This is a genomic window from Kitasatospora sp. NPDC004669 (genome assembly GCF_040609455.1).
In the GTDB taxonomy this organism is placed as follows: Bacteria; Actinomycetota; Actinomycetes; order Streptomycetales; family Streptomycetaceae; genus Kitasatospora.
Map to the genome: position 1 here is coordinate 56534 of NZ_JBEXKB010000035.1, position 42237 is coordinate 98770.

The following is a 42237-nucleotide window of genomic DNA, read 5'->3' on the forward strand; positions in this document are numbered from 1 at the left end:
GCCCGTCGGTATTCCGGGCCTCGGGAGTGTCCTGGACCAGGATGCCGTGCTTGCGCATCACGATCTCGATGTTCCCGTTGCGGGAAGATGCCACGGCCCTCTGGCGCAGGCGAATGTCGGACACCTCAACCCTCTCTACCGCTATCCGAGTTCCAGCGGAGACGTCCCTCAAACGAGTCGGGCCTCGGCTCATTCGGGCGCAGTCGGGCCCGGTGTGCCGCCCCGCAGAGAGGATCATGGTCGGCGCGCCTGTCATGGAGCTAACATGCAGCGAAGATCGGCTTTGGGGACGGGCTGCCCGGCCCGGTAGGGGGATTGAGGGATGCAGTTCAGCGTTCTCGGCCGACTGAGCGTTCACGACGGGTCCGGGAAACTCACCCTCAGCGGTACGAAGCTGCGCTCACTGCTGGCTGTGCTGCTCCTGCATGCGAACCGGCCGATCGCGACGGATCGGCTTCAGGACGTGCTGTGGAGTGAGAACCCACCGACCTCGGGCGCTGCCGCCGTGCACAACCTGGTGGCACGACTCCGCCGCGCGCTGTCCGACGACGCGGGCCAGCGGCTCTCGGTGACGCCGCTGGGCTACCTGCTCAAGGTCGCCGACGGCGAGCTGGACTGCCAGGTCTTCAAACACCGTTTGGCCCGGGCCCAGGCCGCGTTCATGGACCAGGACTGGGACGCTGTCCGCCGTGAGACGGCCGCGGCGCTGGAACTGTGGCAGGGAGACCCCCTGGCCGAACTGGCTGACCTCGATGAGGCGCGGGCGCCGCGCGAACACTGGCGTGAGGCCAGGCTGCAGGCCCTGGAATGGAACTTCGACGCCCAGCTGAACCTCGGCCGGCATCAGGGAATCAGCGCCGATCTCGCGGCCCTGACCGCGGAACACCCCTTCCGGGAGGCGTTCCACCGGCAGCTGATGGTCGCACTCCACCGCACCGACCGCACCGCAGAGGCCCTGGAGGTCTACCGAGCCCTGCGCAGCGCTCTCGTCGACGAACTCGGCATCGATCCGAGCCGGGCGACCCAGGAGGTGCACCAGGAGATCCTCAGTTCCGGCGGAACCTCCGGCAGCCTCTCCGTGCCCACGCCCCGGCCCACCCGGGACACGCCGTCCGGGACGGCCTCCGTGGTGAGCGCCTCGCTGCCTCGGGACATCTCCTCCTTCGTCGGACGCCATGAGGAAATCGACCTGGTCCTCGCGACGTGCCGGGCCGGCGCCGCGACAGGCGGAGTGGTGGGGATCCATGCCGTCGACGGCATGCCCGGTGTCGGCAAGAGCGCCTTCGCCGTCCACTGCGCCCACCGCCTGGCCGCCGACTTCCCTGACGGCCAGATCTTCATGCCGCTGCACGCCCACACTCCGGGCACGCCCGCCATCGAGCCGACCGACGCCCTGGCCACGCTCCTGCTGGCGACCGGGGTGACGCCACAGCAGATCCCCTCCGATCTGTCAGCCCGGGCCGGCCTCTGGCGCACTCAGGTGGCCGGCAAGAAGATGCTGGTGCTGTTCGACGACGCCCGTAGCAGTGAGCAGCTGAAGCCCTTGCTCCCCGGGACCTCGGGAACCCTGGTGATCGTCACGAGCCGTCGCAGGTTGGTGGACCTTGAAGACACCGTGCCCATCACGTTGAACGTCCTGCCCCCGCAGGACGCCGCCCGGCTCTTCACGGCCAAAGCCGGTCGAGCGGGTCTGCTCCCCGAAGACCCGTCGGTCGTCGAGACGGTACGCCTGTGCGGGTACCTACCGTTGGCCATCCAGCTCACGGCGGCTCGCCTGCGCCACCATCCGTCCTGGTCGGTCGCCGACCTGATCTCGGACCTGACCGCGGCCACCGGCCGCCTGGCCACCCTCCACGCCGAAAGCACCTCGGCCGCCGCCGCCTTCGACCTCTCCTACCGGTACCTCTCTTCCGACCTGCAGCGGCTCTTCCAGCGGCTCGGCCTGCACCCGGGCAACGACTTCGACGCGTACACCGCCGCCGCGCTGGACGACACCGACCTTCCCACGGCCCGCCGGCTGCTGGAGGTGCTCGAAGACCACCATCTGATCGACGAGCCGGTGCGGGGCCGCTACCGGATGCACGACCTGATCCGCGAACACGCCCGCGCGCTGGCCGACGCCAACGAGCCGGCCGCCAACGAAGCCGCCATGGAACGGCTGCTGGACTACTACCTGGCCGCTGCGACCGCAGCCAACCGGCCCCTTGCCCGCCACACCCCCGTTCCCGCCCCCGTTCCCACCGCAGGCCCGGCGACGCCGAACACCGTGCCCGACCTGTCCACCGTCGCCCTGGCCAACGCCTGGCTGAAGGCCGAACGGGCCAATCTGCAAGCAGCCGTGGAGTTCGCCGCCGCCCACGGTCGCTCCGCCCACGCCGTCCGGCTGCCCGCAGCGATGCACGAAGGTCTGCGCAGTCAGGGCCACTGGCAGCAGGCCCGTTCGCTGCACCAGATCGCCTTCGACACCGCGCTGCGCACCGGCGACCGGCAGGGCCAGGCCGACGCCCTCACCAACCGAGGCATCATGTGGCAGCTCTCAGGGCAGCTGGAACCCTCGGCGAAAGACCTGCTTCGAGCCGTGGAGCTGTACGACGAGCTGGGCGACCGGCACGGCCGGGCCAACGCGCTGACCAGCATCGGCCACACCCGGCATCTCGCGGGGCACTTGACCGAGGCTGTCGAGTGCCACCAGGAGGCTCTGGTCGGCTACCGGGACCTGGGTGACCGCCTCGGCGAGGCCAACACCCTCATCAGCCTGGGCCATGTGCTCATGCTCACCGGCCGCTGGACGGAGGTCGGAGAACACCTTCAGTCCAGCTTGGAGTTGTGTCGCGCGCTGGGCAACCGTCTCGGCGAGGCCAACGCGCTCTATTGCCTGGGCATGATCAGGGAGTTGACCGGCCCGTTCGAGGTGGCCGTCGCCAACCACCGTGAGGCGCTGGAGCTTTACAGCGTTCTGGGCAACCGTCTCGGCCAGGCCAATGCGTTCAGCGGCCAGGGCAACGCCGAGCGCCTCACCGGTGACTTCGAGGCGGCGGAGTCGAGCCATCTGAAAGCCCTGGAACTGCACCGCGCCATCGGCAGCCGCCAGGGCCAGGCCAACACCCTCAACTTCCTGGCTCTACTCCAACGGGACACCGGCCGCTACGCGGACGCCGTCGAGAACATCCGCGCCGCCCGCGAGATGTACAGCGCGGGCGGTGACCGGCGGGGAGAGATGATCAGCCTTGCCCACCTGGGGTGCATCGAGCAGCGGACCGGACAGCACGAGCCGGCTGCCGACACCCTCCGGGAAGCCGTGCGCAGCTTCCAGGAGCAGGGCTTCGCGCTCGGTGAGGCCCGCGCCCTCGCCCATCTGGGCGATGCTCAGCTCTCGCTGGGCGAGTACGAGGCCGCGGCCGAGAGCCTGCGGCTGTCCCTGACCATGTGCCGGGAGGTCCAGGACTCGGGCAGCGAGGCGGAGTCCCTCAACCTGCTGGGCAAGCTCCTGTCACAGACCGGCCGCTGGGCGGAAGCCCGCACCCACCACACGAAGGCACTCGAGATCGCCCGGGCCATCACGTACCCGCTGCAGGAGACACGCGCGCTCGAAGGCATCGGGGACAGCCTCTGCCGGGAGGGGAGCGCCCGGGAGGGCGAGGCGCACCTTCGCCAGGCGCTCACAATCGCCCAGAGGCTCGGTGCACCCGACGTCGAGCGCATCCTGGCGAGCCTCCGGGCCGTGCATGCGTGACCCCCACACGGGGCCTCGATGCAGCCGGAGGAGTGCGCAGTACCCGTCGATCAGCCTGGGACGACGCGCCTTCCCAGGTGATTGATCGACAGGTCGCCGAGAGCCACGGCGAGTACTCCGACGGCGAGGAGCGGGACGACGGAAAAGCTGTGGGGCCTGCCGTCCGGAGAGGGCGGCAGGCCCCACAGCGGGTATGGGTGCGGGTCAGGGCTCGGTCGGGGTGTCGGCCGGCCCGTCCTTGAGGGCGAGGTGGGCCGCCATCTCCTCGTGGGTGGGGGCCGGCGGCAGGGCGCGGGTGCGTTCCGGGCGCAGCCCGTCGAGGAAGACGCCGAGGTGCCGTGCGGTCAGAGCGGTGGCCTGCCGGGGTGGGAGGTGGGGCAGGGGGCGGCAGATCAGCGCGGCGGTGGTGATGAGATCGACGGCGGTGACGTCGGGTCGGAGGGCCTTGCGGGCGCGTCCTTCGGCGAGGATCTCCTCCAGCGTGGCGGCGATCTCCCGTTGCAGCTCGTGAGCCTGGGGGTCGTTCGTCCTGGCGCCCCCGATCAGGGGCAGTGCCAGCAGGTCGCGGTGCTCGACCAGGTACTGCAGGAAGGTCTCCACGGCCGTGAGCGGGTCGGTCTGCGCCGCTACCGCCGCCGTGCGGGCGGTGTCGAGTACGAGGGTGAATCCGTCCAGGAGGACCTGGGTGATCAGGGCGTCGCGGTCGGGGAAGCGCCGGTAGAGGGTGGCGATGTTGACGCCCGCCCGGCGGGCGATCTCGTCGAGGGGGACGGCGGTGCCCGACTCGCGGAAGGCGGTGCGTGCCGCGGCCAGGATCTGGGCGCGGTTGCGCGCGGCGTCGGCGCGCAACCGCGGGGTGCCGCGTCGCGCTGGGTTGCTGCCGGTCACCGTGGTCCACCTCTGCTGTCGTCCGTCGCCCTGGTCTGCGTTCGCGTGCTGAGCGTACGACAGGGAATAAGTGAAGGATTTCCTGCGGTTAGTGTTAGCCTCGCCGTGTCGGCCCGAGGAACACGACGGCTGGAACCGGAGTCTTTGCCGCTCCTGTGCTCGCGCACCGGTGGCGGCAGGAAGGAACGAAGACCCATGGCATCAGTGGACAGCAACCGCTTCGCGGGCAAGGTCGCGGTGGTGACCGGAGGCAGCCGGGGGATCGGCGCGGCGGTCGCCGCGCGGTTGGCCGCGGAGGGGGCGGCGGTCGTCATCGGCTACCGCGGCAACCGGCAGGCGGCGGACGAGCTGGTCGCCGCGCTCGCGGCCGGCGGCGGCAGGGCGCTCGCCATGGCCGCGGACGTCGCCGACCCCGAGCAGACCAAAGCCCTGATCGAGCGGGCGGTGTCCGAGTTCGGGCAGCTGGACGTCCTGGCCTCGTGCGCCGGCATCGAGCACTTCGACGCCTTGGAGAACATCACCCCGGCCGACTTCGACCGCGTCTTCACCGTGAACACCCGCGGCCAGCTGTTCGCCGTCCAGCACGCCGCCGCCCACATGCGGGCGGGCGGGCGGATCGTGCTCACCTCCTCGGTGAGCGCCTCCCGAGCGGTGTTCGGTCACACCCTGTACGCCTCGTCCAAGGCGGCCGTGGAATCCATGGTCCTCAACCTGTCCGCGGAGCTCGGCCGGCGCGGCATCACGATCAACGCGATCGCCCCCGGCGGCACCGCCACCGACATGGCCGCGGAGCACGCCGCCAGCTACCAGCACCCCCAGCTCAGGGAGTCGATGCCGCTCTCCCAGTGGCTGTCGGTCCACGGCGCGCTCGGGCGCCTGGCCCAGCCGGAGGAGATCGCCGCGGGCTACGCCTTCCTCGCCTCCGACGACGCCGCCTACATGACCGGCCGCACGCTGCCCATGGACGGCGGCTTCTTCTAGAAACCGACTCCGTGCCGAGTCGGCCTGACAGTCGCGCCCACTCGGGCCGACTCGGCACGGGTATTCCACGAGCGAGTCACCACGGCCGAGGCCTTGTCGGCGCCGACCCCAACGTCCCCCACCGCACGCCGCGCGTCAGCGGCAGACAGACCCATGCACCACACCACGCCCCTGCCCCCACACCCGCATCCCGAGGCCGCCGAGCCGACTCCGTCCGTTCCGGCACCCGACCAACCGGCGTCGGCGTCCGTCGACGAGCCGACCGCCTCCCACCCGCAGGCCGCGGAGCGACACGGCCGCCACGCGCTGCTCGACACCGAGCCCGGCATCCCCGCTCCCGTGCTCGCCGTGGGCGCCGGACTGCTCAAGGCCATGCTCGTCCCCGTGGTGACCGCGCTGGCGATCGGGACCGCGTTCGTCGCCGTGTACCTGGCGGCCTTCCACGCACCCACGGCCCACCACCAGCCGTTGGGCATCGCAGCCTCCGACCAGCAGGCCGCACGCGCCGAACTCGCCCTGAACGACACCGCGCCCGACGCCTACACCTTCCACCGCTACCCCAGCGCCGCCGCCGCCCGCGACGCCGTCACGCACGACCAGGTGCCCGCCGCCCTGGTCACCGAGGGCAACAACACGGTGCTCCTCGCGGCCGGCGCCCAGGGCCCGTCCACCGTCGCAAGCCTGCAGGCCGCCGCCACCGCGGCGGCCGGCCATCCGGTAGCGGTCCAGGACGTGGTACCGCCGGCCTCCGGCGACACCCGCGGACTGTCGGTGTTCTACGCCTCCTTCGGCGTCGTCCTGGCCGGCTTCCTGTTCTCGGTGGCCTCCTACCAGATCGCCCCGCGCCTGCCGCTGGCCGCCCGGGTGGCGTCCACCGCGGTCTTCGCGGCCGCGAGCGGCACCATGGTCGCGCTCATCGGCCACCAGGCCCTGCACGCCCTGCCGGCCGCGTTCACCACCGTGGCCGTGATCGCGGGGCTGTTGGCGATGGCCACCGCCACCGCGGCCGGAGTGCTGCTGCGGCTCTTCGGCCCCCTCGGCATGCCGGTGGCGTCGGTGGTGCTGCTGATCCTCGGCAACGCCACCTCCGGGGGCATCCTGCCCGTGTCCTTCCTGCCGCCGTGGCTGGCCCCGCTGGCGCAGATCATGCCTCCGGCTGCCGCCGTACGCGCCTTGCGCGGTGCCGGCTACTACCACTCCGCGCACCTGACCGGCGGCCTCGTCCTGCTCGCCGCGTGGATACTCGGCTGCCTGGCTGTCCAGTACGCCCTCGACCTGCGAGCCGCCCGACGGGAGGCAACCGCACCGTGACCACTCCAGGCGCGAGCGCCGAAGGCGCGTAACCGCACGACCGCTGCCGGCAGTGGAGCATCGGCCACTGCACCGCGTCGACCTGCCCAAGGACGGGCCACCGCCGTACGGGCGGCGGCCCGCCCACGCTGCGTCGGCACGGATGACCCGGTGGCCCGAGCATTGTGCTCGACGCCCGCCGGGCGGAGCCGCCTAAATGCTGAAAATCCCCGCCGCACACATGGCGACCAAGCGCAACGCCATCTACTACTACACCTGGGACCCGTCCCGGAACCTCTACGCGCTCGGCCACCACAACGTCCCGCTCAAGGTGGAGGCCGCACGCAACGACACCGTGACTCACCCGCCCGGGCCGCTGGAGAACCCGCGCCCTGGCCCGGCAGCTCGGGCCGTTGAGCCGGAGACCGGCCGCGACTACCGGCAGAACGCGTTCCTCGGCAGACCCGCGCACGGACGCTTCATGCTCACCTGCGTGGTGAGCGGAGCCAGGTCGAGGCCGGTCCGCTGCGGATAGGCCGCGTCCGGGACCGGGCACGGGCCGAAGCCCGCCGCGCACACCAGCTCGGCGAAGAGCAGCTGGTCGTCGCCGACCCCCGCGCCCTTGCCGCACGGCGGGCCGTCCACCGCGCCGCTCTGGATATCCGCCGGGTCGCTGGTCGGCGCGCCACCGCCGGCGCCCCGGTTCCCGTAGAAGCAGTTGTGCGGCGCCGTCGTCGACTCGTTGGCGACATCCGCGTTGGTCGGGTTGCCGAAGAAGCCGTTGTGGCTGAACGCGTTGCCCGCCACCACGTTCCGGTAGGAGTGGAACACGCAGACGCCGGTCTGCTGCACCCCGCCCTGGCAGTTGCTCGTGGGCGGCGGAGTCTCGCTGTCCGGGAAGTCGTGCAGGACGACGCCCCAGCTGCCCTGCCGCTGGATCCGGTTGCCGCGCACCGTGTCGCCGTGGCCGCCCGAGATCTCGATGCCGGTGCCGATGGCGCCCGCCAGCCCGGAGACCGGGGCGTTCGGGTTGTTGTTGTCGTGGATGGAGTTGCGCTCGATGAAGGTGCACGAGCGCTGCGGCGCGCCGACGCAGCTGCCGTCCTGCGGTGGGGGCGCGTCGTCGTTGTTGAGCGAGTTGGCCACGATGCCCGTGCGGTTGTGGTCGAACTCGGACTCTTTGATGGTGTAGCCGCCCGAGTTGGTGCCGGAGAACCCGATCGCCGAGTTCTGGCCGTGCGCGTCGGTCAGCGTCACCCCGCAGACGTTGCGGCACGCGCCCACGTAGTAGTCGGAGTCGCCCATGTTGGAGGCGTAGGTGTGCGCGATCTCCGCCGGGCCCGTCGCGTTGGACGCGAAGATCCCGTACTGCGCCATCGACGCGCCCGCGTCGGCCGAGCCGTAGCCGGAGGTCGCGGTCAGATAGGCGCCGTGGTAGCCGTGGAGGCCGATCTGCCCGCTGCCATCGCCGCCGTTCCACCAGATCTGGTTGCCGCCGCTGCCGTCGCTGCCGGAGAGGTAGTTGCAGACGGTCAGGTTCTCGATGGAGACGTCGTCGGCCTTGGAGACGACGATGCCGCTGCGGCCGGTGCTGTCCTGCAGCCCCGGGTCGGCCGGGCACGGCTGCGCGGCACTGCCGTTGCTGCCGTCGACGACCACCCGGTTGCGGTCCAGCCCGCGGACGTGGATGCCGGGCGTGGTGATCAGCACACCCGCCGATCCGGTGGCCTTCTCGTGGTAGACGCCGGGCCAGACCAGCACCCAGTCGCCTCGGTGCGCGGCGTCGACGGCGGCCTGGAGCGTTCCGTACCGGTGTGTCGAACTGCTCGGGCAACTGACCGTGCTGGCGTTGCAGACGAGCAGCACCTGCGGCTCCTCCCGGTCGTACGCGGCCGCCGTGGGGGCGAGCCCACCCGCTGCCAACGCCAGCGTTCCGAGCAGGGCCAGCAGGAGTCTGACGCGTCGTGGAGCGGACCTCTGTCCCACAGCAAACCTCCTCAGCGAAGTGATCTGACGTGATGTCAGATCGACTCAGCCTCCGGGCCCGCCCAGGGGGAGTCAATCAGCCACGCGGGGCCGTTCCGACGCACCGCCTCCATGGATGTCGCAAGGAGCGACGACCCTCTCGGGGGCGAGTGCCCCCGGCAGGGTCGGGGGCCCGCCGCCCATCGGCTCGCCCCCTGCCGCCCTCGCCCCGCACGTCAGGGCGATGCGCGGTCGGGAGGACCGACTCCCGGAGCCGGTGGGACGGTTGGCCGGTCGACGGTGACTCAGAGGCCGAAGCGGGCCCGGTGGGAGCTGGGGACGACCATAGAAGGCCGCATCGGATCGGCGGACCTTCCGCTCACAGCCTGAGGGCTCCGGACGGAGCGCTCAGGCTGCGGCCGTACTCGGTGAGAGCGAGTACACCGGTGCCCTGGGCCAGTGTGCTCGCATCGACTGATCGGGGGTCCAGGCTCAGTTCGCCGGCAAGGTTGGGCGCCAGGTCGAGCAGTTCCCAGGTCCATTCATCCTCGTCCTCCTCGGTGTCCACGTGGCCGGCTGCCGGCGCAGGCAGGCCGAGGGCGGCACGCCGCTGCTGCTCGTAGGCAAGCGGCACCCCCAGTTCCAGGTGCTGCATGTCCTCGCCGGGTATGTAGGCGAAGCGCCGCACGATCGTGCCCTGCTCAGCGACCAGAACCGCCGATCCGTCATGCTGGTCGCTGTGCCAGTAGGCCTGGGCTCGCCCGTACTGGGCACTCAGCTGCGCACACGCGTCCAGGACCTCGGCCTCGCGCTCGGCGGAGCTCGGGTCGCACCACGAGCCGACCACCAGGGTCCAGCCCGCGAGTTCAGGCGTGACGAACACGCGGCGGTACTGATCGAGCGGGTTCTCGTCCAGGCCGGCATGACTGTCGCAGTCGGCGGCGAACACACCGGCGGCGAACGGCACCGGACGTGGTGCCGACAGGCCGAGAAAGTCCATCACCCCGTCCTGGTCGCCTGTGCTCACCGCGATCCACGAAAGGAAGCAGCAGGATATGGGAGTAGGTACGTCGTCGGGCAGCTTGATCCGCACCAGCCTCTCCAACGCCGCCATGTCGCGGGCGCTCATCACCGCTTCACCGCCGATCTCCGCCAGGGCCTCCAGAGCGCCCGCACGCGCGGCGCCGGGACCACTGCGCCGCACAGCCTGAAGCAACGGCACCACAACCGCACCCCACGACGAGAACGACCGCACGGCCGCCCGCCGCACCTCCGCATCCGGGTCGCCCAGCAACGGCACCACGTGCTCCGCAACCAGCACTCCGTCATCCCCGCACTTGCTGATCGCCATGATCGCCGCGCGGCGCACTACCGGGTCCTCATGCGTCAACGCGCCGGTGTAGCCGTCCAGCGCTGTGGCCCCGAGCCCGGTGAACACCCGAAGCGCCCGCCAGTGTGCCTGCCCCGGTGCCGCGCTCCGCAGAGCTTCCAGCACCGGCCGAAACGCCGAAGCGCCCGTACGACGAAGGACGCTCAGCAGAGCGGCCTCGCGCACCGGCGAAGCGGCATCGCTCAGGTGCTCCGTCAGAGCCGGCAGGGCCGCCGGGCCGAGCGAGACCAGAGCGTCTTCGGCGGTGCGCCGTACAGCCTCATCACGATCTACAAGGGCCAGAACCAGCTGGTGGGTGGTCATGGACAATCACGCTAGTCGGCCACGCAGACAGCCGGGCCACAACATCTCGCGTCGAGGAGTGCCCAGGCGCGTGGACTGGGCTTCTGCGCCCTTGACGTCTTGATGTCGCCCTCGACCCGGTCCTCGGCCGACCTGGACGACCTCGCCCCGAGTCCAGCCTCGGTGCTCCAGCCGATCTCGACGGGCTCCAGCGCAAGATCGCGATCGCTTCCGGACCGTGATTGTGCTCTTGGGATCGGGCGCCGGCGAAGGCCCGGCCTGGAGGCCGCTGGCGTGAACCGGCGGTGTGTCAGTTCGGTGGTGGGGGGGCTGCGGCCCCTGGTTGCGTGATCGACAGTGGCGGAAGGCGATCCCTCGCCGAGAGACCTTCTTCCGTCTTCTGGAGTTGATCGTGACGTTCTCATTGCCGGGGGCCGTCGGCTGGCTGGGTCCCGGTGCCGGGCATCGTGCCGGTTCGGCCGGGCGTCGGGGCCGGGTGCTGGCCGTGGCGGCCGGTGTGTTCTGCGCCGCGGCCGTCGCCCCGGTGGCGCTGTCCGTGCCCGCCCACGCGCAGGGCACCTGTACGGTGTCCGGCCCCACCACCACCTGTACGTTCGTCTTCACCGGCGCCGAGCAGACCTTCACCGTCCCGAACGGCGTCACCCAGGTCGACGTCACGGCGACCGGCGCCGGCGGCGGCGTGGAGGACAACGGCGTCGGCGGCGGCCGGGGCGCCCAGGTGTCCGGCACGCTCACCGGGCTGTCCGGCGGGCAGACCCTCTACGTCGAAGTCGGCGGCGCCCCCACCGCCGGCAGCCCGTGCGCCGGTAGCGCGCAGTGCACCGGCGGCTTCAACGGCGGCGGCAGCACCCGCTTCGGCGGCGGCGGACGCGGGGCCTCCGACATCCGCACCCAACCCAGCACCACCCCCCTCACCACGACGGACTCCCGCCTCGTCGTGGCCGCGGGCGGCGGAGCCGGCTGGGCCGGCCAGTGCACCGGAAGCCCGGGCGGAGACGCCGGCCAGCCGGGCACGAACGCGACCTGCAACGGAGGAGACGGCGGCGGGGCGGGCACGTCCACCCACGGCGGCGCCGGCGGCACCGGCGGCGGGGTGTTCGGCGGTGCGCCCGGCACGCTCGGTGTCGGCGGCAGGGGCGGCGGCCCGGGCGCCTCCGTGACCGGTGGCGGAGGAGGCGGCGGCTACTACGGCGGAGGCGGCGGCAACATCAACCCCTTTGTCACTCCGAGCGAGGGTGGGGGTGGCGGAGGCGGCGGCTCGTCCCAGGCCGCGGTTCAGGCCTTGGTTCAGGCGTCGGTGCTCGCCCGGCGTAGCAGGTAGGCGCCGGAGGCGGCGGCGAGGAGGGCCATGCAGGCGGCGAAGACCAGGCCGGCGTCGGCCAGGCCGAGCGGCGCGGTGAGCAGGCCGACGCCGATGACGGGGATCGAGATGCCGAAGTAGGCGACCACGAAGAGCGCCGAGAGCGCGCCGCCGCGGTGCTCGGCGGGGCTCGCGGCGGCGACCTCGCCCACCGCACCACGCAGGCCCATGCCCTGGCCGGCGCCGCCCACCAGCGCGGCGAGCACCAGGGGCGGGAGGGAGGCCCAGGCGAGCGAGCTCGCGAGCAGCGCCAGCCCGGCGATCAGCACCAGGCAGCCCAGGGGGACCGCCCGTGCGGTGCCCAGCCGGGGGACGAGGAGCTGGCCGAGGGTGGAGGCGAGGAAGGTCGCGAAGACGATGAGAGCGACGACTGCGCGGTTGTGGATGTTCAGACCCTCGGCGAGGAACGCGGGACTGACCGAGGTGAACAGGCCCAGGAGGGAGAATCCGGCGAAGGCGGCGATCCCGGCCGGGACGAACACCTGTCGGACCTCCGGCGGCAAGTCGGGCCGGTTGGGCCGGGCGGTGTGCAGCGGGCGGGCGCCGGCGACGGTCTCCGGCAGCGCCAGGAGGAGACCGAAGGACGCGGCGATCAGCACCAGGTGCACGGCGAACGGCAGCACCAGGGGGTGGGGCGCGTACTGGGAGAGCAGACCCGACAGCAGCGGTCCGCAGCCGAGGCCGCCCATGTTGGCGGCGGTCGCGACGAAGGCCGCGCGGCCCTGGTGCCGTGGCGGGGCGAGCTCCAGTACATACGCGGTGGCGGTGCCGGTGAACAGACCCGCGGACAGGCCGGACAGCAGACGGCCGAGGCAGAGCAGCGGCACGCTGTCCGCGGTCAGAAAGGCGGCGGCGCTGCAGGCCGCGAAGACCAGTCCGCAGAGCAGGACGGGGCGGCGCCCGACGGTGTCGGAGACATCGCCGACCAGCAGCAGGACGCCGATGACGCCGAAGGCGTAGACGGCGAACACCACCGTCACCGTCAGCTCGGAGAATCCGATCCGTTCCTGGTACAGCCCGTACAGCGGAGTGGGCAGGGTGGTGCCGATCATGCAGACGGCGAAGGCGAAGGCGGCCAGGAGGTAGTCCGTCCGGGCGGCAGTGGGCCGAACAGCACGATGATCGGTCACCAGCCCACGATAGGCGCGCCACCCGGCCGAGCCCACGGCTCACGGGCGCGCGCTGGGCCGACCGGCCGTAACCCCCGGCCGCTCGTTTTGGCCCACTGACCGGCGTCACGCCCGGCCCCTGTCGGCCCGCTCCCGGCGGCTGTCCGCCGAGTGCCGGACCCTGATGCGGGCGGCCAAGGAGGCCTATCGGCCGATCCTCGAAGAGATCGAGGCCCGCCCGGGTGCGGAACGTCGATGTCCGCCCGTCGGGGCCGCGGCGCGTCCGCGGCCGGCATACCTACGGAACGATGACGACCTTGCCTGCGACGGTGTGGGATTCGGCCAGTGCGAGCGCCGCCGCGGCTTCGTCCAGCGGGAACTGCGCGGCGACCTGTGCGGTGAGCGCACCGTCGGCCAGCAGCGCCAGCACCTGGGTGAGGTCCTCGCGCAGTCGGGTGCGGAAGGCGTCCGGGCGCCGCTTGCCCGCCCAGAAGTTGTAGAAGTGCGCGGACTTGCCGTTGGGCAGGAAGTTCCACAGTGCCAGCCGCGCGAACAGTTTCAGCACCGGGAGCTGCGAGTTGCCGCTCTCGTCCTTCGTGGCGGCGGTGCCGTAGGACACCAGCACCCCGCCGCGGCGAAGGAGCCGCCAGGAGTCCGTCAGTCCGGCGCCGCCGACGTGGTCGAACACCGCGTCCACGCCGTGCGGCGCGAGCTCCCGGATGCGCCGGTACGCGGCCGGGTCACGGTAGTCGACCGGGATCGCGCCCAACTCGCGGACCGTGTCGTGGTGCCGCGCCGACGCCGTGCCGATCACCGTGATCCCCGCGCGCCGGGCCAGTTGCACGAGTGTCGACCCGACTCCGCCGTTGGCGCCGAGGACCACGATCGTCGCGCCTCCGGGCACCTTCGCGGTCCGGTGCAGCATCTGCCAGGCCGTCACCCCGTTGACCACGACGGTCTCCGCGTCGGCGGCCGTCACGCCGTCCGGCACGGGCACCAGATCGGCGGCGTCGAGCAGCAGGAAGCTGGCCCAGGCGCCGGTTTTGGTGACCGCGGCGAACCGCCGTCCGATCATCGCGGTGTCGACCTCCGGGCCGGTCGCGACCACCGTGCCGACCACGTCGTAGCCGGGCACGAAGGGGAAGGGCGGTTGGTCGTAGTACTTGCCGCGACGCATCTGCTGCTCGGCGAAGGACACGCCGGTCGCGTCCATCCGCAGCAGGACCCGGCCCGCGGCGGGCGGCGGGAGGTCGCGGGTGCGCACCTGGAGGCCGCTCGTGTCGACGGTGCCCGGCAGGACGACCTCGGTGGCATGGGTGACGACAGCGTCGTTCATGACGTACTCCGTATCGGCTCAACTGTGGGTACGGCCGTAAAGTTACACATGTAATCCTAGGCCGCACAAGAGCTTGCCCGCTGTAAGTTTTCATCTGTAAGCTCACGCCATGGGCAACGAACCGAGCACGACACCCACCCGCCCCCGCAACCGCCGCGGGGAAGGCGCCCGCCTGCGCGACGACATCGTGGCCGCGGCGGTCGAACTGCTCGACGAGGCCGGCAGCGAAACCGCCGTCACCCTCCGAGCCGTCGCCCGCCGCGTCGGGATCGCCGCGCCCTCGATCTACCGGCACTTCCCCGATCAACCGGCCATCATGCTGGCCGTGGTGAGGCAGGCCTTCGATCAACTGGAGGCGCAGCTGCGCGCGGCCCTGGACGCGGCCGGTGCCGACCCCCGGCAGCGACTGTTCGCCGTGTCCCACGCCTACCTGGGGTTCTCCCAGGACCACCCCGAGCGGTACCGCACCATGTTCGGCGGCCTCTGGGTGCCCGCGCTGCAGGGCACCACCGTGACGGTGAGCGACATGGAAGCCGTCGGCCAGGCATCCCTGCAACTGCTGACCGAGACACTGGGCGCGTGCGTCACCGCCGGCCAGGCCACCAGCACCGACGTCTACGCGGACACCGTCGCACTCTGGCTGGGCCTGCACGGACTGGCGCACCAGAGGGCGGTGACGGTCGCCTTCCCGTGGCCTCCGGACATCGCCGACCGCCTCATCACCACGCTGGCGCACCTCAAGAGCGCATGAATCGTCCCGCACGAGGGGGCACACGAGAGGGCAGGGGTCGCCGCAAGGCCGTCCACCGACGTCGCGGCGCACTCCCCGGGCCGACCTGCGGCACGGCGGCGGGTCGGCCCGGACCGCACCGGTCCTGATCGTCGGCCGGTTCGCCTTGGACGTGCGCGGCGCCGAACTCCCGTGGCGCCGAACTCCCGCCGGGGGAACGGGTGGTGCCGCGGCCGTTGACTGCCGACGGTCCCGGTGCCAGCATCGCGCTGTGACCGATGGCCGCACCTCCGCGATCCGTATTCCCACCGGCCTCTGGCAGCGCGTCGTCCTGACCGTGGCCGGCGCCGTCTTCCTTCTCATCGCGATCGGTGAGATCGCGCAGGAGCCAGGGGGCTCCAAGGTGTTCGGGGCGGTGATGGGCGTCGTTTCGGTGGTGATGATCTACCGGGTCCTGCGGATGGGTCTGGTCATCGACGACTCCGGAATCACCAGCCGCACGATGGAGTGGACACACCGGATCCCGTGGTGCGAGATCGCGTCGGTCGACCTGGCCGATGCCGGTTCCGCCTCCGGCCTCGGGACCGCGCTCGCCATCACGACGCACAAGGGCCGAAGGATCATCCTGCGCAGTCTCGCCGGCTACTCGACGCGGGGCACCACCGCCCGGTTGCGGCAGATGAAGGCACAGCTCGACGCGACGCTCGCCGGCCACCGGACGGGCTGCGGGACCTGCGCGCACGCCGGTCCCGCGTAGTCGCTCCCGGCGGGGAAGTCACCTTCGCGGCCGGGCGTGGGAAGTCGCACGGGCCGACAGCGGCCTGGCCGGCGGCCAGGGCCGACTCGCCTGTCCTGCGCGGAGTCGGGCCCTCACCTGGAGTTCTGACTCAGGGAGAACCATGCATGGCACCGTGCTCGCCGACCGCTACCGGCTGGAGGAGTGGCTGGGCGGCGGGTCGATGGACATATGTGCGGATCACGGCCGGGGGCTTGGTGGGCGGCTCCTCGCCCCACAGGTCCTCGATGAGTTGACCCGTCGACACGGCGTGCTTGGGCCTCAACAGCAGCGCGAGCAGCATGGTCCGCTGTTTCGGTGACCCGAGCGCGAGCTCGCCGCCGTCCCGCCACCCCCGCACCGGCCCCAGTACCGCGAACCGCAACCAGCCCACCGGCCGTCCCCCTCCGTCCGCAAACGAACCTCCGGCGCATGATACCGACCGCATCACTCCTGGTCAGGGCGTGGCGATCGTCCCTCGGGTCGCCGCCGCGCCCGGCATGGGGGCCGGGCGCGGCGGCAGCGCCTTCAGGAGGCGTTCTTGACCGCGAGGACGTCGACCAGGCGGATGTCGGGCGCCGCCGCGAGCAGTTCCGGGCCGACCTCGGACAGGGCCGCCGGGATACGGCCGGTGAGGTGGGCCTGGCGCGCGTCCTCGTCGGCGAAGGCATCGAAGATGCCGAAGGTCGCGCCGTCGACCTGGAACGCGTACCAGACCCGGGTGCCGGGTTCGTCCTCGACGACGGCGCGGCCGGCGTCCAGGAAGGCGGCCAGGTCCGTTTCCTTGCCCGGCTTGGCGGTCAGCAGTGCGAGGACTCCGAGCTTCAGGGTCATGACGGGATCTCCATGGTGAGTCGGGAGGCCGCGACGCCTTGGGTGGCTGCGCGGTGGCGGGCCGGAGAGTGGAATTCCGGCCCGGGAAAGACGCTATGGTCACGGTCGATCTGCCGCGAGCGGCGGAAACGACGTTTCGAGTACCGTTTACGCCATGCGGATTGTGATGGCGGCGGTGGACGGCGTCTTCGACTCGGGGCTTTCGACGATCATGGACGTGCTCGGCGCGGCGAACTCGCTGAGCGCGCGGGACGGTGGCGCGCCGCCGTTCTCGGTGACCGTGGTCGGCGGCGGGCCGCAGGTCCGCACCGGGAACGGGCTGAGCCTGGCGACCGTTCCGTTCGGGGAACTCCCGCACGGGACCGACCTGTTGCTGATGCCGGCGGTGGGCTTCCAGGCCCCCGACCGGGTGGTCGCGGCGGTCCGCGAGCCCGCCAACGCCTGGCTGCTCGACCTCGCCGCCGCCTCCGCCGCCTCCGGAACCCCGCTGGCCGCCGCGTGCAGCGGAGCGTTCTTCCTGGCCGAGTCGGGCACGCTCGAACGCAAGCGTGCGACGACGAGCTGGTGGTTGGGCCCCGCCTTCCGCGCCCGGTACCCCGGTGTGGTGCTGGAGGACTCACGGACGCTGATCCAGGACGGCCCGGTCACCACCGCGGGCGCGGCCTTCGCCCACATCGACCTCGCCCTGTGGGTGGTGCAGCGCCACAGCCCCGCCCTCGCCGATCTCGTCGCCCGGTACCTGCTGATCGGGGACAGACCGTCGCAGGCCGCCTTCGCGCTCCCCACCCAGCTGGCCCAGGCGGACCCGCTGATGGCCGCCTTCGAACGGTGGGCCCGCGCACACCTGGCCGATCCGCCCCCGCTGGCGGAAGCCGCCCGCACGCTCGGCGTGAGCCAGCGGACCCTGCAGCGCACCGCGCAGACCGTCCTGGGCAGATCACCCCTGGACTTCGTCCAGGACATCCGACTGGACGAGGCCACGTTCCTGCTGCGCACCACCACGCTCAGCGCCGAGGCCATCGCCGGCCGGGTCGGTTACCGCAACGTCAGCACCCTGCGCGAGCTGGTCCGGCGCCGACGCGGCTCATCCCTGGAGACGCTGCGCCACGGAGGTGCCGACGCTCCTGCGCAGTCCCCGCCGCTGTCGTCCTAGTGTCCTGAGCCCGGAATTCGTGGACATCCCCGCGGACCGGGACCTGCTGACTCCTCGCCACATACGCAGGCGCCTGCGCCTGCCACGTCGGGTTGCACGAGGACGGCGAGCGGTGATGCCCCGCGCGGGCTCCGGACCGGCGCCGACGTTCAGACCGCGTGCAGTCCGTGCGCGGCGAACACCGATCGGGCCTCGGCGACCTGCGCCGGGGTGGGCGCCGGGGTGTCGGCGAGGGGGAAGTCGAGGCCGAGTGCGCGCCACTTGGGGGCGCCCAGCTTGTGGAAGGGCAGGACGTCGACCCTGGTGACGTTGCCGAGCGAGGCGGCGAAGGCGGCGACGCCCTCGACGTTGGCGGCGAGGTCGGTCAGGTGCGGGACGAGGACGAAGCGGACCCAGACCTCGGTGCCGAGGTCGGCGAGGCGGCGGGCGAAGTCCAGGGTGGGGGCGAGCCGTTGCCCGGTCAGGTGGCGGTAGAGGGCGTGGTCCCAGGACTTGATGTCGAGCAGGACGAGGTCGGTGTCGGCGAGCAGCGCGTCGGTGGCACGGGCACCGAGGAAGCCGGAGGTGTCCAGCGCGGTGTGCAGACCGAGGTCGTGCTTGAGGCGGTGCAACAGCTCGCCGGTGAGGGCGGGTTGGAGCAGCGGTTCGCCGCCGCTGATGGTGGCGCCGCCGCCGGAGGCGTGGATGAAGGCGGTGTACTTGGCGGCCTCCCGGACGATCTCGTCGGCCGTGCAGGGCCGTCCGTGCCGCATCGGCCGGGTGTCGGGGTTGTGGCAGTAGAGGCAGCGGAGCGGACAGCCGGCCAGGAAGGCGACGAAGCGGGTGCCGGGGCCGTCGACACCGGTGGACAGGTCCCAGGAGTGCAGCACGCCGGTGACCGGGGGCTTGGCGGTGGGGGGCATGGGGGCTCTTCCTGCGGGGCGCGGTGCCGACGCCCGAGGTCTGGGGGGCGTCGGCACCGCGAGCGGGGGGCGAGGGCTACAGGGCGTCGTGGAAGGTGCGGCCGATCACGTCGAGTTGCTGTTCCCGGGTGAGCCGGACGAAGTTGACCGCGTAGCCGCTGACCCGGATGGTGAGCTGCGGGTACTTCTCCGGGTGTTCCATCGCGTCGAGGAGGGTGTCCCGGTCGAGGACGTTGACGTTCATGTGGAAGCCGCGGCAGGTGGTGTAGCCGTCCAGCACGCCGACCAGGTTGCGCACCCGTTCCTCGGGGGTGCGGCCGAGCGCGTCCGGGGTGGCGGTGTTGGTGAGCGAGATGCCGTCCTCGGCGTGGTCGTACGGCAGTTTGGCGACGGACAGCGCGCTCGCCACGTAGCCGTGGGCGTCACGCCCGTTCATCGGGTTGGCACCGGGGGAGAAGGGCTCGCCGGCCCGCCGTCCGTCCGGGGTGTTGCCGGTCTTCTTGCCGTAGACGACGTTGGAGGTGATGGTCAGGACGGACTGGGTGTGTTCGGCGCCCCGGTAGGTGGGGTGCTTGCGCACCTTCGCCATGAAGTCCTCGACCAGCCGGACCGCGATCTCGTCCGCCCGGTCGTCGTTGTTGCCGTACGCCGGGTAGTCGCCGTCGACCAGGTAGTCGGTGACCAGGCCGGTCTCGTCCCGTACCGGCCTGACCTCGGCGTACCTGATCGCGGACAGCGAGTCGGCGGCCACCGCGAGTCCGGCGATGCCGCAGGCCATGGTGCGCCGGACGTCCCGGTCGTGCAGGGCCATCTCGATCCGCTCGTAGGCGTACCTGTCGTGCATGTAGTGGATGACGTTCAGCGCGTGGACGTACGTCCCGGCCAGCCACTCCAACTGCTCGTCGAGGCGGGCCAGTACCTCGTCGTAGTCGAGCACCGCTCCGCCGACCGGCTCGGTGGCCGGGCCGACCTGGGCGCCGGTCAGCTCGTCCCGGCCGCCGTTGATCGCGTAGAGCAGGGTCTTGGCGAGGTTGACGCGGGCACCGAAGAACTGCATCTGCTTGCCGACCTCCATGGCGGAGACGCAGCAGGCGATGGCGGTGTCGTCGCCGAAGCGCGGGCGCATCAGCTCGTCGGACTCGTACTGCACCGAGGAGGTGTCGATCGACACTCGGGCGCAGAACTCCTTGAATCCCCTGGGGAGTTGCGGTGACCAGAAGACCGTCATGTTGGGCTCGGGCGCCGGACCCAGGTTGTAGAGGGTCTGCAGGTAGCGGAAGGACGTCCGGGTGACCAGCGTCCGCCCGTCCGCGCCCATGCCGCCGATCGACTCGGTGACCCAGGTCGGGTCCCCGGAGAACAGCTCGTCGTACTCGGGAGTGCGCAGGAAGCGCACGATCCGCAGCTTGATGATGAAGTCGTCCACCAGCTGCTGTGCCTGACGTTCCGTCAGTATGCCGCCGGCCAGGTCGCGCTGGAGGTAGACGTCGAGGAAGGTCGAGGTGCGGCCGAGCGACATCGCCGCGCCGTTCTGCTCCTTGACCGCCGCCAGGTAGGCGAAGTAGAGCCACTGGATCGCCTCGCGGGCGGTCACGGCCGGGCCCGAGACGTCGTACCCGTACGCCGAGGCCATCTCCTTGAGCTCGCCCAACGCCCGGATCTGTTCGGCGAGTTCCTCGCGCTCGCGGATGATCTCCTCCACTCGCGCCGGGTCGGTGGGCGCCGGGTCCAGCCCGGCCTTCTCGGCGAGCTTGGCCTCGACCAGCCGGTCCACGCCGTAGAGGGCGACGCGGCGGTAGTCGCCGATGATCCGGCCGCGCCCGTAGGCGTCCGGCAGGCCAGTGATCACGCCGGCCTTGCGGGCGGCCCGGATCTCGGGGGTGTAGGCGTCGAACACGCCGTCGTTGTGGGTCTTGCGGTACCGGGTGAAAACCTTCTCGAGTTCCGGGTCGACCGGGTAGCCGTAGGTCCGCAGCGCGCCGGCGACCATCCGCCAGCCGCCGTTCGGCATGATCGCCCGCTTGAGCGGGGCGTCGGTCTGCAGGCCGACGATCAACTCGCGCTCCCGGTCGATGTACCCGGGCGCGTGCGCGGTGATGGTGGACGGGACGTCGTGGGCGACGTCGTACACGCCCCGGGCGCGCTCCTCGGGGAAGCGGTCGGTGATCCGCCGCCAGACCGCCGTGGTCCGCTCGGTCGGGCCGGTCAGGAAGGCCGCGTCGCCCCGGTACGGCGTGTAGTTGTGCTGGATGAAGTCGCGGACGTCGATCGCGTCGCGCCACAGGCCGCCCTTGAAGCCGTCCCAGGCGCCGGTGATGCCGATGGTCCGCTCGTGCTGCGGGGTGGTCATCTCGGTGTCCTCTCTCAGGCCTGGTCGCCGTAGTAGGCCCGGCGCATCAGCTGCTGCATGTCGGCCACCATCGGCATCCGGGGGTTGGCGGGGGCGCACTGGTCCTCGTAGGCGTTCATCGCCTGCTGGGGCAGGGCGGCGAGGAAGGCCGCCTCGTCCACGCCGGCCGCCTTGAAGGAGGGCGGGATGCCGACCCTGTCGCGCAGTTCCTCGACCGCCGCCGCGAGGGCTTCGACGCCCTGCTCGGGGGTGGCGGCCGGCAGGCCGAGCATCCGGGCGATGGCCTGGTAGCGCTCGGGGGCGGTGTAGCTGCGGTACTTGGGCCAGCCGGTGACCTTGGCCGGGGCGGAGCCGTTCCAGCGGATCACGTGCGGCAGCAGCAGGGCGTTGGTGCGGCCGTGGGCGACGTGGAAGGTTCCGCCGAGGGTGTGGGCCATGGCGTGCACCACCCCGAGGAAGGCGGAGCCGAAGGCCATGCCGGCGATCGTCCCGGCGTTGTGCATCTTCTCCCGGGCCACCGGGTCGTTCGGCCCGTCGGTGACGGCCCGTTCCAGGTTCTCGAAGATGAGCCGGATGCCCTGCAGGGCCAGCCCGTCGGTGAAGTCGTTGGCGTAGACGGACACGTAGGTCTCGATGCAGTGGGTGAGTGCGTCGAAGCCGGTGTCCGCGGTGACGTGCGCCGGCAGGGTGGTGGTCAGCGCCGGGTCCACGATGGCTACGCTCGGGGTGAGCGCGTAGTCGGCGAGCGGGTACTTCTGGCCGGTGGCGGTGTCGGTGATGACCGCGAACGGGGTGACCTCGCTGCCGGTGCCCGAGGTGGTCGGGACGCACACCAGCTTGGCCTTCTCGCCCAGGTCGGGGAAGGTGAAGGCACGCTTGCGGATGTCGAAGAACTTCTCCTTCAGGTCCGCGAACTCCACCTCCGGGTGCTCGTACATCAGCCACATCACCTTGGCCGCGTCCATCGGCGAGCCGCCGCCCAGCGCGACGATCGTGTCCGGCTCGAACTCCCGCATCAGCGCGGCGCCGTTGCGGACGGTGTCGATGCTCGGATTCGGCTCGACGGAGTCGATGACCCGCACCTCGACCGGGTCACGGCGTCGGCCGAGCACACCCCGGATCCGCTCCAGGTGGCCGATCTCCACCATGGTCCGGTCCGTGACGACGACGATCCGGCGCGCGTTCGGCATGCTCGCCAGGTACTTGACCGAGTTGCGCTCGAAGTAGATCTTCGGCGGGACCTTGAACCACTGCATGTTGGTGTTGCGCCGCCCGATCCGCTTGATGTTGAGGAGGTTCAGCGCCGAGACGTTCCCGGACACCGAGTTGTGCCCGTAGCTGCCGCAGCCGAGAGTCAGCGAGGGCGTGAAGGCGTTGTAGACGTCGCCGATGCCGCCCTGAGAGCTCGGCGCGTTCCAGATGATCCGGCAGGCCTTCACCGCGTGCCCGAACTCCTCCACGAACGCCGCGTCCTCGGTGTGCACTGCGGCCGAGTGTCCCAGGCCGTCGAACTCCACCATCGCGGCGGCCAGTTCGACGCCCTCCTGACGCGAACCGGCGGTCAGCACGGCCAGCACCGGGCAGAGCTTCTCCCGGGTCAGCGGTTCGGCCGGGCCGACCCGGTCGCAGTCGGCGAGGATCACCGAGGTGTCGGCCGGCACCACGAAACCTGCCGCCTCGGCGACCTGCGCCGCCGAGCGGCCCACCGCGTCGGAGTTCAGCCGGCCGCCCGAGCAGGCCGTCCCGTCGCCGGCGCCGAACAGGTACCGCTCCAGCAGGGCCTTCTCCTCGGCGCTCGCGTGGTGCGCCTTCAGCTTGCGGAACTCGGCGAGCGCCGCGTCCCGGATCCCGGCGTCCAGCACGACGGCCTGCTCGGAGGCACAGATCATGCCGTTGTCGAAGGACTTGGACAGCACGATGTCGTTGACCGCCCGCTTGAGGTCCGCGCCGCGCTCGATGTACGCCGGGACGTTGCCGGCGCCGACGCCCAGGGCCGGCTTGCCGCAGGAGTACGCGGCCCGCACCATCGCATTGCCGCCGGTGGCCAGGATGGTGGCGACGTCCGGATGATTCATCAGGGCGCGGGTGGCCGCCATCGACGGCTCCTCGATCCACTGGATGCAGTGGACCGGAGCCCCGGCCGCCACCGCCGCGTCCCGGACGATCCGGGCGGCCTCGGCGGAGCAGCGCTGGGCCGAGGGGTGGAAGGCGAAGACGATCGGGTTGCGGGTCTTCAGCGCCAGCAGGCCCTTGAAGATCACGGTCGAGGTCGGGTTGGTCACCGGGGTGACGCCCGCGACGACCCCGACCGGCTCGGCGATCTCCACGATGCCGTCGATCTCGTCCCGGTGCACCACCCCGACCGTCCTGGTCCGGGCCATCACATGGGTGACGTTCTCGCAGGCGAAGACGTTCTTGACCGCCTTGTCCTCGAAGACCCCGCGGCCGGTCTCCTCCACGGCCAGCACCGCGAGCGCGGTGTGCCGTTCCAGTGCGGCCAGCGAGGCCTTCTTGACGATGTGGTCGACCTGCTCCTGGGTGAAGGAGGCGTACGCGGCCAGCGCGTCGAGCGCGTCGCGCACCAGGGCGTCGACGGCGGTCGGCTCGGGGGTGGGAAGGCTGCTGCTCTCGGGAGCCGCCTTCGACTCGTGCTGCGGGCGACGGGCCATGCTGGACTGCCTTTCCGGATCATCGTCCGATGTCAGGGCGCCGGGCGGGTGCCGTGCGCGCCGTCCCCTCCAGGCTTGCTCGTGCTGGGCGCCGGGGGATCGGCCCAATGGGACCCGCTCGCGGCCGAAGGTCCCGGGTCCCCTGCGCGGTTGGTCCCGTGTCAGGGGCCCGGGTGCGACCGGTGGTTCACCGGTGCGGTACGACGGCGACGGGGCAGTGGGTGTGGTGCAGCACCGACTGGGCCACCGCCCCCAGCCGGGGCCCGGCCATCGGGTGCGCGGGCGCGCGCCGACCGAGCACGACCAGCGAGGCGGTGCGGGAGGCCTCCGCGAGCATCCGGCCCGGGCTCCAGGCGCACACCTCCGCCTCGGTGCGGACCCCGGGGAACTTGTCCCGCCAGCGCGCCAGCGCGTCCTGGAGCCGCACCTGTTCGGAGGCCGCCAGCGACTCCCCGATCTCCCACACGCCCACCGGCGCCTCGGTGGTGTACGGGCCGTGGTAGGTGTCGCGGCTCTCCATCACCCGCAGACGGGCGCCCGTAGCGGCCGCGTGCTGGAAGGCGAAGGCGAGCACGGCGTCGCAGGGCCGGTCGCCCTGCACGCCGACGACGACCTCGCCAGGCGCTGCGGCCGGTTCGTCCGTCACGTCCGGTCCCGCGGGTCCGTCCGACTCGGCGGGGCCGCCCGCTCCGGCGGGGACCAGCACCACCGGGCAGTCGGTCCGGGCGGCGGCGCGCAGCCCGACCGAGCCGACCAGTAGCCCGGTGAAGCCGCCGACGCCACGCGACCCGAGGACCAGCACCGAGGACCGCCGGGACGTGGCGGCCAGCGCGTAGGCCGGGTTCCCGGGGACGATCTCGCAGGAGACCGCCAGCTCCGGCAGCGCGGCCTTGATCCGGTCCCGGATCGCGGCCACCGGCCGCGGAAGTGCGCTCCCGCCGCCGAGTTCGCGCTCCAGGGCGTCGACCTCGCCCCCGGCGACGTGGACCATCCGCAGCGCGAGCCCGTTCCGCCGGGCCTCCCGGGCGGCCCATCCGGCCGCCGCCGCGCTCTGCGTCGAGCCGTCGATCCCCACCACCACGTCGTGCGACATGTCAGTGACCTCCCTGGTCAGCGGACGGCCGCGGCACCGGCGGCCGCGGTCCCGTCCGACGACCAGACTCCCGCCGGATCGGTGTCCGGACACAGGGGCCGCCCGGCCCCGGTCGCGAACCGAAGGTCCCGGGACCAGGGGCCGTGGGGAGGCGCGGAAGTGGTGTGCTGGCCACCCGCCGTTCGGCGCCGTCTGCGAGAATCGGCGGCGACCGCGGCGATCAGGAGGGTGCCCGTGAGCAGCGAGACAGTTCGGTCACGGATGCCGCAACTGCGGCTGGACGAGCTGCTGGAGGAGCTCCAGGCCCGGATCGACGCGGCCCGGGGCACCCGGGACCGGGTGCACAGCCTGCTGGAGGCGGTGCTGTCGGTCGGCCGGGAGCTGGACCTGACGCAGGTGCTGCGCAGGATCGTGGAGGCCGCGGCCGTCCTGGTGGACGCCCGCTACGCGGCGCTCGGGGTGATCGGGCCGGATGGGAGACCCTCTCGCAGTTCCACACGATCGGCCTGTCGGACGAGGACATCGAACGGATCGGCCCCTTCCCGACCGGGCGGGGCCTGCTCGGCGAGCTGATCCGCCACCCGGCGCCGCTGCGGCTGGCCGACCTCTCCGAACACGCCTCGTCGGTGGGCTGCCCGGCGCACCATCCCGTGATGCGGACCTTCCTCGGGGTGCCGGTGCGCGTGCGCGACGAGGTGTTCGGCAACCTCTACCTGACCGACAAGCAGGGCGGGGAGGAGTTCGACGCCGACGACGAGGCGGTGATCTCCACGTTGGCCGTGGCGGCCGGGGTGGCGGTCGACAACGCCCGGCTGTACGAGGAGGCCCAGCGCCAGCAGCACTGGCTGAGCGCGAGTGCGGAGATCACCCGCGCCCTGCTGTCCGGCGGGTCCCGCTCCGAGGTGCTGGAGCTGATCGCCCAGCGGGCGCGGGAGATCACCGGCGCGGACCTGGCGGACGTCTCCGTTCCGGTGCCGGGGACGGGAACGGTCCGGGTGGAACTGGCGCTCGGCGGCGACGCGGCCGGCCGGTCGGGCCTGGTGGTGCCGCTGGAGGGGTCGCTGTCGGGTGCGGCCTGCGCCTCGGGGGTGCCGGTGACCACGGTGGACCTGGCCGGCGATCCCCGGCTCTCCGCCGGGCCGAGCCGCTTCGCCGGGCTCGGACCGGCGGTCGCGGTGCCGCTGGGTCGGGCGGAGGGGCAGATCGACGGCGTGCTGCTGCTGGCCAGGGAGACGGGCCGGCCCGAGTTCACGGAGTGGGAGATCGGCCCGCTGCTGGGCTTCGCCGACCAGGCCGCGCTGGCCCCGGAGCTGGCGGAACGCCGCCGGGACGCCGAGCAGCTGGCGATGCTGGAGGACCGCGACCGGATCGCCCGCGACCTGCACGACCTGGCCATCCAGCGCTTGTTCGCCACGGGCATGACGCTGCAGAGCGCCGCCCGGTTCATCGATCACGCCACCGCCTCGGACCGGGTGCTGCGTGCGGTGGGGGACCTGGACGAGACCATCAAGATCATCAGGTCGACCATCTTCGGCCTCCGGGCCAGGGAGGACGCCACCGGCCACGGCCTGCGGGCCAGGGCCGTCCGTACGGTGGAGCAGGCGCAGGCGGTGCTCGGGTTCGCGCCGCGGCTGAGCATGGAGGGCCTGTTGGACACGGACGTCCCGTCGGAGGTGGCCGAGCACGTCCTCGCCGTCCTGGCCGAGGCGCTGAGCAACACGGCCCGGCACGCGGGGGCGGGCCGGGTGGAGGTCGCGCTCCAGGCGGCGGCGGGTCGGGTGGTGGTGTCCGTGCAGGACGACGGGGTCGGCGTTCCCGAGCAGGGGCGGCGCAGCGGGCTGCGGAACCTGGCGGAGCGGGCGCAGACGCTGGGCGGGTCGTTCGAGCTGGTCCGCCCGGCGGAGGGCGGCACCCGGCTGGTCTGGTCGGTCCCGCTGCCGGTCTGACCGGTCGGCCGGAGTGTTCCGGCGGTCAGGGCCGGGTGTCCGGCAGCAGGAGGCCGGTGACCAGTTCGGGCCGGATCCGGATCGAGACCTGGCGCGACAGCCGGACCGCCGGGGCGGACGGCACCCCTGTGACGCGAACCTCCCGGCCGGACGGGGCCATTTCGCCGGACGGGGCCCCGCCGTCCGACGGGGCCTCCTTGTCGGAGACCTCCGAGACGTCGGCCCGTCCCAGCACGGTCACGCTCCAGCCGGTGCCGTCCGTTCCGTCGATCTCGCCCGCCTCGAACGCCACCAGCGCCCCGGAGACCGCGCGCACCAGCTCGGAGCGGGCCGCGACGCGCAGCAGCACGCTGCCGTCCCCGCCGATTCGGTAGGGGACCGGCAGGACGGCCGGTAGGGCGCCGACCGTGTAGACCACGCGGCCGACCGAGCTGCCGGCCAGCAGGCGGAAGCAGTGCTGCTCGTCCAGGGCCGCGTGCGGGGTGGGGATGCGGTCGGGTTCCATGCCTTCGATTGTTCGCGTCGCACGCGGAACGGGGGAGGGCCGTTCGGTCCCTGCCCGACCGCCGAGCGGACCGGGACCGGGGGGCCGAGGGCCCGGCGCTACGCGGCGGTGAGGGTCCGGTCGACGATCCGGGCGGCCTGGACGCGCCGCTCGACGCCGAGTTCGGCGAGCAGCCGGGAGATGTGGTTCTTCACCGTCATCTCGGCGAGGTACAGCCGCTCGCCGATCTGTCGGTTCGTCAGCCCCTTGCCGACCAGGGCCAGGATCTCCCCTTCCCGCTGGGTGAGTTCGGGCAGACCGGCCACCTGGTACGCGGGCGCCAGCAGGACGGCGTCCGGCCGGTGGCGGTGCGCCGCCGCCAGCGCGGCCCCGCGCCGCCCGGCCGCGAGGTCGGTGAGCGCGACGCCGGTGCCCGCGAGGGCGGCCGCCACCAGGGCGAGCGCGGCCAGGAGCAGTGCGCGGCTCCGGGCCCGGTCCAGCGGGCGGCTCAGCGGGTTGCGCGCGGAGCCGCAGGCGCTGCGCAGATGGTGGCGCAGCGGCCGTGCGCGCTTGACGGGCCGTACGAGTCCGGAAGTGCTGGGCATGTCCGTCAACTCCTTCGTGGGGCCGGGCCCCGGGGACGGTCGCCGCCCGGTGGGTGACCGGACGCCACTCTCGCGGCCGGACGTGACGGCGGCCCAGGGACCGACGGGGCCCGGGGCGGGGCCAATGGTCCCGAGGGGACGCGAGGCGCGGTGGTGAGCGCGGGGCGCGCACGTCGAGCACCGGGAGCGCACCGTCGTCCGGCGTGCCCTGCCGGGACTCTCGGGACGTCCACACCGGGACGTGCGGCAACCACGAGAGGGACCGTTGACCCCTGCTGCGCGAGGCCCCCGCCCTTCGAGGATCAACCTCAGCGAACGCGGAAACCGCAGTCGCTCCCGGCCTTTGGCCCGTCACGAAGAAGCCCCCGACGGCCCGCGCTGGACAGCGGTGCCCGGATCACCCTCGTCGAGGACGTCGAGGAGGCCGTGCGCGGCGCCGACTACCTCTACACCGACGTGTGGGTCTCGATGGGGGAGGAGCCGGCGAAGTGGCGGGAGCGGGTCGAACTGCTCCTGCCCTACCAGGTGAACGCCAAGACCCTCGTGGCCACCGGGAATCCGGTCTTCTTCACCGACACGGTGACCGGGCGGGGGAACGTCCTGTACCACCGCTACGACGGCCACTACGGGCTCATCACCCCCGCGGAGGAGTGAGCGGGAGCCCCCCGGCCGGGACGGGCGGCCCCCGCTCAGAGGCCGCTGGTCCCGGCCCGACGGGCCCGCCCGGTCCTGTCGCCGACCGGCCGCCGACCGGATGACGGACGGTGCGCACACACCGAGCCGCGGCGACACGCTCTTCTCTATCGGCGACCTGGCTCGGCGGACCGGGCTGACGGTCAAGACCGTTCGGTTCTGTTCCGACGCCGGGATCGTGCCGCCGACGGACCGCAGCCCAGCTGGCTACCGGCTCTATGACATCAGCGCACTCGCGCGTCCGGACCTGGTGCGCACTCTTCGCGACCCGGTTGCTGCGCAGGCGCGGCATCCGCCGCACGCGATCCGGATGATCGACGGTCCGCTGGGCGTGGGGCCGCTCGGCTGGCGGCATCGGGCCGGGGCGGGACGATGGAGTGAACCGACGCCGTCGGCCGCGGGCGGGCGTGCGTGCGTCGGCGGGAGGAGGTGGCCGGATGGAGGCCGGGCACGCGGTGCCGTCGGGAGCGGTCTCGTCGGGCCGGGATCCCGCGATGGAGCCGGGCGGACTGTTGGACGTCCTGGGCGTCGCCGCGGTGGTGCTGGACGAGCAGGGGCGGATCGTGCTGTGGAGCCCGCAGGCCGAGGACCTGTTCGGCTACCGCGCGAGCGAGGCCCTCGGCCGCCCTGCCGCCCAGGTGCTGGTCGACGAGCAGCACCTGGAGCTGGTGCTGTCGCTGTTCGCGAAGGTGATGTCCGGGGGCGGGGCGTGGGCCGGGGTCTTCCCGGTGCGGCACAAGGACGGCTCCACGCTGCTGGCCGAGTTCCGCAACATGCGCCTGGAGGACGAGAGCGGCCGGTACTACGCGCTCGGCCTGGCCTCGGACCAGGCCACGCTCCGGCGCCTCGAACGGGACCTCGCCCTGTCGCTGCGCCTGGTGGAGCAGTCCCCGATCGGACTGGCGGTGATGGACACCGACCTGCGCTACGTCCTGGTCAACCCGGAGCTGGAGCGCCTCAACGGGCTGCCCGCCGCCGAGTGCCTGGGCCGCACCGTCCGGGAGGCCCTGCCGTCCCTGGACACCGAGGCGATCGAGGCGGCGATGCGGGAGGTCCTGGCCACCGGCACCCCGCTGCTGAACCACTTCACCACCGGACGCACCCACGCCGACCTCGAGACCGAGCACGCCTGGTCGGCGTCCTTCTACCGTCTGGAGGACCCCGCGCATCGCGTGATCGGCGTCGCCGCCTCGGTCGTCGACGTGACCGAGCAGCACCGGGCCGCCACCGCCGCGGCGGCGGCCCGGCGCCGCCTCACCGTGATCGCCGACGCTTCCGAACGCATCGGCACCACCCTCGACCTCGACACCACCGCCCGCGAACTCGCCGATGTGCTGGTCCCCGAATTCGCCGACATCGCCGCCGTCGACGTTCTCGAAGCCGTTCTCACCGACACCCCGACCCAGAACACCAAGGGCAGCCCGGCCGTCTTCCGGGCCCTCGCGGTCAAGGCGGCCTACCCCACCCCCGCCACCGAGGCCGCCGACCCGGTCGGCCAGATCGCCCGCTACGACGCCACCCGCCTGGTCACCCGCTGCGCCCGCACCGGCCGCCCGATCCTGCTGGCCCACGTCACCGACCTCGACCTGCCACGCATCGCCCGCGACGAACAGGCCGTCGAACTGCTCAGGCAGGCCGCGATCCACTCCTACCTCGCCGTACCGTTGCGCGCCCGCGGCCAGGTCCTCGGCGCGCTCGACCTCAAGCGTGCCCGCAACGATCAGCCGTTCGACCACGACGACCTGGTACTGGCCGGCGAGCTCGCCGCCCGCGCGGCCGTCGCCATCGACAACGCCCGCTGGTACCAGCGTCAGCGCCACGCCGCGCTCGCCCTCCAGCGTCACCTACTGCCCGGTCCGACCCCGCAGCCGCCCGGGCTGGAGGTCGCCTCCCGCTATCAGCCGGCCTCCAGCGTCGGCGAGGTCGGCGGCGACTGGTTCGATGTCATCCCGCTGACCGCCGACCGGACCGCGCTGGTGGTCGGTGACGTCATGGGTAGCGGTATCAACGCGGCCGCCACCATGGGCCAACTCCGCACCGCGGCACGAACCCTCGCCGTCCTCGACCTGGATCCGGCCGCCGTGCTGACCCACCTCGACGGGATCGCCGCCAGCCTCGGCGAGTCCATCGCCACCTGTGTCTACGCCGTTTACGACCCCCGCCGCCAACGCTGCCTCATTGCCACGGCCGGCCATCTGCCCCCGGTCCACACCCGCCCCGGTGCCCTGCCGGTCCTGCTCGACCTGCCCGCCGGAGCACCCCTGGGCGTCGGCGGCGTAGCCTTCCACGAGACGCCGCTCGACTTCGCGATCGGTGACGAACTGGTCCTCTACACCGACGGGCTCGTGGAGACCCGCGACCACGACATCGACACCCGCCTCGCAGCCCTCACCGACCTCCTCGGCCGACCGCGCCGCTCCCCGGAGGAGACCTGCGACCTCCTCCTCGGCGCTCTGTACCACCTGAGCGGCAACGACGACGTCGCACTCCTCGTCGCCCGCGCCCGGCCTCTGCACCGCGCGGGCGCAGTCACGCATCCGTGAATCCCGCGGCAGCGCTCGGTCCCGCGGTCGAGCGCCGAGGACCGGGAGGTGCCTCGGCCACCGCCCGACGAGCCCCGCCGTTCGGGAGGCGGACCGGCCCGTTCGGACGTGTACTGGGGGCTGGGGCCGTCGAGCGAATGGACGGTGCAGCCGTGCGAACCGCCACTGCCACAGTCATCCGGCCGAAGACGCTCTTCGACCGCACGGACGAATGGGAAGCGCTCGTCGCGTTCGCGGGCGACGCGCGTCCGGGCCCAGCTGTCGGCATGGTGACCGGGCCGCGCGGTCAGGGCAAGACCCACCTGCTCCAGGAGTTCGTCCGGGCGACCGGCGGCTTCTACTTCGGTGGGCCGGAGGCGGTGGAGGCGGAGTCCCTGCGCCGGCTCTCCGACGAGCTGGCCCACCACGCCGGAGAAGGCCCACCCGTTCGCTGGCAGGGCTGGGGGGACGCCCTGGACGCTCTGCTGGCCCTCGGCGCCGACCGTCCCGTTCCGATCGTGCTCGACGGGTTCCCGGAACTGGTGCGGCAGAGCCCCGCGCTGCCGGCTGCCGTCGTCGCCGCCTGCCACCGGCTCCGCAGTGGGAACCGGCCGAACCGGGCGAGGCTGCTGTTGTGCGGCAGCGCCATGTCGGTGATGTGCCGGCTGCTCGGGAGCGCCTCGACGGCGATCGACTTCCAGCTCGAGGTCAGGCGGCTCGACCATCGGCAGGGCGCGCTGCTGTGGGGCCTGGACGACCCCGTTCTCGCCCTCCTGGTCCATGCCGTCGTCGGTTCGAGCCCGGTCTTCCGCTACGACGCGGCGGGTGAGGACACGCCCCTGCACCGGGACGAGTTCGACTCCTGGGTGTGCCGGACCGTCCTCAACCCGCGGCTGCCCTTGTTCTGGCGGGCGGGTCACGTGATCGAGCGGGAGCCCGACGGCTGGGACCGAGCCCTGTGTCACTCCACCGTGACCGCCGTCGCCGACGGCTGCTCGACCGCCGGGGCCATCGCCGACCGGCTGGCCCATCCCGCCACCGACATCCTGCGGGTCCTGACCAGGTTGAGCGAGAGCGGTCTCGTGGCGGGCCTGCCGGACGCCTTCCGTCCCGGCGTCACGCACCACCGCATCGCCGAACCGTTGCTCGCCTTCGATCACACCGTCATCCGGCCCCACCACGACGCCCTCGAACGGCGGGAGGCCACCCAGGTGTGGCGCTCCGCCCGTGCGGCCTTCCACTCCTCCACGCTGGAACGGCACTTCGCCCAGGTGTGCCGGGAGTGGGCGTTCGGCTGCGCGGCCCCCGACACCTTCGGCGCGGCCCCAGCGGCGGTCTCGCCCGGCACCGTGCCCGTGGCACGTGGGCTCGGGCCGTCAGTGGCCGACGTGGTGGTCCGCGGAGCGGCCGGAGCGGCCCACAGCCGTCGGCAGGCGCTGCTCTCGGTCGGGCTGGCGCGCTGGAACGAGACGCTGGATCTGCCCCACCTCCACGAAGTCCAGCGGATCGTGGCCACACTCGCCGAGCTGGGCGAGGACGTGAGCCGCACCCGGCCCGCCCTCTACGGAGCGGCCGGATTCAGCGCGCGCCTGCGGTCCGCCGAAGCCCACGGCGAGCTGATCCTGGTCGACCTTCCGCGTCTCTACGTCGGCGCCTAGGACCCGACCTCGCGCGGAGGACCCCGAACACCCCAGCCGGGAGAGCCGAACGGTGGAACGCAACCGCTACGCGGACCTGCTGCGCGTGGGGGCGATCGGCACGGTCGTCCTCGGCCACTGGCTGCTGACGAACGCCACCTACCGCGACGGTCAGCTCTCGGGTCAGGACGCGTTGCAGTACGTCGCCTGGGGACGCTGGCTGACACTGCTGGGCCAGGTGATGCCGGTCGTCTTCCTGGTCGGAGGCTTCGCCAACGCGGCCTCGTGGACCGAGCACCGCGGCCACGGCGGGGACTGGGTGAGCTGGTTGCACCGACGCGCCCTCCGGCTGCTCTGGCCCACCACGGTGTATCTGGCCGCGGCCTTCCTCGGGGTCACCGCGGCCCGGGTGAGCGGCGCAGGTACGAGTGAACTGGCGCGGACCGGTTGGTACATCGCCCTGCACCTGTGGTTCCTGCCGGTCTACCTGCTGCTGATCGCCCTCACTCCCGTGCTCCTCGCCGCGCACCACCGGTGGGGTCTCCGGCTGCCCTTGGTGATGGCGATCGCCGCCGCGGCCGTGGATCTCGCGGTACTCGGCCCGCGTCTGCCAGTGGTCGGCTTCGCCAACTACCTGCTGGTGTGGGGCTCCATGCACCAGTGGGGATTCGCCTGGCACGACGGTCAACTCACCATCGGCCGGCGCCCGTTCGTGATGGCCGCGGCCGGTGCGCTTCTCCTTGCGGGCCTGCTGGCCTGGGGCCCGTTCCCGATCGACATGGTCGGTACCGGCAGCCGCGCCGGCAACACCACGCCGCCGTCCATCGCCCTGCTCGCCTTCGCCGCGACCCAGTGCGGCCTCCTCCTGGCGGCGGAGCCCTCGGGGCAGCGTCTGCTCGCCGCAGCGAAGCGGCAGGACCGGCTCGCCCGCCTCAACCGGTCGGTGATGACGGTCTACCTGTGGCACCCCGTCCCGGTGGTGATCGTCACGATCACGCTCTACCCGCCCGGGCTCGTGCCCCAGCCCGCTGTCGGCTCCTGGCAGTGGTGGGCGCTGCGCCCGCTCTGGCTCGCCGTCCTGGCCCTTCTGCTCGCCCCACTGACCCTGGCCGTGCAACGGGCGCAGCGACCGCTGCGCCGCCTTGCCGCCGACCCGGGAGACGGCGGGCGCAGGTCGGCCGTTCTGCTCGTCTGCGGTCTGGCCGTGGTCCTGCCCGCTCTCGCTCGACTGGCCATCGGCGGTTTCGCCCCCGCCGGGCGCTTGGCCTGGGGCGTCCTCGCGTTGTACGTCGGCGGGTTCCTGCTGGTGCTGTTCTCCCGCCGCCGGCCCCGGCGCGGCTGACGAATTTCAGCCCAGTCCTCCACGCCGATCACTTCTCCTCCACCCTGACCCCAGGTCTCCTGGAGTCAGGATGTTCAAGAGATCGCGCGGGGAGCCGCGGCCGGTACCGAGCCGCGCCTGACGGGCCCTCACGGTCATCGCGCCGCGAGCGGGTCGCACCGCCCCTTCTTCGGAGGCGACGGTCCATTGCGCTCCGCCCCTGCTCCGGCGGTCCACGGCCACACCGTCCGCGGTGCCGGCGGGCGCGGACCCCTTCGCGCCCGGCGCCCGTGCGGCGGGGAGTTGACGGACTGCAGTCGTCCAGGCGACTCCTGCCGCCTACACCATGGTGGCCGGCTCCGCCAGCGCTGGTGTCACCAGAGGCGAAGCGGGCGAAGCCGAGGTTCGATGGAGGGAGCATCCGGGGCTGCCGCCGGCCCGCGTCCGGACCGGCGGCAGCCGACAGCGGATGTCCGGTCCTCAGACGATGAGCTGCCATGGGAAGGAGATGAGCCATGGAGAGCCACGAGGAGGTCCTGAACGGCGGGCGGTGTCCGCACCCGAGCCCGCGACGGCCGGTTCCACCCGAGGCCTCGTCACCCGCAACCGCACCGAGCGCCGGGATGCGCCCGGTGCCGGGCCGGCTGTCGGGGAAGAGGCGCGGCAGGCTGGTAGCGGCCGTCACCGCCGTCCTGACCGGCGCTGTCATGGTGGTCGGCACGTCCCCGTCGAGCGCCGTCTCCGCCGCTGTCCCGGCCTACCAGCAGCAACTGGGCAACGACTGCGAGGCGGCCTCCCTGCGCATGGTGCTGGCCGCACGGGGGGTGCAGGCGTCGGACCAGGACGTGCTCGGACACATCGGCGTCGACCTGGCGCATCCCCAGGCAGGGGTCTCCGGGTCGCTGTCCGGGGACCCGTTCCAGGCCTTCGTGGGAGACCCCAACGGCTCGGAAGCGGCCGGCACCGGCTTCGGCGTGTACTATCCGCCGATCGCCCAGGCCGCGCAGTTCTACGGCCTGTCCGTGGCGGCGGCCGGACAGGGGATCTCTCCCGCCCAGCTGCGCAGCGCGGTTGCCGCGGGACACCTGGCGATCGTCTGGGTCGACTACAACTGGCGTGACGTCGCGGGGGGCTCGTACACCGCGTACGACGGTCGCGTGGTGCCCTACGCCGGCCCGTCCGAGCACACCGTCGTCGTGACCGCGGTCAGCAACGGACAGTATCTGGTCAACGACCCGGCCCGCGGGCAGCTGCAGATGAGTGAGGCGGACTTCGAGGCCGGGTACGCCAGCTACGGCGACATGGCGGTCATCGTCGACTGACCGAACGCTGCTTCGGTCGATGAGCGTGCCCTCCGGATCGGTGGGATCGGGAGGGCACGCGACGGATCACGGTGTCGGGTGGGCGGGGAAGGTGCAGCCGGGGGAGGTCGCGGTGGGGGCGGCCTTGGTCGCGGTGACGTCGGGGCCGCTGGGGAGGAGGTTGCTGCCGGAGACGGTGAGGTGGACGTCGGCGGCGGTGGCGGTCGTGACGTCGAGGTTCACATTGCGCGGGGTCAGGCCGAGTGGGTGCGTGCTGTCCCATCCGACCAGGGTGGGATGCCGGTGTTTCGTTCCGGCGGCGCCGAGTTCAGTCCCAGAGGGAGATCGCCAGAACCAGGGCGACGACCGGGATCAGCAGCCACGGCTCGGCCAGGACCAGGAGCCCGGTGAAGAGCAGGGCGAAGTACGCCAGCGCCTTGGCGACGCGGCGCTTGGCCTTGTTCTTCGTGCCCTTGTTCTTCTTGGAGCCCTTGTGGTGAGGCGCCCCTGCGCCAGTGGCCGCCTCAAGGGTGTCGGTGTCGATCGCGGATTCGGGCTTCTTCATGTCGATGTTCGTCATGACGCTCAGCCTTGTTGCGAGAGCACCGCTCTCGCGTCGGTGAAGCCCGCCTATCTAGGTGAAGACCACCGACGCGTACGTAGTGCCGCCGCGGTGAAAGTTGGTCCGTGAACGCTTACACGGATCGCACGGAGATCGTCTTGTGGGTACGGCATGCGGACGGCCGGTGGTCGGCCAGGACGGTCTGGGTGGTGGTGCTCAACGGAGAGGCGTACGTCCGCTCGGCTTTCGGCCGGCGCAGTGCCTGGTACCGCCGGGTCCTGCGGCATGCGGACACGGAGGTGGAGGTGGCCGGGGTCCGGCTGTCCGCCACCCTCCGGCCAGTGGACGACCCCGAGCTCGTCCTGCGCGTATCCGGTGCCTACCGGGCCAAGTACGGGTTGAGCTGGCCCGGCCCCGTGGAGTCGATGAACGGGCCCGAGGCCGCGGCCACCACCATGCGGCTAACGAATGTCGGGCTGGTCCCGCAGTTGCCTGCGTGAGGTGAGCCCGAGCTTGCGGAAGATGTTGCGCAGGTGCGCGTCGACCGTCCGCGGGCTGAGGAACAGCTTCGCCGCCACCTCCTTGGAGGTGGCGCCGTCGGCGACCAGGCGTGCGATGTGCACCTCCTGCATCGTCAGCTGGTCCGACGCCTTCGACGTGCGGCTGCGGGCCTGCTCGCCCGTGGCGCGCAGCTCGCCGGCGGCGCGCTCGGCGAACGCCTCCACCCCGAGGTCGGACAGCGACTCGTGCGCCAGCCGCAGCGCCGACCGGGCGTCACGCCGTCGGCCCTGGCGGCGCAGCCACTCCCCGTACAACAGATGTGCCCGGGCGCGGTGGACGACCAGTGCGCCGTCGTCGAGCAGGCCGATCGCCTCCTCGTAGGCGGATTCGTCCTCGGTCACCAGGGCCCGCGCACAGGCCTCGACGCCAAGACCCCAGGCCTGCCGGCCCGCCTGCGTGCGTTCCTGGAGGGACGCGAGGGCCGCGGCGGCGACCTTGGTCTCGCCGCACCGCACGGCCGCCTCGACCAGCTCGGGCAGCGCAAGGCCTGCCGTGCCGACGGCACCGTACTCGACCGCTGCCCTCGCCGCCTTCAGCGCGGCCGGGTAGTCGGCCAGGCCATTGCTGAGCACGGCCGTCGCCCAGTGCACACTCAGGCTCATCCGGTGGTCCACCGACGCGAACAGTTCGACGGCCTCCTTGCGCCGCCCGCGCAGCGCGGCCAGGTGGAGGCGCGGATAGACCAACGGCGCCGCGCCGGTGGCGTCGGCGATCGCCTCCTCCTCGGAGATCAGCTCCATCGCGGCACCGAAGTCGCCGGTGTGCACGGTCACGGCGGCCTGCATGGCCAGTCCGATGGGCAGCGCGTGGAAGGAACCCGACTCTCGCCCGGCCGCGACGGCACGCGTGGCGATGCCGTACATGGCGTCGAGGTTCCACAGTTCGGTGGCCACCATGAAGCCCAGTGACGGCCGCCTGGCCCACACCTCGTTGTCGGCGTCGCCGACGATCGGCCTGAGGCTCTCCGCCGCCGCCCGGTGCCCGTCGCCGACCAGGTCGATCAGACCGGTCAGCACCGCCGCCGCGCCGGATACCGGCTCACCCGACGGCGGGGCCTTTCCGACGGCCTCCACCACGTGGTCGAGGCCGCCGAGCAGAAGGCCCATCTCGAAGGCGTCCAGGTAGCACTCCCGCGACCAGACGGGGTCGGTGGCCGCCAGCCGGGCGGCGGCGCGCAGGAGGTGGGCCGTGGGGCCTTCGTCCCCGCGGCGGCGGACGAACGACAGCCTGCCGCGAAGCAGATCGGCTCTGGCAGCATGGCTCGGATCGTCGGTCGCCACGGTGGTGAGCAGTTCGGCCGCGGTGTCGAAGTCGCCCACCGAAAGCTTGGCCTGGACCGCGGAGAGGACCCGCTCGGCGCGTTGGACCGGGCTGATCGTGAGCGCGGCCGAGCGTTCGAGGAAGGCCGCCGCCGCCGCGACACCACCACGTTCCCGGGCGCGGGTGGCGGAGGCTTCGAGCTCGGCGGCGACCTGCTCGTCCGGGCCGGCACTGGCCTGGGCACGATGCCAGGCCCGGCGGTCGGGGTCGGCGACCGGGTCGGTCACGGCGGCCAGCGCCCCGTGCGCCCTGCGCCGCTCCTGCGGCGTCGCGGCGCGGTAGGCGGCCGAGCGGGCGAGGGGGTGGCTGAATCGGATCCGGGTGCCGAACTCGACCAGCGCGGAGGACCCTGCCGCGGCGGTCGCGTCGATGCCCAGGAATTCGGCCGCGCGCCACAGCAGGCCGGGGTCGCCGATCGGGTCGGCGGCGGCGACGGTCACCAGCAGCCGGGCCGCCGGCGGAAGGAGTTCCAGCCGGGACCGGAAGCTCTGCTCGATCACTGCGGGTACCGAGTCGGGCTGGGCGAAACCGCCCGCCATTCCGGCGAGTCCGGTGGTCCTGGGAAGCTCCACCAGCGCGAGGGGGTTGCCGCGCGCCTCGGCCAGGATTCGGTCGCGCACCCGCTCGTCCAACGGGGCGCGGACCGCCGCGGCCAGCAGTGTGCGGGCATCCGATTCGCCGAGGCCCTGGAGCGAATGGCCGGGCAGTTCGTCCAGCTCGGGCAGGCGGCTCGGCTCGCGCACCGCGAACACGAGGGCGATCGATTCGGCCGAGATCCGGCGGGCCAGGAAGGCCAGCGCCCTGGCCGAGGCCCGGTCCAGCCACTGTGCGTCGTCGACGACGCACAGCAGCGGGCGTTCCCGCACGGTCTCCACCAGGAGGCCCAGCGACGCGACGCCGACCAGGAACGGATCGGGTGTGCCGGTGTCGAGGCCGAAAGCGATCCCCAGCGCCTTGCGGTGCGGCGCGGGCAGCGCGATCAGCCGGTCGGTGACGGGCGCGAGCAACTGGTGCAGCGCGGCGAACGGCAGCTCCGTCTCGAACTCCGCGCCGGACGCCCGCATGACGAGGAATCCGGTCGCGGCCTCGTCCAGGTGCCGCAGCAGCGCGCTCTTGCCGATGCCCGCCTCACCGCGCAGGACCAGGGCGCCGCCCCGGCTCTCCCGCGCCGCTTCGAGCAGGGCGTCGAGCTGCCGTATCTCGGCATGACGACCGATCAACTCATCCGTGTATGTCTCGGGCATGTCCGAAAACCTATGCGGTTGTGCGCCGCAGGGGAATCCGGAACAGACCCCGGTCGACCGGAAGGCCGTCCCGTCGGGAGTCGTATAGGCGATGACTACCGACGCGAGCGGCGGGCGCCTGCTGCGAGTGTCGAGCCATGACCCGCACCGCAAGGCAACCGATCACCACCGGCTGGTCATCGCTGGCGGTTCTGGCCACGGCCCAGTTCCTGGTCGTCAGTCCCGGACGCCCTTGGAGGCCGGGCTGACCCAGCTTCCCCTCGCCCTCGTGATCACCCTCTCGTCGTGGGCCACCGGCAAGGTCTCCGGCCGCCATGTGCTCCCCGTGGGCCTGCTGGCCCTTGCGGGGGGACTGGCCTGGCTGTCCCGAATCCCGGCCGACGGCACTTTCCCCGTGGACCTGCTCGGTCCGACGCTCCTCATCGGCATCGGGCTGGGGGTGGCGTTCGTCCGGCTCACCGCGATGTCCTCCACGGGCGTCCCGGCCGCCGACAACGGCCTGGCCGGCGGGTTGGTCAACGCCACCCGGCAGATCGGCGGAGCCATCGGCCTGTCCTTCCTGACCCTGCTTCCCTCCTCCGGCGCGGCCTTCCTGGCCTGCGCCGCCCTGACCTTGCTCATCTCGGCTCTCTCGACGCGAAAGGCATGACCATGCCCTTGGACAAGCCGTACATCAGTGGCCACTTCACCCCCGTCACCGACGAGATCACCGGCCGCGAGCTGAAAGTGCGCGGCACCCTCCCGCCCGAGCTGAACGGCCGCTACTTCCGCAACGGTCACAATCCCAAGCCGGGCATCACCCCCACCCACTGGTTCCGCGGCGAGGGCATGATCCATGGCGTCCGCCTCACCGGCGGCCGGGCCGAGTGGTACCGCAACCGCTGGGTGCGCACCCCCTTCCTGGACGGCGTGCCGTTCACCGGGACCGAGCTCGAGGTCAGCGCCGCCGCCACCAACATCATCTTCCACGGGGGCCGCTATCTGGCCCTGCAGGAGGCCAACCTGCCCTGGGAGGTCAGCGCGGACCTCGACACGATCGGCGTCCACGACTTCGGCGGCAAGCTCACCAGCGCGATGACCGCCCACCCCAAAGAGGACCCGCGGACCGGCGAGCTGCACTTCTTCAGCTACAGCCCCTTCCCGCCGTACCTGACCTACTACGTGGCCGACGCCTCCGGCGACATCGTCGGGTCGGAGGTCATCGACGGCTCCGGCCCGTCGCTCATGCACGACTTCGCCATCACCCGCGAGCACGTCGTCTTCATCAACTCGCCGGTGGTCTTCGACCACGCCGAGCACTCCGGCATCCCCTACCGCTGGCACGACGACGTCCCACTGCGGATCGGCGTGATGCCGCGCGTCGGGGGCAGGACCACCTGGTTCGAAGTGGCCGACCAGGCAGCGCTGTTGCACGTCACCAACGCCTACACCGACGCGCAGGGCCGGATCGTCCTCGAAGCACCGCGCTTCGAGCGTTCCGCCTGGGAGAGCTCGTGGAAGTGGTGGGTCGGCGCTCCCGGCTACGGCACCAGCCCCGCCACCGGCTCGACCTTCCACCGCTGGATCATCGACCCGGCCAAGGGCACGGTCACCACAGAGTCTCTCAACGACCTGGTCACCGAGTTCCCGTCGATCAACGACGCCCACACCGGTGCGGACTACCGCTACAGCTACGCCATCGCCTTCCCCGGCGCGGGCCTGGCCGGCTACCACACCGTCAAGCTGGACTCGCGGACCGGCGGGCAGAAGCTGCTTGCACACGGCGAGGGCCGGATGCCCGGCGAGGCCGTCTTCGCACCCGCCGAGGGCGGGAGCGCCGAGGACGACGGCTACCTGCTCACCATCGTCAGCGACCTCAAGGCCGACGCCTCGGAGCTGCTCGTCCTGGACGCGAGCGACCTGAGCACCGTGGCCGCCGTCGAACTCCCCCGCAGGGTGCCCGTCGGCATCCACGGCCACTGGATCCCCGACGCCGAACTGCCTGCCTGACCCACCCCAGCCGCCCGGGCCGCTGCTGACTCCCCCCGCAGCAGCGGCCCGGGCTCCAACGCCACCGCAACAGCCGCGTCCGCGGCAACTCCGCCAGGAGACCCCAAGACGGCGCCGGTATCCACTTCACCGGCACCGACACCCTGCTGATCAAGGACGGCATGCTCGCCGAGTACTGGGCCAACGCCGACGGCCTGCTGTTCGTGCGGCAACTCGGTGTCCGCGAACTGTCCTGAACAGCGTGCAGACCGTCCGCCGGAACCGCCCGCGCCGCCGCCTCCGGGGCGTCGGCCTGCCCGCGGTGTGTTCGGCCGTCCGGCGGCTTCGCGCATGCACATGTGCGGGCGGGGTGGCAGCGTGGAAGGGGTCATGATCCGGATGCGCGGGGACGGCCTGGATGCACGGAGTGGACAGCCATGCCCATGGGGGTGCGGAACCGGGCGGACCGGGGGAAGACCGGTCCGCGTGGGGTCGGCTGCGTTCGCGGTCGCGGTCGCGGGTGCGCAGTGTCGCCGGGCAGGTGTTCCTGTGGATGCTGGTCGTGGTGGTGCTGCTGGTCGCCGCGGCGCTGACGGCGCTCGTCCTCCAGGCCCGCAGTTTCGCCACGAGTGATGCCGAGCACCGCACGCACGCCGCGGCCGTCACGCTGTCGCGTTATCCCGGGCTGGCGGCTGCCATGGACAGCACCGATCGGACCGCGGTGCTGCAGCCACTGGCCGTGGACGTGCAGAGGCGCGGCGGCTTCGACTTCATCGTGATCTTCGGCATCGACGGGATCCGCTACGCCATCACCGACCATCCCGACCTGATCGGACAGCACGTCTACGGTTCCTACCAGGAGGCCCTGAAGGGGCCGATCACCATGACCGAGACCACACCGCTGGGACACGACGTGGTCACCGTCGCGCCGGTGACCGGACCGGACGGTTCGGTCGCCGGCCTGGTGACGGTGGGCTTCTCCGTCGAGAGCACGACCGGCGCGGTGAGCCGACAGTTGCCGGTCCTGCTCGGTGGCGCGGTGGCCGCGCTGGCCGTGGGCACGGGCGGGGCGGTGCTGGTGCGGCGGCGGCTGCGCCGCCAGACGCACGGCCTGGATCCGGCGGAGATGACGCGGATGTACGAGCACCACGACGCGGTGCTGCACGCGGTGCGCGAGGGTGTGCTGATCGTCGGCGGGGACGGGCGGGCGCT

At 72.3% G+C, this 42237-nt stretch carries 30 protein-coding genes and 6 pseudogenes; 19 read left to right on the forward strand and 17 right to left on the reverse strand.

Going from position 1 to position 42237, the window contains the following annotated elements:
* Positions 1-322 precede the first annotated feature (322 nt).
* The gene (locus ABZW30_RS26640) at positions 323-3733 is read left to right on the forward strand and encodes a tetratricopeptide repeat protein (protein WP_355673722.1); all 3411 of its coding nucleotides are present in this window, start codon (positions 323-325) and stop codon (positions 3731-3733) included.
* Between the two features lie 204 nt (positions 3734-3937).
* Here the strand turns inward: ABZW30_RS26640 and ABZW30_RS26645 are convergent, their stop codons facing one another.
* The gene (locus ABZW30_RS26645) at positions 3938-4621 is read right to left on the reverse strand and encodes a TetR/AcrR family transcriptional regulator (RefSeq protein WP_355673723.1); all 684 of its coding nucleotides are present in this window, start codon (positions 4619-4621) and stop codon (positions 3938-3940) included.
* A 195-nt stretch (positions 4622-4816) separates the two neighbouring features.
* Here ABZW30_RS26645 and ABZW30_RS26650 point away from each other — a divergent pair, with 195 nt between their 5' ends.
* Together ABZW30_RS26650 and ABZW30_RS26655 are read left to right on the forward strand one after the other, a co-directional pair.
* Entirely contained in the window at positions 4817-5602 is a 786-nt protein-coding gene (locus ABZW30_RS26650; RefSeq protein ID WP_355673724.1) for an SDR family oxidoreductase, read from the forward strand.
* A 153-nt stretch (positions 5603-5755) separates the two neighbouring features.
* Positions 5756-6913: an ABC transporter permease gene (locus ABZW30_RS26655; protein ID WP_355673725.1), complete on the forward strand. Its 1158-nt coding sequence runs from the start codon at positions 5756-5758 to the stop codon at positions 6911-6913.
* 414 nt (positions 6914-7327) lie between these two features.
* Here the strand turns inward: ABZW30_RS26655 and ABZW30_RS26660 are convergent, their stop codons facing one another.
* Positions 7328-8878 carry a right-handed parallel beta-helix repeat-containing protein gene (locus ABZW30_RS26660; protein ID WP_355673726.1) on the reverse strand — a complete coding sequence of 517 codons (1551 nt, stop codon included), beginning with the start codon at positions 8876-8878 and terminating at the stop codon, positions 7328-7330.
* Between the two features lie 358 nt (positions 8879-9236).
* Positions 9237-10550, reverse strand: a complete 1314-nt coding sequence (locus ABZW30_RS26665) for a HEAT repeat domain-containing protein (protein WP_355673727.1) — start codon at positions 10548-10550, stop codon at positions 9237-9239.
* 391 nt (positions 10551-10941) lie between these two features.
* Here ABZW30_RS26665 and ABZW30_RS26670 point away from each other — a divergent pair, with 391 nt between their 5' ends.
* Entirely contained in the window at positions 10942-11871 is a 930-nt protein-coding gene (locus ABZW30_RS26670; RefSeq protein WP_355673728.1) for a glycine-rich protein, read from the forward strand.
* Here the strand turns inward: ABZW30_RS26670 and ABZW30_RS26675 are convergent.
* Both ABZW30_RS26675 and ABZW30_RS26680 read right to left on the reverse strand, forming a co-directional pair.
* Positions 11838-12989, reverse strand: a complete 1152-nt coding sequence (locus ABZW30_RS26675; RefSeq protein WP_355673750.1) for an MFS transporter — start codon at positions 12987-12989, stop codon at positions 11838-11840. The genes ABZW30_RS26670 and ABZW30_RS26675 overlap by 34 nt on opposite strands.
* Positions 12990-13317: 328 nt before the next feature.
* Positions 13318-13944, reverse strand: coding sequence for a zinc-binding dehydrogenase (locus tag ABZW30_RS26680; protein ID WP_355673751.1), 627 nt, complete (start codon positions 13942-13944; stop codon positions 13318-13320).
* Between ABZW30_RS26680 and ABZW30_RS26685 the strand changes: the two genes are divergently transcribed.
* Positions 13835-14146 carry a hypothetical protein gene (locus tag ABZW30_RS26685; protein WP_355673752.1) on the forward strand — a complete coding sequence of 104 codons (312 nt, stop codon included), beginning with the start codon at positions 13835-13837 and terminating at the stop codon, positions 14144-14146. The genes ABZW30_RS26680 and ABZW30_RS26685 overlap by 110 nt on opposite strands.
* On the opposite strand, the pseudogene ABZW30_RS26690 reads toward ABZW30_RS26685, so the two are convergent.
* A pseudogene (locus ABZW30_RS26690) lies at positions 14083-14355 on the reverse strand (alcohol dehydrogenase catalytic domain-containing protein); the annotation flags it as partial. The gene ABZW30_RS26685 and the pseudogene ABZW30_RS26690 overlap by 64 nt on opposite strands.
* 109 nt (positions 14356-14464) lie before the next feature.
* On the opposite strand from ABZW30_RS26690, the gene ABZW30_RS26695 reads away from it, so the two are divergent.
* Both ABZW30_RS26695 and ABZW30_RS26700 read left to right on the forward strand, forming a co-directional pair.
* Entirely contained in the window at positions 14465-15106 is a 642-nt protein-coding gene (locus tag ABZW30_RS26695; RefSeq protein ID WP_355673729.1) for a TetR/AcrR family transcriptional regulator, read from the forward strand.
* Positions 15107-15356: 250 nt separating this feature from the next.
* Positions 15357-15842: a hypothetical protein gene (locus tag ABZW30_RS26700; protein WP_355673730.1), complete on the forward strand. Its 486-nt coding sequence runs from the start codon at positions 15357-15359 to the stop codon at positions 15840-15842.
* A 130-nt stretch (positions 15843-15972) separates the two neighbouring features.
* On the opposite strand, the gene ABZW30_RS26705 is transcribed toward ABZW30_RS26700, so the two are convergent.
* On the reverse strand, positions 15973-16254 hold the full coding sequence (locus ABZW30_RS26705; RefSeq protein ID WP_355673731.1) for a winged helix-turn-helix domain-containing protein: 282 nt from the start codon (positions 16252-16254) through the stop codon (positions 15973-15975).
* Between the two features lie 134 nt (positions 16255-16388).
* A complete protein-coding gene (locus ABZW30_RS26710) occupies positions 16389-16694 on the reverse strand; it encodes an antibiotic biosynthesis monooxygenase (RefSeq protein ID WP_355673732.1) in 306 nt (101 codons plus the stop codon).
* 154 nt (positions 16695-16848) lie between these two features.
* Between ABZW30_RS26710 and ABZW30_RS26715 the strand changes: the two genes are divergently transcribed.
* Positions 16849-17847: a helix-turn-helix domain-containing protein gene (locus ABZW30_RS26715; protein ID WP_355673733.1), complete on the forward strand. Its 999-nt coding sequence runs from the start codon at positions 16849-16851 to the stop codon at positions 17845-17847.
* A 149-nt stretch (positions 17848-17996) separates the two neighbouring features.
* On the opposite strand, the gene pflA is transcribed toward ABZW30_RS26715, so the two are convergent.
* From pflA to ABZW30_RS26735, 4 genes are all read right to left on the reverse strand, one after another.
* Positions 17997-18749, reverse strand: a complete 753-nt coding sequence (pflA, locus tag ABZW30_RS26720; RefSeq protein WP_355673734.1) for a pyruvate formate-lyase-activating protein — start codon at positions 18747-18749, stop codon at positions 17997-17999.
* A gap of 76 nt (positions 18750-18825) precedes the next feature.
* Positions 18826-21099, reverse strand: a complete 2274-nt coding sequence (pflB, locus tag ABZW30_RS26725) for a formate C-acetyltransferase (RefSeq protein ID WP_355673735.1) — start codon at positions 21097-21099, stop codon at positions 18826-18828.
* Positions 21100-21113: 14 nt separating this feature from the next.
* Positions 21114-23768 carry a bifunctional acetaldehyde-CoA/alcohol dehydrogenase gene (gene adhE / locus ABZW30_RS26730; protein WP_355673736.1) on the reverse strand — a complete coding sequence of 885 codons (2655 nt, stop codon included), beginning with the start codon at positions 23766-23768 and terminating at the stop codon, positions 21114-21116.
* A 187-nt stretch (positions 23769-23955) separates the two neighbouring features.
* Positions 23956-24861, reverse strand: a complete 906-nt coding sequence (locus tag ABZW30_RS26735; RefSeq protein ID WP_355673737.1) for a universal stress protein — start codon at positions 24859-24861, stop codon at positions 23956-23958.
* 261 nt (positions 24862-25122) lie between these two features.
* Between ABZW30_RS26735 and ABZW30_RS26740 the strand changes: the two are divergent.
* Positions 25123-26807: pseudogene (locus ABZW30_RS26740) on the forward strand (GAF domain-containing protein).
* Positions 26808-26832: 25 nt separating this feature from the next.
* On the opposite strand, the gene ABZW30_RS26745 reads toward ABZW30_RS26740, so the two are convergent.
* Positions 26833-27312 (reverse strand): pyridoxamine 5'-phosphate oxidase family protein, encoded by a 480-nt coding sequence (locus ABZW30_RS26745; RefSeq protein WP_355673738.1) that lies wholly within the window; start codon positions 27310-27312, stop codon positions 26833-26835.
* Between the two features lie 98 nt (positions 27313-27410).
* Positions 27411-27608 (reverse strand): annotated as a pseudogene (locus ABZW30_RS26750) (LuxR C-terminal-related transcriptional regulator); the annotation flags it as partial.
* Positions 27609-28280: 672 nt separating this feature from the next.
* Here ABZW30_RS26750 and ABZW30_RS26755 point away from each other — a divergent pair.
* From ABZW30_RS26755 to ABZW30_RS26780, 6 genes and pseudogenes are all read left to right on the forward strand, one after another.
* A pseudogene (locus ABZW30_RS26755) lies at positions 28281-28457 on the forward strand (ornithine carbamoyltransferase subunit F); the annotation flags it as partial.
* A 193-nt stretch (positions 28458-28650) separates the two neighbouring features.
* Positions 28651-28857 (forward strand): annotated as a pseudogene (locus tag ABZW30_RS26760) (MerR family transcriptional regulator); the annotation flags it as partial.
* A gap of 226 nt (positions 28858-29083) precedes the next feature.
* Positions 29084-31132, forward strand: coding sequence for a SpoIIE family protein phosphatase (locus ABZW30_RS26765; RefSeq protein WP_355673753.1), 2049 nt, complete (start codon positions 29084-29086; stop codon positions 31130-31132).
* 152 nt (positions 31133-31284) lie between these two features.
* Positions 31285-32769, forward strand: coding sequence for an ArsR family transcriptional regulator (locus tag ABZW30_RS26770; RefSeq protein ID WP_355673739.1), 1485 nt, complete (start codon positions 31285-31287; stop codon positions 32767-32769).
* Positions 32770-32821: 52 nt separating this feature from the next.
* Positions 32822-34090 (forward strand): acyltransferase, encoded by a 1269-nt coding sequence (locus ABZW30_RS26775; RefSeq protein ID WP_355673740.1) that lies wholly within the window; start codon positions 32822-32824, stop codon positions 34088-34090.
* Positions 34091-34584: 494 nt separating this feature from the next.
* A complete protein-coding gene (locus tag ABZW30_RS26780) occupies positions 34585-35391 on the forward strand; it encodes a C39 family peptidase (protein ID WP_355673741.1) in 807 nt (268 codons plus the stop codon).
* 66 nt (positions 35392-35457) lie between these two features.
* On the opposite strand, the gene ABZW30_RS26785 is transcribed toward ABZW30_RS26780, so the two are convergent.
* Together ABZW30_RS26785 and ABZW30_RS26790 are read right to left on the reverse strand one after the other, a co-directional pair.
* Positions 35458-35613, reverse strand: coding sequence for a hypothetical protein (locus ABZW30_RS26785; protein WP_355673742.1), 156 nt, complete (start codon positions 35611-35613; stop codon positions 35458-35460).
* A gap of 85 nt (positions 35614-35698) precedes the next feature.
* Positions 35699-35950 (reverse strand): hypothetical protein, encoded by a 252-nt coding sequence (locus tag ABZW30_RS26790; protein ID WP_355673743.1) that lies wholly within the window; start codon positions 35948-35950, stop codon positions 35699-35701.
* A gap of 107 nt (positions 35951-36057) precedes the next feature.
* Between ABZW30_RS26790 and ABZW30_RS26795 the strand changes: the two genes are divergently transcribed.
* A complete protein-coding gene (locus ABZW30_RS26795) occupies positions 36058-36432 on the forward strand; it encodes a DUF2255 family protein (RefSeq protein ID WP_355673744.1) in 375 nt (124 codons plus the stop codon).
* On the opposite strand, the gene ABZW30_RS26800 is transcribed toward ABZW30_RS26795, so the two are convergent.
* Complete coding sequence (locus ABZW30_RS26800) at positions 36394-39057, reverse strand: AAA family ATPase (protein ID WP_355673745.1); 2664 nt, start codon at positions 39055-39057, stop codon at positions 36394-36396. The two genes, ABZW30_RS26795 and ABZW30_RS26800, sit on opposite strands and share 39 nt — an antisense overlap.
* A gap of 268 nt (positions 39058-39325) precedes the next feature.
* Here ABZW30_RS26800 and ABZW30_RS26805 point away from each other — a divergent pair, with 268 nt between their 5' ends.
* The 3 genes and pseudogenes from ABZW30_RS26805 to ABZW30_RS26815 all read left to right on the forward strand — a co-directional run.
* Positions 39326-39706 carry a hypothetical protein gene (locus tag ABZW30_RS26805; RefSeq protein ID WP_355673746.1) on the forward strand — a complete coding sequence of 127 codons (381 nt, stop codon included), beginning with the start codon at positions 39326-39328 and terminating at the stop codon, positions 39704-39706.
* Positions 39703-41046, forward strand: coding sequence for a carotenoid oxygenase family protein (locus ABZW30_RS26810; protein WP_355673747.1), 1344 nt, complete (start codon positions 39703-39705; stop codon positions 41044-41046). The genes ABZW30_RS26805 and ABZW30_RS26810 overlap by 4 nt, the downstream gene beginning before the upstream one ends.
* Before the next feature lie 499 nt (positions 41047-41545).
* Positions 41546-42237, forward strand: a pseudogene (locus ABZW30_RS26815) (histidine kinase); the annotation flags it as partial.

Excerpts from the sequence above, each read along its gene's own strand:
- ABZW30_RS26680 (WP_355673751.1), bottom strand. The coding sequence starts at position 13,944 with ATGCTGCACCGGACCGCGAAGGTGCCCGGAGGCGCGACGATCGTGGTC.
- pflA (WP_355673734.1), bottom strand. The coding sequence starts at position 18,749 with ATGCCCCCCACCGCCAAGCCCCCGGTCACCGGCGTGCTGCACTCCTGG.
- ABZW30_RS26745 (WP_355673738.1), bottom strand. The coding sequence starts at position 27,312 with ATGGAACCCGACCGCATCCCCACCCCGCACGCGGCCCTGGACGAGCAG.
- ABZW30_RS26790 (WP_355673743.1), bottom strand. The coding sequence starts at position 35,950 with ATGACGAACATCGACATGAAGAAGCCCGAATCCGCGATCGACACCGAC.
- ABZW30_RS26655 (WP_355673725.1), top strand. The coding sequence starts at position 5,756 with ATGCACCACACCACGCCCCTGCCCCCACACCCGCATCCCGAGGCCGCC.
- ABZW30_RS26665 (WP_355673727.1), bottom strand. The coding sequence starts at position 10,550 with ATGACCACCCACCAGCTGGTTCTGGCCCTTGTAGATCGTGATGAGGCT.
- ABZW30_RS26695 (WP_355673729.1), top strand. The coding sequence starts at position 14,465 with ATGGGCAACGAACCGAGCACGACACCCACCCGCCCCCGCAACCGCCGC.
- ABZW30_RS26810 (WP_355673747.1), top strand. The coding sequence starts at position 39,703 with ATGACCATGCCCTTGGACAAGCCGTACATCAGTGGCCACTTCACCCCC.
- ABZW30_RS26765 (WP_355673753.1), top strand. The coding sequence starts at position 29,084 with ATGGAGCCGGGCGGACTGTTGGACGTCCTGGGCGTCGCCGCGGTGGTG.
- ABZW30_RS26710 (WP_355673732.1), bottom strand. The coding sequence starts at position 16,694 with ATGACCCTGAAGCTCGGAGTCCTCGCACTGCTGACCGCCAAGCCGGGC.
- ABZW30_RS26640 (WP_355673722.1), top strand. The coding sequence starts at position 323 with ATGCAGTTCAGCGTTCTCGGCCGACTGAGCGTTCACGACGGGTCCGGG.
- ABZW30_RS26715 (WP_355673733.1), top strand. The coding sequence starts at position 16,849 with ATGCGGATTGTGATGGCGGCGGTGGACGGCGTCTTCGACTCGGGGCTT.
- ABZW30_RS26780 (WP_355673741.1), top strand. The coding sequence starts at position 34,585 with ATGGAGAGCCACGAGGAGGTCCTGAACGGCGGGCGGTGTCCGCACCCG.
- ABZW30_RS26800 (WP_355673745.1), bottom strand. The coding sequence starts at position 39,057 with ATGCCCGAGACATACACGGATGAGTTGATCGGTCGTCATGCCGAGATA.
- adhE (WP_355673736.1), bottom strand. The coding sequence starts at position 23,768 with ATGGCCCGTCGCCCGCAGCACGAGTCGAAGGCGGCTCCCGAGAGCAGC.
- pflB (WP_355673735.1), bottom strand. The coding sequence starts at position 21,099 with ATGACCACCCCGCAGCACGAGCGGACCATCGGCATCACCGGCGCCTGG.
- ABZW30_RS26650 (WP_355673724.1), top strand. The coding sequence starts at position 4,817 with ATGGCATCAGTGGACAGCAACCGCTTCGCGGGCAAGGTCGCGGTGGTG.
- ABZW30_RS26735 (WP_355673737.1), bottom strand. The coding sequence starts at position 24,861 with ATGTCGCACGACGTGGTGGTGGGGATCGACGGCTCGACGCAGAGCGCG.